This is a genomic window from Flammeovirga sp. AWQ4_249 (assembly GCF_056161045.1).
The window spans coordinates 1-41,007 of the sequence record NZ_JBSWYJ010000048.1; the positions used below are offsets into that span (position 1 = coordinate 1).

Genomic DNA, 41,007 nt, shown 5'->3' on the forward strand with positions numbered 1-41,007 from the left:
GTGAGAATATGTTTTTTTTATGCAACTCAAAGTTAATTGAGATACTTAAACTTTTCTCACACTTTTTTAAACGTTTAGGACGCTATTGATTATATATTAACTTTTTTGTTCAATATCTAACTATTTATGAAATTTACTTTTTCCCAACCCTCACCAATATTTAAATCTCTTTGTGGGAATGGTATTTCAATATTTTCTTCTTTAAAACGCTTAAATAATGCGTAATAGACTTTACTTTTTAATACATCTGGGCGAGAGTAATAATGGATAGTCCATACATTAAGCGTAAAGTTGATCGAGTTATCTCCCCATTCTGTAAATATAAGATCGGGCTTAGGTTTATCTAAAATCCCTTCAATTTTCAATGCCTCTTCAATCGCAATCTCACGGACCCTTTCAGGGTTTTCTTTGTATGAAACTCCTAATGGGATACGAAATCTTACTTTTTTCTCTTTATGGCTCCAGTTAATGACTGTATTCGAAATAAAATGAGAGTTGGGAACAATGACAGTGATATTATCATTGGTTCTAATGGTAGAAGATCTTGAGGAAATCTCTTCAATACGGCCTCTAACATCTCCTACTTCTACCATGTCTCCCACTTTTATAGGCTCTTCAAATAAAATAATAATACCTGAAAGAAAGTTATCAGTGATCGTTTGTAAACCAAAACCAATACCAACACCTAAAGAAGCTATCAAAACTTGTAAAGAACTTAGATCTATACCAGTACTTTGGATGACAATAGCACAGCCAATAATAATAACCGCATAGCGAACCAGCTTTCCAATATTATAACTTAATGCTTCATCGATTTCATATCTAGGTAAAATACGATTGACTAGAATATCTCTTGTTTTTTTAGCTGAGACAAAAACAAGTACGAATAAGAGAATGATTCCAATGATTGATAATGGAGTGAATTCTTTACCTCCTATCATAAAGGAGTAAGTAAAGATTTCAAAAACACTTTTGATAAATGGATGTTCCTCTAGCATTTGAAGAGTAGATAAATTATGTTAGAAAAGTTGTTGTCGTATCAAAAATAAAAAAAGGTCATCATTTCTGACAACCTTTTTTTTGAAATTCAATGTAAATTAATTTCCTGCTAAGATCTTATTGTATCTTTCTGAATCATTTAAAACTTTTACAGCTTCAATTACGTCGACATCTGCATTGAAAGTTGATTCAATTTCCCCTGCTTCTAAATAATATCTTTTACAAATTTCAGCTTGTAAAACATCTTTGATTTCAGTTTTAAACTTGATCACATCAGATTCTTTATTATGATATATCTTTTTCTTTAATGTTTCGATTTCAGCTTGAATATCATCATAGTACTTATCTTCTTTAGCACTTTCCTCTAATTCTTCCACTGAAACTTCCACCTTAGTTTGATATCCGTAATCCTTATCTTTTAACCAAGCCACAAAATTATCAAATTCAGCATCTGTCATTTTAAAATCTCGTGCTGTAGCAATTTTATCGTGTTCATAATGATATTTAGTAGCATAGTCAAAAATCAACCCTTTTAAAATTAAGCTAATTGTAATTTGAGCAAAATTAAATGGTTTTACATCAACATCTGGCGCTACTCCACCACCATCCAATACAACTCTACCGTTAGCAGTTGTAAACTTCTCTCTTAATGAATCAGCAACAACAATTGCTTCTCCATCTTCATTACGGTGGCTATAATCAATAGCTTGAATACATCTTCCACTTGGAATATAATACTTCGCCACCGTTACTTTTAATCTTGAATTATAATCTAAAGGACGTGTCGCCTGAACTAAACCTTTACCAAAAGATCTTGATCCTAAAAGAACTCCTCTATCATAATCTTGAATTGATCCTGATACAATCTCCGCTGCTGAAGCACTACCTCCATTGATCAATACAGCAATTGGAATATCAGTATCCAAAGGTGCATTCATTGCTTTATATGTCTTATTCCAATCTTCTATTCTTCCTTTAGTATAAACGACATCTGATCCTTTTGGGACAAATAGGTTCACAATGTTTACGGCTTCATTTAATAAACCTCCAGGATTACCTCTTAAATCTATAATTACTTTTGCAGCACCTCTATCTTTTAATTCCAGCAAAGCATCTCCAACTTCTTTACTAGCATTTCGAGTAAAGTCTGTTAGTTGGATCAATCCAATATCATCTGTCACCATACCATAATATGGAACATTATTAATTTGAATTTTTTCTCTTTTTACTGGAACATCAAAAAGATCTTCTTTTCCATATCTTTGAATTGTCAAAATGACTTCACTACCCGCCTGACCTTTAAGGTATTTGCTTATTTCATCTGTATTTTTCCCTGTAATTTCTTCACCATTTACTTTTTTGATAATATCTCCAATTTGTAGTCCTGCTTCATAAGCCGGGTATCCTTCATTGGGTAAAATCACAGTAATATTTCCATCTCTATTTCCTACAACAACACCTAAGCCGCCATATTCACCAGTAGTCATTGTACGGTAATCTTCAATCCTATCTTCTGGAATATAATTCGTGTAAGGATCAAGAGTTGCCAACATTGCTTCTATACCTGTAGTCATCATTTCTGAAGGGTTAACATCGTCTACATAATAGGTATTAACTTCCTGGTATAATTGGGCGAAAATTTTCATATTCTTCGCAATTTCAAAGTAATGGTTACTGACTTTATTACTTGAAAAAGAAAAGAAAAATAGTGTTAGAACACTTAGGCTAATAAAGGCAACAGTCTTTTTTCTTTTATTCATGTTAGATGCTTCGTTTTTTATATAGATAAGGAAGATAGCAATAGAGTAAATAAAAATCCACTCTATCTTTCAAAAGTAATCTTATTTACAATTTATATTATTAATTTGAACGACTAATATAAGTTAAGAAATTTAGACTTATTTTCATATTTGTTTAAAAATTATTGCGGTATTAATTATATTTACGTTTCTTAACATAACTATAGCACTATACTATTGGTACTTTCTAAGAAATCGGGCCAAAAAACTATCTTCGGACTTTTTATGAAAACATATTCAGAACAAATATATTTTTTACTTGCTTTTGGTTTTGCTCTACTCTTTTCTAGTCAAAGTTACGCCCAAGTTGAAGGGAGTGTATACTCTGTGACAGCTAGAGGTGGTGTAGGTACTACTTTCGTAACAGATTATCAAGCTATCGGAATTAACCCTGCCAACATAGGTATTCAAAAAAATTATAGAGATCCAAAATTTACTTTAGGTTTACTAGAAGCAAATACTGTCTTTTCATCAGAAGGAATGAATACAAGTCAGTTATTTAATGCTATGACAAATTATCGATCTACTCAATTTTCTGTTGCAGATCGTGAAAAAGCAATTACCCAATTTACAAATGCATCTACCACAATTGATGCAAATGTGATGTTACTTGGTTTAAGCTTTAAATTACCAAAGAAATGGGGTTCTGTAGCATTTAGTGCAAGAGATAGAGTAAGTTCATACACAGTAACTAACGAATTTACTGCTGATTTAATGTTTATGGGAGCTGCTAGTAGGTATTTCCCTAAACTTGTTCTAGCAAATGGTGATATTATTGACAACCCTAGACATACAGGTGGAACAATTGATGATGATCTACTAAACCAAGTACAAACAGGTCGATTTGAAAATGATGAAAATGCACAAACATTTTCTCAACTTTTAGAAGGGACTAAAATGAAATCTACATGGGTAAGAGAGTTCAATCTATCTTATGGAGCACAATTATTAGAGACATATGATTTATCAATATACGGTGGATTAGGTGTAAGATATTTACAAGGTTTAATGATTATGGATTTTGACGTAGCTAAGGGAGGTACATGGAATGATCCTTTATTTTCTTCTACTTTTGTGGAACCGGTAGACATCTTATCTTCTACGCTTACAAATACCCCTTCATCACAAAATTCTACCTCAATGACTCAAAATATCGTAAATCCTAAAACACAAAGTAATGGTTGGGGTTTAGATATTGGATTTACATTTGTCATCAAAAGAAATTTCCGTTTAGGTATAGCATTAAATAATTATGGCTCAATGGTATGGAAAGGTCAAAAATATTCTGTGGGTGACAATGATTTCACAGGTATTAGAGGACAAGGTTTGAATAACTATAACATCTTTGTTCAAAATGAAGGGTCATTCCAATTCGCCGGTAATAAATCTCCTTTAGAATGGGAATTAGTTGATGAGAAAAAAGTCGTTGAGCTACCTACAACATTAAGAATCGGTGCTAGTTATGAATTTTTTAGACTTGTCAATGTGGGTGTGGATGTAATTATTCCTCAAAACGATGCTCCTGGCAATTTACAATCTCCATTGTATGCAATTGGTGGTGATTTCAAGCCATTCAAACTTTTAACCTTTACAACTGGTTTTAACTATGGAGGGAATAGTGATGTATTTAACTGGCCTCTTGGTGTAACTTATTCTTCAAGAAAAGGCACCTATGAATTAGGCGTTTCTACTGCTGACTTTACCTCTTTCTTCAGTTTAAATGGTGAATCAACGACTGTTTCAGTTGCTGCAGCTGCTCTTAGATTCAAACTCTAACAAGAAATTTAGATCTTCAGTATTGACGTTTTGAATAGATCAAAAAGTTCTTGCCCAATATTTGCAGTAGAGTACTTAAATATTCAAAAGTGTCTATGAAATACAGATCTATATATAAATTTTTCTTTTTCTTTATTCTATACCTATTTAGCTTTTATAGTTCTGCACAAGTAGGTGTATATATAGAACAAGGTGAATTAACAAATAGCACAGAAGTACAACTTAATATAAATGTTCCTGAGGCTTACAAAATGAAGATCAGTGAACGTTTTGATTTCCAAGATAGTAAGTGGATAGGTTACCAAAGAACCTATTTCTGGCAACTTTCTGAAGGTGATGGAGTTAAAGAAGTTTTCTTGAAATTCCAACTGAGAGACGGCACAACGACCGATACTTTTGTCACCTTTGTAAACTTAGATACAAAACCTCCTTTTAACGGAAAAGTAAACTTTTCTCGTGGTAATTATACAAAATACAGAAGAGTTGAAGTCGACTTAAAATGTAAGGAGGCTACATGGATGAACTTAAGTAATTCTGGTGTATTTAAGGAGGAAGATTGGAGACCATTTAGGAAACATCTAAATTCTTGGCTTTTGACATCAGGTAATGGCATAAAAAAACTTTATGTGAAATTTAAAGATGATGCTGGCAACGAAACAAAAGTCTATACCGATCATATTAAATATGATTCTGAACCTCCAATTCCTCAATCAATAAGTATAGTTCCAGAATATGCTGTAGTAGACGAAAAAACAGGGGTTAAGTATGTTAACTCTCATAACAGATTAGTTGCTTTAGAAGTAATGGCAAAAGATGCTCATTATATGAAAATCAGTAATAGCTTAAACTTTTATGGTCAAAAATGGAGAAGATATACTGATTACCTTGAAGATTGGAAGATGGAAGATGATATCTTTGAGGGTTACAGAAGAGTTTATATTCGATTCAGAGATAAGGCCGGTAATGAATCTGGTCTGATCAACACCTCAATTTTTATTGACACCAAGCCCCCTATCAATCCAAGAATCAGTATTAACAATGGTGCTGAATACACAAAGGCTACTGATGTAAGTTTACAATTACATGCAACACAAGCAGTAGAAATGAGAATTTCAAATGATAAAGCTTTTGATACTGCAGGTGATTGGGAACCATTTTCTAAAGTGAAATTATGGAAATTAAAAGAAGGTGTAACTGGTGAAAGAGAAGTTTGGATCATTTATAGAGATGTTGCAAAAAATCAATCTGATCCAATTGTTGCTAGAATCAATTATGATAAAGATCCTCCAACTAATGGTAGTGTAGAGATTCAAGGTTCAGGTAAAACAACATTTAGTAGTATCAATGTAAAAGTAAAATCTGATGATGCTTTGATGATGAAAGTTGCACTTGAAGAAGATTTTGACAAAGCCCATTGGAGAGAGTTCTCAACAGTTCCTTTTAGAATATTTATTGGAAATAATGGAGGAAACCGAGTGGTAAAAGCTCAATTTAGAGATAGAGCACGAAATGTTTCTGAGATATATAAAGATTCTATTTTTCAAGAAATTAGATCTTTAAGTCCAAGAATAAGTATAGATGATAATGTAGAATACAATACTAGACAAGATGGTCAGGTCAAACTTTCACTATTTTGCTTGAATGCGACAAAAATGATGGTAAGTGAGAATCCTAATTTTGTTGGAGAAGAATGGATTGATTTTCAAAATAAAATGATGTTTACTTTGCAAGACCCCGATGGAATAAAAACTATTTATGCAAAGTTCAAGACAGAAACAGATACAGAAAGTATTGTTGTTAAAGATGCAATAAACTGGGATAAAACACCGCCTCAAAATCCATCTATAGAACTAAAAGTTTTACCAACTGAATCTCGTATTTATTATACAAAAGATTACGTTGTAAGAGTAAAAGCAGAATCAGCAGTTGCAATGCAAATTACAGAAGATTCTACATTCTATACTGCCTCATGGCAACCGTATACTGAAATGCCGTTTTATTATGGTATGAGTGTAAAAGGAGGTCCTGTAGGTTACAGAAATCTATATGTCCGATTTAAAGATTTTGCTGGTAATATATCAAAACCTTTAGAAAAGAGACTTTACTTTGATGCTACATCACCCCAAGATATTCATGTAAATATTAAAGTACCTGAATTGCCAGAACAAATAGCTGTACCTAGTCAATTTACTTTTATCCGAGATGTTGCATTGGATATGGAATTCAAAGTTGATTCAGCGTATTATATGCGTGTTTCAGATCATCCTTATTGGGAAGGAGCTAAATGGCTTCCTTATCAAGAAAACTATAATTATCCATTAAAAGGTCAAGAGGGTAAGAAGAGAATCTATATTCAGTTTAAAGATGACCATGATAATGTTACTAGAATTATCAAAAAAGATATAATCTGGGATAGAGAACCTCCTACTAGACCTAAATTAGTTATAGATAAAGGAAATGCATATACAAGAATTGAATCAAGGGAAGTTGAATTAAATCCTATTTGTGAAGGAGCCGATTTTATGGAAATCTCAAATAATGCTGACTTTTCTGATGCTTATTGGACGCATTACAGATCTAGAGTACGTTGGTTACTAACGGAAGGTGATGGAGAAAAAACAATTTATGCTCGTTTTTATGATTATGCAGGAAATGTTTCTTTTGAAACTAGAGGGAAAATCACATTAGATAGAACTATTCCAACTGCAACTTCTATTGTAATTAATAATGAAGGTATTTCTACCAATAATTTAGAAGTAGATCTACAGCTAAATGCAGAACACGCCACAGAAATGATCTTGTGTAATGATTATAGTTTTGCATCTCCTTCAACTTGGGAACCATTTAGACATACAAAAAAATGGAAGCTAAACAATCAAGATGGAGTAGCTAATGTTTACTTTAAAGTAAGAAATCAAGCAGGGACTGTTTCTGATCCTATTCATGCATCCATCATTTTAGATACTAGTCATCCTATTTTACATCAATTAGAATTTAATAATGATGCAACAGGTACAGAATCAACTACAGTACTTGTTAAGACTAAAGCTTCTGATGACACTGTTGAAATGCAACTTTCAAACTCTAAGGATTTCTCTAATTCGGAATGGATCAATTATCAACCTGAAGTAGAATGGACTTTAGGAGGTAGAGGTAGACAATATGTATGGGTTAGATTTAAAGATGAAAACGGTAATATCAGTAAGCCTTTGAGTAAAGATATAGTTGTTTTTGAAAATGTGAAATAATCTATAAAAACCAAAATAGATGAAAAAGGCTCATTTCTGTAATAGAAATGAGCCTTTTCTGTATTCATAAGTGGCTACAATTATACAGTAGCTTTTTTCTTATCGTATTCTTGCCAAGCTAAAGCTGAAGAACCTAAAATTGCTGTATTGTCACCTTCTAAGTTAGAAACAACTAAACGAGTTTTTCCTTTGAAGATATGTAAACAATTTTCTTCCATTGCTGATCTTGTTGGCTCAGTTATGTAAGTTCCAGCACTTGCTAAACCACCAAAAAGAACAATTGCTTCAGGACTGAAAATTGCAATTGTATCTGCTAGCGCTTTACCTAAGATTTCTCCTGTAACTTCAAATGCTTCTTTTGCTAATTCATCACCTGATTCAGCTGCATCAAAAATATCTTTAGCAGTTAATTCATCAAAATTCTTATTGGCTAAAGTACTTGTACCATTACTATCTGCAAGTAGTTCGAACATAGTACGTTTGATACCTGTTGCTGAAACATACGTTTCTAAACATCCTCTTCGTCCACAACCACAAACTCTACCGTCTTCAACAACTGTAATGTGACCTAACTCACCCGCAAAACCGTCATGACCATATAATAAGTCTCCATTTACAATAATACCTGAACCAAGACCTGTACCTAATGTAACAACGACGAAGTTTTTCATTCCTTGAGCGACACCAAACTTCATTTCACCTAAAGCAGCTGCATTTGCATCATTTGTAATCGCTACAGGAACTTTGAAGTGCTCTTCCATTAAGTCAGCAATAGCAACTTCTTTACCCCATCCTTTAAGGTTTACAGCTTCTTCAATCTTACCAGTATAGTAGTTAGCATTTGGAGCACCAATACCTACAGCTACCATTTCTACCTCACCTGCCTCTTCTTTTAATTTATCAACAGTAGAGAATACATTTGATAAGAAATTTGAAAATGGCTCATTAGCACCAGTTGGAATATGTGTACTAGCTAAACATCTTCCGTGCTTATCTACAAAACCAATTTTAGTGTTAGTTCCACCAACGTCGATACCTAAAGTTACGGTTGTCATGATATATTTTTTTTGAAAAAGTGTTTGTTTGATTTACTAATATCAAATTTGAAGCTAATTACTATAAAGAATTTCAATTATTAAATGATTTTCATTACAAATTATTCTGTTCGAGAAAAAAATAAGATTTTTTCACTTCATTTTAACTTCCAAAGATTCTTCTCTCCTCAAAAAATCTTTTTATTAATTTATTTGTAAGAATGCACTAATAGAAAGTGTAACTAAAACATTTAAAGACAACAGGTTAAGAAACTAGCCAAATTGGTATTAATTTTATTCAAGACATATTTAAAGTAATAAAAATCATTTACGGAAAGTGATTACTTATAGCAATTAACTAGCTAGTTTAATTAATTTTACACCTCAAAATGATTACTTATTCATTAACAAAATATTTTGAGTTATATAATCAAACTAATTATTCAATAATATTACCTTAATCAACTTAAATGTTTGAGAAAAGGGAATACTATAACTTCTAAATTGCTGATATAGTGGAATGAAATTATAGAATGAATTATATAATCTCACAATTTTTATTTTAAACCAATAGTTATGTCAATACAGGACAAAAAACAAATCGTCTTAACATTAGATGCAGGTGGAACTAACTTTGTCTTTTCTGCAATGCAAGGTGGCCAAATGATCGTTGATCCTTATCGATTACCCTCTAATGGTGATAATTTAGAAAAAAGTTTACAAAATATACTTGATGGTTTTACTCATGTAGTAAATGAACTGGGCGACCGTAAACCTGAAGCAATTAGTTTTGCTTTTCCTGGTCCTGCTGATTATCCTAATGGAATTATTGGAGATTTAAATAACCTACCTGGCTATAGAGGAGGAGTTGCTTTAGGCCCAATGTTACAACATCACTTTGGTATTCCTGCTTTTATCAACAATGATGGAGATTTATATGCTTATGGAGAAGCTATTGGAGGTTTACTTCCAGAAATGAATAGTCTACTTGAAGCAAACGGTAGTGATAAAAGATATAAGAATATTATTGGTATAACTCTAGGTACTGGACTTGGAGGAGGTATCGTAAGTAATGGAAACTTACATATTGGTGATAACAGTATGGGTGGTGAAATCTGGTTGATGCCTTCAAAAGTTTTAGATCATATCAATGCCGAAGAAGCTTCTTGTATTCGTGCAGTTCAAAAATTCTATAAAGATTATTCTGGTGTAGACAATGCTAAACTAACTCCTAAAGATATCTTTGAAATTGCTAAAGGAATTCAAGAAGGTGATAAAGAAAGTGCACAGAAGGCATTTGATACTTTAGGTGAAAACTTGGGAGATGTTCTTTGTACTTTAGGTACAACAATTGATGCATTGGTAGTAATTGGTGGTGGACTTTCTGGTGCTGCTGAATTATTTATGCCTGCTGTATTAAGAGAGATGCGTTCTAAATACAATTCTGGAACTGATCGTTTAGTTGCGAAAGTATACGACCTTACTGACGATGCTGAAAAAGCTGATTTCGTTGAAAATAATCAATTAGAGATCAAAGTACCATTTACAGATCACGTTGTAAGATATGATGCATCACCTAAAATCGGTGTAGGTATTTCTAATATTGGAACATCTGAAGCTATCTCTTTAGGTGCTTATGCTTATGCTGTACAGCAAATAGAAAAGAACTAAACAGCTGGTTTAAAATATCATAATTACACTATTAGCACAACCTTTTGTATTATTTATACAAAAAGAAACTTTTTGGTTATTGCTAATAGTGTATTTTTTTTCATTTTACTACCTTATTAAAGAAGACATAATAACTTTTAATAACCACAACATATCATACCCCTTTACAGTAAATATTTAAGTGTCTTCAGAACAATAACTAATTTTAAAATCAAACGCTATAAGTCATGGAATTACTTGCTTGTGTTTTCATCCTTTCAGTTGTATTTATGGGATCATACAGACTGTTTGCAGGATCTTCAAATTAAATTACCCAAAACACTTATTCTTACCCTTTTATAAGTTTTCAAATCTAGTTTGTACCTTTGTAGAAAATTTAAATAAACAATTAAATCAATGCGTACTAGATTTGCTCCTACCCCTAGTGGTTTCTTACATATTGGGAATGCATATTCTTTCATCTTGACTTGGATTTTAGCAAGGCAAGAAGACGGACATATACTTTTACGTATTGATGATATTGATAGCACTAGAACTAGAGATGAATTTATAGAAGATATTTTCCGCTCTATCGAATGGCTTGGGTTAGATTATGACAATGGCCCTTTTACCGTGGAAGATTTTCACAAAAATTGGTCACAAAAATTAAGGAATCACCGTTATACTGAAGCCTTTGATGTGCTTAAGAATCATGGTGATCTTTTTGCGTGTCAATGTTCTAGAAAACAAATCCAAGAAACTTCTAGCACTGGTTTATATACTGGTGAATGCAGAGACCTTCAAATACCTTTCGATACGCCTGACACATCTATTCGAATCAAAACTTATGACACTCCTGTTATCCTGGAAGATTTATTTATAGGAGACTTAGCCATCAATCTTAATGAAGTGATGAAAGACTTTGTCATTCGAAGAAAAGATAGAATTTATGCTTATCAATTAGCTTCTTTAATTGATGATATCGATGATCAGATCGATTTTATTGTCAGGGGTGAAGACCTTGTTGAATCAACTGCTGCTCAAACATTTTTAGCAAATAAACTTGAGTTGGATGATTTTGAAGAAATTGAATTCCTTCATCACCCGCTTTTAGTAGATGAACATGGACAAAAACTTTCTAAATCATCAGGGGCAGATTCAATTAAAGTCCTTCGTGAACAAGGTATGACCCCTCAAGATATTTACAGTGATTTTGCTGAATTTTATCTTGGTCAAGAAATTAGAATTAACTCTCTTGATGAGTTATTACAAATAAAATTTCTCGGTACAGAAGAAGATTTTGAAGAGGAATAAATCATCCCACATATTCATTCATAAATATTAGTTATTAGTTTTTAATAACCATCGTCATCATCTATAATTTTTAGATAGCTTACATTTGTTTATCAGTTATTACAATAGCCCTTTTACAAGCAAAATATCTGATCATTAACAATACACACTATCTAATTTTATATAAGTATGAAATCCATTTTCAGTTCACAAAAAGGAAATGTGGTGACCATATATTTACCTAATCAATGTTTGAATGAACTATCACATGAAAAAACCTTACAAATTATTAATGAGATAGAACAGGTAAGCAAAGATGAAACTATTGATATGGTAATATTCAGAACTATACAGGAAAATTTTTTCCTCAGTAAGTTACCGATAAGCGAATTAAATGAGGAAATATTAAAAAGTGACTACTTCATTCACCTAAAGGATATTATACAACAAATGCGTCCTATGACAGTTACTGTAGTAGAAGGTGTAACTAATTTAATTGGATCAGAATTTATCAAAGCTAGTGACTTATCCTATGCTACGGAAGAAGCCTTCTTTACAAGTGGCGTAGATTTCAGGAATGAAGATCTTGAAAAATTTTCCGCACAAAAAGCGGAAGACCTTGGTATTATTACCCGTTATGTACCTTCTGACAAAATAGATATGACGTTAGATTATTTATTACACACTTGTTGTTAAGTAATTCGAAAATCTAGTCACCATACTATTTTTTTATTTTGGTCTCAACATCTTTTCCCCAAAAAAAAGATTTCCATTTCTTAATAATGTCAATTTCGTAGCCTTCTCTCTATTAATTCTTTAGTAAGGCACGTTAACTTTTAATAGTTTTCGAAAAAAAATCAGAAAAAGATTGAAATCCTTCAAAAGGAATCCTTAAATCGTTTTTTCCTATTCAAACAACTCTTATTTTTGCAGTCGATTAAGTGGCTTCAAAAATCACTGATATTTTGTAAGTCCCTTCGATTAAGAGAATTAATATAAAATAGATATAAAATGCTTAGAACGCATAACTGCGGAGAACTCCGTGAAAGCCATATTGGGCAAAAGGTGACATTAAGCGGATGGGCACAAGCTGTTCGTGATAAAGGTGGTTTAATTTGGATTGACATTCGTGATCGTTATGGTATCACTCAGTTGTTAATCGAAGATGATGGTAATGCAGCTGCAGAACTATTAGAAACTGCTCGTAAAGTAGGTCGTGAGTTTGTATTACAAGCTACAGGTGAAGTAATCGAAAGAGCGGCTAAAAACCCTAATATCCCTACTGGTAATATTGAATTGCGTTTAAGCGACTTGACAATCTTGAATGAGGCACAAACTCCTCCATTCAAAATTGAAGACGAAACTGACGGTGGTGATGAGCTTCGTATGAAGTACCGTTACCTAGATATTCGTCGTAATCCTGTACGCGAAAAATTAGTTTTACGTCATAAGATTGCTCAAGAAGTTAGAAGATACTTATCAGACCAAGATTTTATTGAGGTAGAAACACCTGTATTAATTAAATCTACTCCTGAAGGTGCTCGTGATTTCTTGGTTCCATCAAGAATGAACCCAGGTGAGTTTTATGCTTTACCTCAATCTCCTCAAACATTTAAACAATTATTGATGGTAGGCGGAATGGATCGCTATTTCCAAATTGTAAAATGTTTCCGTGATGAAGATTTACGTGCTGACCGTCAGCCTGAGTTTACTCAAATTGACTGTGAAATGGCATTTGTAGATCGTGAGGATATCTTAAATAACTTCGAAGGAATGATGCGTCACCTTTTCAAAATGGTAAAAGGTATCGAACTTCCTGAGTTCCCAAGAATGGAGTATGCTGATGCGATGCGTTTCTATGGAAATGATAAGCCTGATACTCGCTTCGAAATGAAGTTTGTTGAATTAAACGATGTTGCTCAAAATAAAGGCTTCAAGGTATTTGATTCAGCTGAAATCGTATTAGGAATCTGTGCTAAAGGTGCAGCTAACTATACACGTAAGCAAGTTGATGAATTAACGAAATGGGTACAACGTCCTCAAATCGGAGCGAAAGGTCTTGTTTATGTAAAATGTAACGAAGACGGTTCATTCAAATCTTCTGTTGATAAATTCTACTCTCAAGAAGACTTGAAAGCATGGGCTGAAAAAGCAGGTGCTGAAGCAGGTGACTTACTATTAGTTTTATCTGGTGAGTTAGATGTAACACGTAAGCAAATGAGTGAGCTTCGTTTAGAAATGGGTGAGCGTTTAGGTTTAAGAAACCGCCAAGAATTCTCTCCACTTTGGGTAATCAACTTCCCAATGTTCGAAAAAGACGAAGAAACTGGTCATTACCATGCAATGCACCACCCATTCACATCAGTACTTCCTGCTGATGCTGAAATCTTGAAAACTGATCGTTACAATGCTCGTGCAAACGCTTATGATATGGTTATCAATGGTGTTGAAGTTGGTGGTGGTTCTATCCGTATCCACGACAAAGCAGATCAAGCTGATATGTTCGATGCATTAGGATTTACTCCTGAAGAAGCACAAGAGCAATTTGGTTTCTTAATGAACGCTTTCGAATATGGTGCACCTCCTCATGGTGGTATCGCATTAGGTTTCGATCGTCTTTGTTCGTTATTTGGTGGTGTGGATTCTATCCGTGACTTCATCGCATTCCCGAAAAACACTTCAGGTAGAGATGTTATGATCGAGTCTCCTTCAGCTGCTGATACTCAACAATTGAAAGACTTAAGTATCCAATTGGATATCAAAGAATAGATTTTTGAATTTTAAATTCAAAAGAAATGAGCCAATCTGCTATTTGTGGATTGGCTTTTTCTTTAAAAAACTTTTCCAAGCATACTCACTCCTACAATCAATATTATCACCGCAAGAATTTTCTTTACCATCTCAGGCTTCAGTTTCTGCTGAGAAAATCTAGTGCCCAAAGTTGCTCCGATCAGACCTGCTGAAGACATAATCAGGGTCAACTTCCAATCAATCTCTCCCATTGACCAATAAGCAATGAAACCCATAATAGAAGAAAAAGGAACTGCCAATGACACAACAGGCGTTATTTTCTTTGGGTTTAATTTAAGCATGATCAATAATGGAAAAACAATTCCTCCACTTCCAATCCCTAACAAGCCTGATAGCAGTCCGGCAAAACCTCCAATACTTATTAATGGTAAGAAAGAAATTCCTTCTTTATACTTTTCATTTTCCTTACTTTTTTGAAATAGAAACATACTTCCTGTAAAGAATAGGAATAGTATAAAGAGTATTAGAATTACTTTATTTGATATATAATTCGTAAGAAATGCTCCTAAAACAACAGTCAATAATGAAGTGATAATAATTGGCAGTGCAATTTTATAATCTATATTTTTCTGACGAATATTATAAATGCTCGCTCCCATCATACTCACAGTATTATAGAAAAGCCCTACAGGTTTTGCTGTTGTTATAGGCACACCAAAGTAAACCAAAATTGGTATCAATATTATTGCCGCTCCTACTCCTCCTAAAGCAAAAAGGAAAGAGGCAATGAAAGAAATGATAAACAAAGTAATCTCCATATCAATGATGATTTTTTGTATGAAACTTTTTGGTCAACATGATTCCCCAATACCATTGTTTTGAGGAGGTAATTCCATTTTCAATACCTATTTGAGCTTTATACTTCAATAGATTATAGTATACATCAACGGCATAAGTTTGAGACCAATCTTTTATTACTTCATGAGAAACATCTGAAGTATTCTGTATTTTTTCATGCTCTACCATTTGCCAATGGAATACAAAATCCAAGTGTTTACCTGTCGACCAATAATAGCCATTATCGATTGAAAAATTATTTAAGTCTGAAGTAATATCCTTATGATAAACAATGAATGGTAGAAATTGACCAAAAGAATGTCCGTAACCTAAGGAAAGTGATATATTATCTTCTCCAAAGTCTTGATAGGCGGCACGAACATTAATTAAATTATTTTGATTGATATTTTGCCAAATCGATATTTCATAGAGGTTATTCATTCCTCCATAATACTGCACAAGGGTCTGAGATAAGGCTACATTGGTAAAGAAATTAGTAAATAAAACTACTAAGGTAAAATAGAATTGCTTTTTCATTTTGATATAAGTATCCACCTTATTATAAAACATAAAGTATGTTTCATAATAAGTAAGTTTATTGAAAATTAAGTTTATATCTCTATTGCTTAAGCACTATTGATGATTTAAATGTGTAGTATAAAATCGAATGAAAAAGACACGATTTAAAAAAAAAGCTGATTTACTTTCCTAGTAAATCAGCTTTCTAAAATTACATTTTCTGCATTTCCCATTCGATCATTTGCGACTTCAGCCAATCTGTAGCCTTTGACCATTTTTTCTTTTTCTTTTCGTCTGACAAAATTGTGTTAATCACTTTTTGTTTTTCAATGGAATCTAAAGTTGAGTATGTCATAATATTAATAAGTTACAGCCGTTACGCTGGTTCTTCCAAAACTAAATAGTATAAGTAGTCGGTTTCGGAATGTTAATAAATAAGTAATAAAAAAATTTCATCTACATCAATTTATAAGTAGTAGGGATGTAGCGATCAATATGTTGTTGTATTTGATAATTCAAAGTTGCGCAATGTTTTGAATAAAGTCTAGCACGAATCGTTTTTTGGTCAAAATGTGTACAGAATTGGCTAATTTATGTATAGAATAAGCTATTAAAAAAAATTCACCCCCTTCTAAGTGCACAAAAAAAGGTCAGTTAACACTATGCAAACTGACCTATTTTTATACTAATTGATAATTTTTTATTCATTGTATAGCACTTGTAATAAAGTTACACCTACTGCATTCAGTGCTTCTTTATTAATAGTACTCATATCATCTTGATGCGTATGCCAATGCTTAAAGAATGTCCTTTCACCTGTTGGATCAAGGTCAATAATGTCTATCATTGGTATCTTCGCTACCTCATTTACATAAACATGATCATCCATTAGCCCTCCTCCATTCTTATTTAGGAAGAATCCTCCAAATCCTTTTCTTTCGGCAGTTTTCCAAACTTTACGTACAATTCTTGGAGCATAATACATCGATTGGCCTTCTTTCAAATAAGTAGGATTTTGGCCTCCTACCATATCTAATAAAATTCCATAATATGCTTGGTAACCTTCAACATGAGGATTTTCAGCCCAATATTTTGAACCTAAACAATACCCTGAATCACCTGATTGATCTTCCTCGAAAGCTGGTCTTCCATAATCTTCTACATCAAAGAAAATAATGTCAATACCTACAGATGGTTTTAAGTCTGATGAACCTAATTGTCTTGCTAATTCTAACAAAACACCTACACCACTACCACCATCATTTGCACCTAAAATTGGGGATTTTTGATCCACAGAATCTTGGTCAGCCACATGTCTTGTATCCCAGTGTGCTGCTAATAATATTCTTGTTTTTTGTTCTGGAAAGAAACTACCAATGATATTTTTTCCATTTAATGTAGTTCCATTATAAGCCGTCACAAAAACAGGTTGCTCAATTACTTTTGCTCCATGACGGATTAACTCACTTGCGATATATTCACCACACATATCGTGAGCCATTGTGTTTGGTACTCTTGGACCAAAGTCTACTTGTTTTTGTATATATTGATATGCAGAATCTGCATTGAAAGTCGGTATAGGTTTATCTTTTACAACTGAAGCAGATGAACTAGACCCCTCTTTACTTCCACAAGAAAAAAAGGATAAGCAACATAAGGCAGTGATTAATATTTTTTGCTTAAACATGCTAATAGATTTCTTTATCTCTAAAAAATTCAATTTTTACTGATTCCCAAAGGTACTATTTTTACTTAAAGACCACATGAATGTTTGTAATAAAACCATCTCTAACTTCAACTATTTTATCTGAATAGCGTAATGGTCTCGATATTTTGGTAATAGGTAAATGTGACCCCAAATTATTTTCTCTAATAGGATTTGCTCGAACAATATACTCTACAAAATATGCTCCTTCCCTTAAGGAAGAAATTGAACTATTTTCAATTAAAAGTTGCTGTTCAGAATTAACGGTTCGACATTTTATTTCAATAAAAATATTAGAAGTATCTACCACTGTCTCATCACTAAAACTATAACTAAAAGTCATTTTCCCATTGGATAAACTTTCATCTGCAATAAAATTTATCTGAATTTGATTTACATCTGGAGTTGTATTTTTTTGAATAGAAGAATTCACAACATCGTCACCCTCGGGAGAGGAACATGACATGAAACAGTATAGGAATAATAATAAAATAGGTTTTTTCATTAAAATCGTAGTCAAGCAGATAATAGAAATAGTATATAAAAAAACTGCCTTAAACAGAAGTAATTTTAAGGCAGTTTATGTTGTTATTTTTCTTTGAATACAATACCCATTGGTACTCCTTCAAATCCGAAATGCTCTCTAATTTTATTCTCAATAAAAGACTTATAAGGGCCCTTTACATGTTTTGGATAATTAGAGAAGAAAGCAAATACCGGAGTATGAATTGGTAATTGCGTAATGTATTTGATCTGAATGTGATGTCCCCTGTGAGATGGAGGAGGTCTACGTTCGATCTCTTTACCCAATACCTCATTCAATACAGAAGTCATTACTTTCATCTTACGATTTTCATAAACCTCGATCGCTTTATCAATCACTTTAGCAATACGTTGTTTCTCATGAACCGAAGTGAAAATAATCGGTAAATAAGCTGCACCACCTAAACGTTGACGAATTTCCTCTGCAAATTCTTTTGCTGTATTTGTTTCTTTTTCGATTAAATCCCACTTATTAACCATGATTACCACACCTTTCTTATTTTTCAAAGCAAGATTGATGATACTTAGATCTTGAGATTCAATACCTCTTGTTGCGTCTAAAATTGCGATACAGACATCTGATCTCTCAATCGCTTTAATTGTACGCATCACTGAGTAGAATTCAATGTTCTCATTTACTTTAGTCTTTCTTCTAAGACCGGCAGTATCTGTTAAAATGAATTCTTTATTATATGCTTTATATACTGCATCAACAGCATCTCTAGTTGTACCTGCAACATCAGTTACAATACTTCTTTCTTTTTGAAGTAATAAATTAACTAATGATGATTTACCAACGTTTGGTCTACCGATAACAGAGATTCTTGGAATTTCTTCTTCCTCTTCTTCCTCTTTTTCCTCAGGGAAATGAGAAACCACTTCATCTAAAAGATCACCTGTTCCAAAACCTGAAGCAGATGCAATAGCCATTGGCTCACCCATTCCTAATTCATAGAATTCGAAAGCATGTAATACTTTTTCAGAAGTATCTGCTTTATTAGCCACCAAGTAAATTGGTTTATCACTCTTACGTAGCAAGTCTGCAAAATCACGATCTAAATCCGTTAAACCTGTTTCTACATCTACTACAAAAAGTAATACTGAAGCTTCATCGATAGCGATTTGAACCTGCTCGCGAATAGCACCTTCAAATGTATCCTCTGAACCTACAACATATCCACCTGTATCAATTACAGTGAAATTTTTTCCCGTCCATTCGGCCTTTCCGTAATGTCTATCACGTGTTACACCACTCTCATTGTCCATGATGGCGTCACGTCTTTCTACAAGACGGTTAAATAATGTAGATTTACCAACATTTGGTCTACCTACAATTGCGACAATATTTGTATTCTTCTTCATTGAGAATTTACCTTTTCAATACTGATTATTACCCTAACACTTTTGGTAAGGTAATCGTATATGTTTTTCCATTTCTGACAGTCAATTTATTGGCTCTCAACCATGGATTATAGCGTTTTAAAATCTTATAATTTATTCCTTGTTCTTTAGCAAAAGAAGCTAAGTTAGAAATAGAAGTTTTCACTTTAATTTTTTTGAAAGCTTCTGCAGAATACAACTGATGTGTAGACAACTCAAAACTATACTTATCAGGTTGTTCCATTATTTCTTTCAATGCTAAAATACGGAATACATATCTTGAAGTTTCCTCATTCAAAAGAAGGTCATAATAATCTGACACCTTTTGATCTTTTAATGCTTTAGCGATACCACTAGGTCCTCTGTTATAAGCCGCAGCAGCTAACGTCCAAGTACCTAATTTTTCTTTTGCCTTTCTTAGATAATCACAAGCAGCGTGTGTCGCTTTTTCAACATTATATCTTTCGTCTACTTCACGATTTACAGTCAATCCATAATCTCTTGCTGTACTTGGCATAAACTGCCAAAATCCAGCTGCTCCTGATGAAGAGCGAGCATTGAGCATTAGATCACTTTCTATAATACAAAGATATTTAAAGTCATCCGGAATACCTTCCTCTTTTAGAATTTGTTCAATTTGAGGAATCCATCTTTCAGCTCTTTTTAATACCAATATTGTATGCGAATGCCAATAAGAATTTACATACAATTCTCTATCAAATCTTTCGTATACATCAGGATCATTTAATGGCACTTCCTCACCACAGAAATCAAATTGCGTAGGCATCGGCAACTCATAGCTATTAGCATTCGATTCTTTAACAACAACTTTTTCTGTAATTACTTCTGATTTTGGACTAATAAATCTTGGTGCATAGGTCAACATTGCAACGGATACTGCCCCCAAAAGGAACCATAAAAATGATTTCATATATACTTAAAGAACAAGATAATGGATACTGACTTACAAAGGTCGTGTTATTCTTTTTAAGTTCTGAATATAAATGCATTAGTTAACAAATATTCTTTAGAGAATACCTCAATTTCTCCTAATGACATCCAACAAACGACCTTTTTTTCTCTTTAAGAAATACATATTATTAATGTATTGCTTTTCAAAGAGATGCAAAGGTAAAAAAATAAGGTTGTTATACATTATTTCTGTACGACAACCTTAAGATTATTTATAAGATACTATCGATTTAGAAGTTAGGCGAAAGTAAATACTTGCCATAAAAATCTTCTATTATCTTCACTGCCTCTTTTGGAGTATCCACTAAATGAATTAAATCCAAATCTCCAGGACTCACATTCTTTTCTTTTTCTAGTAATGTAGATTTTATCCAATCCATTAATCCCTGCCAATAATCAACACCAACTAATACAATTGGAAAACGTCCTATTTTTTTAGTTTGAATCAGTGTATAAGCTTCAAACAATTCATCCAATGTTCCTAAACCTCCAGGCATTACAATAAAACCTTGAGAATATTTAACAAACATCACTTTTCGTACAAAGAAATAATCAAAATTAATCAATTTATCTCTATCGATATATGGGTTCCCATCTTGCTCAAAAGGCAATTCTATATTTAATCCTACAGATTTACCTTTGGCTTCAAATGCTCCTTTATTTCCGGCTTCCATTATCCCAGGTCCTCCACCTGTAATGACACCATAACCATGTTCTACTAATAATTTAGCCACTTCTTCAGCCATTTTGTAGTATTTATGATCAGGAGATGTTCTTGCAGATCCAAAGATAGAAACGCAAGGGCCTATTTTAGCTAGTTTATCAAAACCGTCTACAAACTCAGCCATTACTTTAAAAATAACCCATGAGTTGGCACTTTTTATTTCAGACCAGTCTTTTTTCTGAAAGGCTTCTCTAATTCTTTCTTCCTCGTTTTTATTTTCTTCTGACATGGTTTTAATTCTATTTATAGGTTTTAATTTTCATTAAACTTAATCATGTTGTCTACATCACTTTTTAGAGGTGCAGCAACTTCAAATGCTTTTTCTTGATCCATTTCAACACCATCAAGATAAGCGGTATATTTTTGACTATCTGAAGCCAATTGTTCTTTTTTTATTCTTTCAAACTTCAATTTAGCTTCTTCTAAATCACCATAATTTAGGTGTAAAAACGAAGCTCCATCATACTTTGCCCTAGGTAGGAAAGCCATTTCAAAAGATGAGACACTTTCCATAATAGGTCTATAATTTTTTAATTTCGAAATACCATCATTGTCTATCCAAAGAGGTAAGTCTTCAAATAATGCCATTCCATTACCCCATATATACATCGCTGATTTAGGCAATTTCCTTTCATCTATAGTTAGCGTACGCTGTTCCAATTTCGCATCAATCATCCTCTTTAATGATTTTGGATGATTAGAAAAAGCTACAGCATTGCCTAAAACTGTATAATAAGGTCTTTTTATACGGTCAAATGCATCTCCATAGATTCTTGGCAAGAAATCTTCTATACCTATATAACCTATTGCAAATCCTCTATATTTTAATTCAGAAAAACGTTCTAAAGTAAATCCTTCTACTTTTATATTTATTTCTCTGAGTTTTTCAGAAGCTAAAGCAGGATTATCTGTTTTTAATAACATTACTTCTCCTTCTCTTCCCGACAATTCACTCGGCATCATCTTCACCCAAGCTGCTTCGTCACCAATCCAGCTATCAAAATCATCTGCGATTGATACTGACAAACGATCTTCAATTACTTTCCATGGAGCAATATTCGCTCTCATCAATGCAGCTCTTCTTTCTTTTACTTTTGAAGACATTCCCCAATGAGATGCTACTGAACTATTCTCCGGTATTACATGCAACAATTCTTTAGAAGAAGATGTTCCAGACCACATCCACCATACAGGTTCAAGTTTAAAATCTTCTTCTGATATTTCTATTTTCGCCTTAATATTTCCATTTTCTTCAGTCCAAACCCAATGTTGATTCCCTAAAAGTTTACCAATTCCTTTTACAGACATTTGGGGTTCAACAAAGTTTTTTTCTGATAAAGTATAAATAGCATCAGGATTTAACCAAAGTTCACCAAATGAATTATCATCAAAACCTTCAATATTCCAACCATTACTTTCCCCATCTAATAACAATGATTGATAAGACCTTTTTGCTAAACTCTCATGTGTAGAAAAAACAAGTAAATTCTGATAGATAAAATAAGCTCCAAAGTGAGTATTTCTTCTCTCTAAAACAGTCATGCTTTGACCATTTTCTAATTCTTTGACTTCCATGGAAAACTTCTTTCCTAAGATAAAACGTAACTGATCCGATAGTTTTGATTTCCATCCTAAATCCACTACCAACAACTTGGCTCTTCCTTTATTTTCTGTTTGATAAATAGCTCCCATTGAAGGATAGCTACCTAATAAATAGTGGAGTGTAGAACTATTGATTAAAGTATTATCCCAAAATTCTTTTTTATTTTCTGATAAACTTTCTTCGATTGCTTTATTCCAAGGTGAATCATGAATTGTTTTCCAACTGCTTAAAACATTGGATGTTCCTATTACTACCCCTGCTCCTGCAGGCATAGCTTTCCATAATTTTATTTCGGGTAATGACTGAGTCCACCAACCAAAAATACCTGACAATAGAATAAGGATACCTAAAAAAATAAGTCCTTTATGGCTTTTCTTCACCTTTTTCTCTTCTATGTGAGCTACTTCTTCATGTGACTCGTCTACTGTATTGTCTGAATCTTTCAAGTTTTATGTTAGATTTAAGTGTAGGGGTATATGCTATTTAAATATTGCGTATTGCTAATTTAATTTTTCTAATAATAAATTCACAACGATATCTTCGTCTGTAAAGGGAAATAAATGCCCTTTATCTTCAAGAACTAATGTATCTAAGGGTGATTGCCAATGTTGAACAACAAAATCAAGATTCCCAAAAGGTACTAATCCATCTTTTTTACCATGAACAATTGTTGTAGGAACCGTTACTTTTTTCCAATCACCTTCTATTAACTTCAAACTATTGGCATGATGAGCTTTTTCATCTGTCGCTACTTTTAAAGCAGAGGGTAAAATGGAATAAATCACTTTGCTTTGTGCCCATCTAGAATACCATTTCATAGGTTCTAATTCAGGAGACATTGCAGGAGCCAAAAGAACTACATCTTTAATTTCTGAAGGATCAATATAAGCTGTATAAGCTGCAACTGGTCCTCCATAAGAATGACCAATTAAAATATAGTTTTGTTGAACTCCACATAGCTCATCCCAATTTTTTAAAACAGAAAGAACAGCTTCAGCATGTAATTGGATGGAGTCAACTTCTACCCCTTTTTCACTACCATAACCAAGTCGTTCTATGGATAATATATTTGCTCTTTCACGTAATGATTTTGTTTTCAGATATCTTCCAAAATCATTTGCTCTTCCCGGTGCTCCATGAATAAAAACTAAGGTAGTAGTTGGATTTTCATCGCCTTTAACTGAAAGATAATTGATTGTTTTATCATTAAATTCAGTATGTCTAACTTTCATATCAATACCTTCCTTAGCATAAGATTTCTCAAGTTTTTCCCATTCATTTTTAGCTTCCATATCAGATGAACAGCCATACAAGATCAAGAGTAAAATCAACCAAACTCTCCTATACTCTATCATTTTTGTAGGTTTTTATTTTCATATGTGTTTAATTCGAAAAAAAATTAGAATCTAAGCTACACAAATTGGTTTCTAAAATTGAAAAAAGTGGTAATATTATTATCAGATGAAATCAAAAGTGTTTACTTTCATACGACCCTAATCTAAAAATACTATAAATATGGATAAGAAGAAAAAATATGGCTTCTCAACAATAGCTATTCATGCTGGACAAGAACCTGATCCAACTACTGGAGCCGTTATTCCACCAATATATGCCACTTCAACTTATGCACAAACTGCACCAGGAGAGCATAAAGGTTTTGAATACACACGTAGCCATAACCCTACAAGATATGCTTATGAAGATGCAGTAGCAGCTTTAGAAGGTGGAGTAAAAGGTTATGCTTTTGCAAGTGGATTAGCTGCTTCAGCAACAATATTAGATATGTTAGAAAGCGGATCTCATGTCATTGCCATGAATGATTTATATGGGGGTACTTTCCGTTTATTTGATAAAGTCCGTAAATATTCTGCAAAATTAGAATTCTCATTTATTGACCTCAATAATATTGAAGAATTAGAAAAGTCAATCAAATCAAATACAGCAATGATTTGGGCGGAAACACCAACCAATCCTATGTTACGATTAGTGGACTTAAAGAAAGTTGCTGACATAGCCAAAAGACATAATATCATTACGGTATGTGACAATACTTTTGCAACTCCATATTTACAAAAACCTTTAGAATTAGGTTTTGATATTGTTGCTCATTCTGCTACTAAATATATTAATGGCCACTCAGATGTTGTAGGTGGTGTAGTTGTAGTTGGGGAAAATAAGGAATTAGAGGAGAAATTAACTTTCTTGCAAAATGCTGTAGGATCAGTCCAAGGACCTTTCGATTCTTTCCTTGTAAATAGAGGATTAAAAACTTTAGGTGTAAGAATGGATCGTCACTGCAGTAATGCCATTAAAATTGCCGAGTGGTTAGAAACACACCCATCTGTAGAAAAAGTATATTATCCTCATTTACCTTCTCACCCTGATTTTGCTTTAGCGAAAAAACAAATGAAAAAAGGTGGAGGTATGATTTCAGTAACTTTAAAAGCTGATTTAGAACAAACCAAAGTATTCTTATCTAATTGTAAACTATTTACTTTAGCGGAAAGTCTTGGTGGTGTTGAAAGTTTAATTGAACATCCTGCTATTATGACTCATGCTTCTATTCCACCTGAAACGAGAAAAGAGTTAGGAATCGATGATGGTTTCATCCGAATTTCGGTAGGTATAGAAGATTTTGAAGACCTCAAAGAAGATCTTCAAAATGCATTTATTGCTGCAGGATTACAAAGTTAAGAGTGAAAAATGAAGAATGAAGAACGAGGTCACTAAATCCGTTCTTCATTTTTAATTCTTAATTATTAACTATATAAAAATGGGAAATCAACAAAACTTAGAAATAGAACGTAAGTTCCTATTAAATTCTTTCGATATTTCATTGGCATCAAAATCATTTCGTATTGTACAGGGCTATATCACCTCTGAAGAAAATAAAACGGTAAGGGTTAGAATTAAAGGAGAGAAAGGATTTATTACTATTAAAGGTAAATCTGATAAAGAGGGATTAACTCGTTTCGAATGGGAAAAAGAAATCTCTGTTTCTGAAGTTGAGCAATTACTTCATTTATGTGATGGAGGAACTATTGATAAAGTTAGATATGAAGTACCTGTTGGTAAACATACTTTTGAAGTAGATGTTTTTGATGGTCAAAATAAAGGATTGATTGTGGCTGAAGTTGAATTATCTTCAATAGATGAAAAGTATACTCGACCAGAATGGCTTGGAGAAGAAGTCACTGGAGATAAACGATATTATAATGCAATGTTGATGAAAAATCCTTACCAGTCATGGTAACAAAAAAGGCTTCCCATTTTAGGAAGCCTTTTTTGTTAGAAGAGACATTTCGTACAAAACTCATCGAAATATTGATTGAATTCATCATCCTTAATTGTAGGATCTGTAATATCGTATACTGTAGAAATACCTCTTTTATATCTTACAAGGTTAGATATTGGAGAATAGAAAAATTCCATCCCTCCTATTCCTGCTAGTTCCTTTAATTTTTGATGTTCTACAGTTTGATCTTTTTTATTCACAATACCAAAGACTTCAAATTTATACCCTTGTTTCTCTTTCATTTCCTTAATCATTGGCAATGTTTTTAGGAAACGAATAGTAGCACGCATATCTAATACACTTGCCACAACAGGTACAACTACAACATCAGAAATTAATACACTAAAGTAGATTTCCTTTCCTTCAATACGTCCTGGAACATCCAAAAATATTGCATCATATTTCTTTTCTGCTAAAGCCAACGTTTTATCAAAGTTTTCTTCAGCTCTAGGTTGCTTCCAATTGAAAGCAATCACATCATATGATGATTCTTTATCTGCTCCCTCCGTAGAGTATATATCTTTTACTGATTTTTGAGGATCACAATCGATCACCAAAACCTTTTTGTCTGTTCTATTATGTACAGCTGAGGCTGTTAACATCAGCAAGGTACTTTTACCAACGCCACCTTTTTGAGTTGCGAAAGAAATAACTTTAGCCATACAAAACTTAAAAAATTGACTATCTAAATTGAATAATTACATGAAAATACGATAAAATACCGAATATTTCCCAATATAAACATACGTGGAATAATCTTAACTACCCAAGCAAAAAAGGTATTTTGTATGTTTGCATTCTGAATTACATAAATTTAAAATAATGGGCCGTCATAAGTTGAAAAAATTCGCTCAAAATAAAGAGCGTGCTTATATCATTGAAGAAGGAAAACCTTTATATGAATCAATCAAAGGAAACTGGAGAAAGGAAGTTTTCAAAAACGACAATCCAATTGTCTTAGAACTTGCTTGTGGTAGAGGAGAATACACAACAGGCTTAGCACAGGTTTATCCTGACAAGAACTTTATTGGTGTAGACATCAAAGGAGACAGAATTTGGAAAGGTGGTAATGTAGTAGATGAAAAAGGATTGACTAATGCTGCTTTCTTAAGAATTCATATTCAAAACTTAGCCAACTATTTTGAAAGTGGTGAAGTAGATGAAATTTGGATTGTACACCCAGATCCTCGTCCGAAAGATAGAGATGCTAAAAGAAGGATGACACACCCTAGATTCTTAAATATCTACAAAGATCTAATTAAGGAAGGTGGTCTAATTCGCTTCAAAACTGACAGTAAAGAATTATTTGAATATTCTGTAGAAACTTTGGTGCAAGAAAAGGTAAATCTTGAAGCCGTAACTTTTGATTTATATGAATCAGATCTTATGGATGATCACCATGGTATCGTAACACGCTACGAAAAGCAGTTTACAGAACTTGGTCACAAAGTCCACTATTTAAAATTCAGATTCTAAAAATACATATTTACTTCTCCAATGGACGTTTTAATCGATTTACATTATTTCCCAAATTTGGAATATTTCACTGTTTTAGCTCATACCAACACAGTTTACATTGAAAAATTCGAAACATTTCAAAAGCAAAGTTTCAGAAACAGATGCTTTATAAAAACAGCTCAAAAAGTAGATCGATTGAGTGTACCTGTAATTGGAGCCAACAAAGGGAAACCTATGCGTAAAATCAAGGTAAATCCTACTGATAACTGGGCTATTAAACATTGGAGAAGTATTCTTTCTGCTTATGGTCGCTCTCCATATTATGAATATTATGAAGAAGCGGTCAAAGAAGCCTTATTAAGTGACGAAGAATCTCTTTTTGAGCTTAATTTGAAGCTTTTAAAGACTATTGTAAAGCTTATAGGCTTAAAAACTAAGATCGAAATCACGACTACATATAATAAATCAACTGATGCTGAGATAGTTGACTTAAGGAATAAAATAACAACTACTGATTCATCAACTCTAGTTAACGAAATTTCGTATATTCAAGTATTCGGTGACACTTTTGATAGAAATCTGAGTATTCTCGATTTACTTTTTTGTGAAGGACCCAACGCATTAAATATATTAAAATCACAGAATAGTCAATTAATCAATCATTAAGAGTTGTTTAATAAATTTTATATGCTTTATTTTAAGTAAGAGATTCCATTATTAAAAATATCCATTATCAAAATTTAAAAATTTACTACCCTTTTTATTTCGTTAATGAATATTAATTCTGTATCTTATTTAAAGAAATCAAAATTATTTAATCTATAAATTCCCTAACCATGGAGGCAAAATTTTCGAATAGAGTCAAAGAAGTGATCTCTCTTAGTAGAGAAGAAGCTTTGCGCCTTGGCCATGATTATATCGGTACAGAACATCTGCTACTGGGTATGATTCGTGAAGGTGAGGGATATGCGATTACATTGTTAAAGAAGCTGAGTGTAAACCTCAATGACTTGAAGGATGCTATCGAGCAATCAACAAAGAGTACAGCCAACTTTAATGTAAAAAACCTCGCAAACATCCCACTAACGAGACAATCCGAAAAAACGCTTAAAATAACATACTTAGAAGCTAAAATTTTTAAATCTAGCCTAATTGGTACTGAACATCTACTATTATCAATTTTGAGAGATGAAGACAATTTAGCTACTCAGATTTTACAGCGTTATGATGTAAACTATGATGTAGTCAAAGAAATGATCGAATTCCAAGGAGAAAACCCAACCGCTTCATCAAGCACTGACGACGATGAACCTCAATCAAAAGGAGGAGGATCATGGAGCTCTCGCCCAGAGTCATCAAAGAGTACAGAGAAATCAAAAACTCCTGTTTTAGATAACTTTGGTCGTGACCTGACAAGCTATGCCGAAGAAGGTAAACTAGACCCTATCGTAGGCAGAGACAAAGAGATCGAAAGAGTAGCCCAAGTGCTTTCGAGAAGAAAGAAAAACAACCCTATCCTGATCGGTGAGCCAGGTGTGGGTAAAACTGCTATTGCTGAAGGACTTGCATTGCGCATAGTTCAGAAAAAAGTATCAAGAGTTTTATTCGGCAAACGTGTCGTTACATTAGATCTTGCTTCACTAGTGGCTGGTACTAAGTACCGTGGCCAGTTTGAGGAGCGTATGAAAGCTGTAATGAACGAGCTAGAAAAAGCACCTGAAGTCATCTTATTTATAGATGAAATTCACACGATTGTAGGAGCAGGTGGCGCTTCTGGATCACTTGATGCTTCCAATATGTTTAAACCTGCGTTAGCTCGCGGTGATATACAATGTATTGGTGCCACTACTTTAGATGAGTATAGACAATATATTGAAAAAGATGGTGCATTAGCACGTCGTTTCCAAATGGTAATGGTAGACCCTACTACACCTGAAGAAACAATTGAAATCTTGAACAATATCAAAGGAAAATATGAGCAACACCATCATGTAGATTATTCTGAAGATGCTTTAGCTGCTTGTGTGAAATTTTCTGACAGATACATTAGTGACCGATTCCTTCCAGATAAAGCCATTGACGTTTTAGATGAAGTTGGAGCTCGTGTTCACATTAATAATATCCACGTTCCTGATAATATCTTAAAGCTTGAGCAAGAGATTGAAGATATTAAAGAAGAGAAAAACAAGGTAGTTAAAAGACAGAAATATGAAGAAGCTGCAAAGCTTCGTGATTCTGAGAAGAAACTCATTGAAAGCCTTGATGAAGCAAAAGAAGCGTGGGAAAAAGAAACAAATGAAACGATCTACCCTGTTACTGAAGATGATGTAGCTGCTGTAGTCGCGATGATGACGGGTATCCCTGTAAACCGTGTTGCTGAAAGTGAAGGTAAAAAGCTATTGAATATGGCGGATGACCTAAAAGGTAAAGTAATCGGTCAGGATCAAGCAATCGAAAAACTATCGAAAGCAATCCGTAGAACTCGTGTTGGATTAAAAGATCCTAAGAAACCAATCGGTTCATTTATTTTCTTAGGACCAACAGGTGTCGGTAAAACAGAGTTAACTAAAGTGTTAGCTTCTCATTTATTTGACAAAGAAGACTCATTGGTGCGTATTGACATGTCTGAGTATATGGAGAAATTCTCTGTATCTAGATTGGTTGGAGCACCTCCGGGCTACGTTGGTTATGAAGAAGGTGGTCAGTTAACTGAAAAAATCAGACGTAAACCTTATAGTGTGATCTTACTTGATGAAATTGAAAAAGCACATCCAGATGTATTCAATTTATTACTTCAAGTACTAGATGACGGTATTCTTACTGATGGTTTAGGTCGTAGAGTCGATTTCAGAAACACTGTGATCATCATGACATCAAACATCGGTGTTAGAGATTTAAAAGATTTTGGAACAGGTATTGGATTCAGTACTCAAACTAAAGCAGAAAATCAAGACGCTGAGATGCAAGGCACAATTCAAAAAGCATTGAAAAAAGCATTTGCACCTGAATTCTTAAACCGTTTAGATGATGTTATTATCTTCAATTCTTTAGAAAGACAGCATATCCATCAAATCATTGATATTTCATTATCAAAATTATTCGAAAGAGTAATTGCAATGGGATATAAAATCGATGTAACGGAAAAAGCTAAAGACTTCTTATCAGAAAAAGGATATGACCCTCAATATGGTGCTCGTCCTCTAAATAGAGCGATACAGAAGTATTTGGAAGATCCAATGGCTGAGGAAATCTTAGGCGGCGATATTTCTGAAGGAGATACAATTTTAGCAGATTATTCTGGAAAAGGTGATAAGCTAAAAGTATCTATCAAGAAAACAGGAAAAAAGACTAAATCTGAAGAAGATTAATCTTTTCACAATAAACATTTTAAAGGGTCATTTCTAGTCTAGAAATGACCCTTTTTTATTAATCAAATAAAATATAATTGATCTCAACTACCAAAAGATGGTACTATTCAATGAAAATCAACTACTAGTGGAACCTTTTTAGTAAATTAGATTATCTAAATAACGAATTACCCGTATAAAGGATTATTAAGTAATTTTTTATTTTCTAAATCCAAAAACATTAATTACAATTATTGCCATGAAATTAACAACAGAACGTTTATCTTCTTTACTTATTACTAGTGCTCTATTTGGTACAAATATCGAATTGAGTCAAAAAAATAAGACTGTTATTTCTATTAAATCACCTGTACCACAACAGAATCTATCTACATATGAGGAAGTTAAAGATAGAATAATTGGTGTTTCTATTACGGAAATGATGTCAGGTAAAGTTTTCCTCGAAACAAATACTCCATCTATTCTTGACCTATCTTTTATTTCTTCGGGTCAATATATCTTATCTATTAAAATGAAAAGTGGTGAGATTGCTCGAAAAATGTCTGTTCAACAACTTGGTCAGTATGACGTTGTAAGAGCTTAAAATACAAGAAAAAGATTAACTTTGTGATGAACTTTTTAAATTAAAGGTCATGGCGAAGAACTTTATTAAAATACTAATATTTAGCTATACATACTTTTGTGCATCTTTCACTTTTGGACAAAACTTAATTCCTAACCCAAGTTTTGAACAGTTTTATGAGGTAACAAGAGGAAGTGCCTATTTAGATAATCTAAAAGATTGGCACAATGCAAACCAAAGTAAACCTAGCGCTCTATATGGTACACCTGACCATATGTATATCAATGAAATGCAACCATTGAATGGTATTAAAGATAATTTTAAACCTCGAACAGGTAAATCTGTTTTAGGTTTGATTACCTATATGCAGAGAGTTGAAAATTACAGGGAGTACGCAACAGTTAAATTAATTAAAACCTTAAAAAAAGGAGAAAAATATCAACTTACTGCCTATGTAAGTAGTGGAAATAACGTCGCTTACGGTGGTATTGCCACTGATGGTCTTGGTTTTTCTTTTGCGAATAACAAACCAATCCAATATGTATATGAACCTCTAATTGGAATTACTCCTCAATATCAGTTTAATGATTTTTTTTATAAAACAGGTTGGACGAAAATCTCTTTTACTTTTATTGCTGATGATGCTTACAAATACTTGACAATAGGTAATTTCAAAGATGACTTACAAACTAAAATCAAATACATTAATTATGACACAGACCCTCAATGTTATTTATATATTGATGATGTTTCATTAATTCACATTCCTAGTGATACTCCTCCTGTAAAAGAAGAAGAGATTGAGGAAGAAATTATAGCTCAAGAGGATATAGAAGAGAAAATTATTGAAGAAAAGAAACCTGAACCAACTCCTCAAAAAATAGTATATGAAGAGAGACCTGTAGATGCTCAATCCACAGTATATATTACTTCATATGATATATCCGTACAAATCTGGGATGATAAAACAATTGATGGAGATATTGTTTCTATCTTTTGGAATGGAAAAACTGTTATTGAAAACTATGAATTAACTGCCAAGAAAAGAAAATTCAAATTACGCTTCCAACCCGGTAAAGAAAATCGTCTGATTTTATATGCTCACAACCTAGGAAAAGTGCCTCCAAATACGATGGCAGTAATAATTAAAGCCGGAAAAAAGAAGAGAGAACTCAATATTCGCTCTGACCTTGGAAGAAGTGGAGCTATTCAATTCAAACGATAGAAATTTGATACCTTTTTTCCTTTAATTCCCCCTATGTTTTTTGTATCTTGCATTTCCTTAAAATGAAGATTTTTTCTTCATTTTTGTTGATGTGATAACAATTCTAATAAATATACATGGCGGACGAAAATATCATCTCTATCAATATAGAGGACGAAATGAAAAGTGCCTACATTGACTATTCAATGTCGGTGATCGTTTCACGTGCTCTACCAGATGTAAGAGACGGTCTTAAGCCTGTTCACAGGCGTGTATTGTACGGTATGGCAGAGCTTGGTCTTAGCTATAACCGTTCGTACAAGAAATCAGCAAGAATTGTTGGTGAAGTACTTGGTAAGTACCACCCTCATGGCGATTCTTCTGTATATGAAACAATGGTACGTATGGCTCAACCGTGGTCACTACGTTACATGTTAGTCGATGGACAAGGTAACTTCGGATCAATTGACGGTGACTCTCCTGCAGCAATGCGTTATACGGAGGCTCGTATGAAAGAGATCTCTGGAGAAATGCTTGCCGATATCAAGAAAGATACTGTCGACTTTGAACCCAACTTTGACGACTCTTTAAAAGAACCTTCAGTTCTTCCAGCAAGAATTCCAAACTTACTTCTTAATGGTGCTTCTGGTATTGCAGTAGGTATGGCAACAAATATGGCTCCACACAACCTTCACGAAGTTTGTGATGCTATCATGGCCTATGTTGACAATCCTGATTTGACAATGGACGAGCTTACAGATATTGTAAAAGGTCCTGACTTCCCAACTGGTGCTATTATTTACGGTTATGACGGTGTAAAAAAAGCATTGGAAACGGGTCGTGGTAGAGTAGTTATGAGAGCTGTAACAGAATTTGAAACACTTCCTTCGGGACGTGAGCAAATTGTAGTTTCTGAAATTCCTTACATGGTCAATAAAGCCAATATGATCGAAAAGACGGCTGACTTGGTTAATGAAAAGAAAATTGAAGGAATCTCGGCCATTCGTGATGAATCTGATAAGAGAGGTATTCGTATAGTTTATGAATTAAAGAAAGATGCAGTGCCTGACGTGGTATTAAACCACTTGTTCAAGCAAACAGCTTTACAAAGCTCTTTCAGTGTAAATAATATTGCATTAGTTAAGGGTAGACCAAAACTTCTTAATCTTCAGGAACTAATCAAATACTACGTTGAACACAGACATGATGTGATTATTCGTAGAACTAAATTTGAATTAGCTGAAGCAGAAAGAAGACTTCATATCTTAGAGGGTTACTTAAAAGCACTAGACAATCTTGATGAAGTTATTGCTTTAATTAGAGGTTCAAAAGATGCTGAAGTTGCAAAAGCAGAATTAATTTCTCGTTTTGAATTCAGTGAACTTCAAGCGAAAGCAATCCTTGAAATGAGGTTACAGCGTTTAACAGGTCTTGAAAGAGATAAAATTATCGCTGAACATGGTGAAGTAACTGCTTTAGTTGAAGATTTAAGAGATATTTTAGCTCGTAGAGAACGTCAGATGGATATCATCAAAACGGATTTACAAGAGCTTAAAGATAAATATGGAGATGAAAGAAGGTCTAAAATCGAATATAACGCAGACGATTTAGATATTGAAGATTTAATTGCTGATGAAGAAATGGTTATTACTATTTCTCATGAGGGTTATATCAAGAGAACTCCATTAAAAGAATACAAATCACAAGGTCGTGGTGGTGTTGGTTCAAGAGGTGCTTCTACAAAGTCTGATGACTTTACTGAGCATATGTTTGTTGCTTCAAACCATAATTACCTATTGTTATTCACTAACTTAGGTAGAGTATACTGGCAGAAAGTATTCCGTCTTCCTGAAGGTAGTAAGACTGCCAAAGGTAGACCTTTACAAAACTTATTAAACATTCAGGAAGGTGAAAAAGTACAAGCCGTAATTTGTACTAAAAACTTGAGTGACCAAGACTACATCAATAATCATTACTTATTAATGGTTACTGAAAAAGGTATTGTAAAGAAAACTGTACTTGAAGCTTACTCTAGACCAAGAACAAATGGTATCAACGCTATTAACATTAATGAAGGTGATAAACTATTCAATGTAATGTTAACGGATGGTCAAAATGATATCGTTATTGCTACACGTATGGGTATGGCTACTCGATTTAACGAAGATAATGTTCGTTCTATGGGTCGTGGTGCTACTGGTGTTAAAGGTATTGTTCTAAAAGGTGATGATGATGCTGTAGTTGGTTTAGCGTGTATCGCTCAAGATGAGTTGGAATCTAAATCATTAATGGTAATTTCAGAAAATGGTTATGGTAAACGTACATTATTAGAAGAATATCCATTACGTACTAACAGAGGTGGTAAGGGTGTGAAAGCAATGCAAGTTACTGATAAAACGGGCAAGCTTAGTGCTTTATTCTCTGTTGAAGATTCAGACGATTTAATCGTTATCACTAAAGAAGGTATTACTATCCGTACAGCTGTAAATAACTTCCGTACAATGGGTAGATCTACACAGGGTGTAAAAGCAATTCGTCTAAATGACAATGATGAAATTTCATCTGTTGAAATCGTTCCTACAATTGAGGAAGAAGAAGTAGAAAATCCTGAGGATACTACTAACGAAAATCCAACGAATGAAAATGAAAATAATGACAATTCAACTGAAGAAACTTCAGAGGAATAAGCATTATTCATAGATCAATAAATTAAGGCACTTGTTTCATTACAAGTGCCTTTTTTATTCAAATTATGTTATATTCGTTATATGAGAAATTTACAATTTATCTACTTCACTTTATTCATTATTTCAATCAACATATTGAATTTCAATGCATTTGGACAATCTCAACAATTAAAAGAAAAAAAATTAGAAATTGCTCGTTTAGCTATAAATACCAACCAACCCCATAAAGCATTAGAACCTCTCAATAATCTATTAAATTATAATTTATCTAGAGAAAGTGAATTAGAAGTAATGACACTTTTAGGAAAAACATATGCCCTTTTATCTTTAGATGAATTCTGCTCAGATACAACAAATAGAGATGTATGTATTAACTACGTAGCGAGTACAACATATTGGTATGATAAAATCATTTCAAATACAGATGAAGATGAAATCTTCAATATGTATACTCAAGCTGAACTAGAAAGATTTTATGATAACCTTTTGACTAAAGGTGTTAATGCTTTTTTAAAAGAAAATTACCAAATAGCTGAATTTTATTTTGACCAAACATATGTAATCAATAAAGAAGATCTCATTAGTACTAAATATGCAATGGTAAGTAGTGAAGCTTCCAACCACTATGAAAAAGCCTTAACCTATTCAAATCAACTTTTAAAATTAGGGTATGATAGTACTGATGTTTATGAAAGCAGAGCTTTTTTCTACGAACAATTAGGTCAACCAGATCTAGCATTAGCAGAAGTTCAAAAAGGTATTTCAAAACACCCTAATGAATTTGCATTAATATACAGAGGTGTAGGTATTTGTATAAGGGAAAAATGGTATGATAAAGCTTTGACTATTTTAAATGCCTATGTTAAGAAAGATTCATTTAATACAAATACTTTGATAGCATTAGGGATGATTTATGAAGAATTAAATGATAATAAACGAGCCGTATTAAATTATACAAAAGCAATTCATACTAATCCTTTTAGTTTTGATGCTTATTTTAATCTTGGACAATTACAATTTCGTCAAGCTATTGAAAAACAAAAAATTCTATTCAATTGGAATAAATTAAAGAAGACAACAACTTACAAAAATGTTCATAAAAGCGATATCCGTAAAATTGTAAAATTTCATTTAGAACAATGTGTACTTAACCTTAATAAAGCGTTTGAGTTAGATCGTGAAAATGAAGAAGTATTAACAACTTTGCGCAATGCTTATGGTTTATTAAACAAAACAAAAGAACTAAAACGTATCGATGATACGTTAGATAGTATGTAAGTCAAAAATTTATGTCTTACATCATCAAAAATATGCTTCGAATATGCTATGTTTGCATCTTAAGAAATAAATAATTGTATTCTAAGCTATATAACATATAATATTTCTATGAAATTTACGAAAATCATAACTGTTCTTGCATTATCTGCTGCTATGTCTTCTGCAGCGATAGCACAAGAAAAAGGTTCTGCTACAAAAGCGGCAGCTTATTTAACAAAAGGTGAAATCGAACAAGCAAAGACTGAGATTGAGAATGCCGTAGGCTATGAAAAATACAAACTGGAATCAAAAGGTAAGCCAGTTGTCGTAAAAGAAAAAACTCTTGAAGTACAAGGTGATGTGTACAGTACAATCGCCAGAGATGCAAATACTCCTGCTGATCAAATTCCATCTGACATTGAGAAAGCAATGACTGCTTATGGTGAGATCAAAACAAGAAAAGAAGAAAGCGGAAAAGAATCTGCTACATACAAAACAGTTTGGGATAACCAAGGTGTTGATATGGCTTCAGGTCAAATTAAGCCTTCTAAAGTAGACGACTTATGGGGTCATTTCTTTAATATTGGTGCAGAAGCATTCAATGAGCAAGATTACACTAAAGCTATGGACAATTTTAAATTAGCTTTATTAGTAAAAAATGACACTACAACAGGTAAATATGGATTCTATGCATCAGCTTTAGCTGAAGAAGAAGCTGTAGAAGAAGAAGCTGCTGAGGTTCGTAAAACTACGATCATGTTCATCAACAAGTTATTTGAGATGGATTACCATGATCCTCAACAATATTATTCATTATTACGTTACGCTGCTGAAGACGCTGCTCCAGCTGAAGAACGTATCGATGAATTATCTTATGAAATTAGAGATGCTGAAAGAACAATCACTAAAGCTACCAAAACTGTAGAACAATCTAACGAGCGTTATGAGTATTATACTAAAGGTGCTGGACGTAAATATGGTACTGCTCGTCAAAAAGCTGCTCAAGCAAAGGCTGAAGTTGATGAAGCTCAAGCTGAATTAGATAAAGCACAAGCAACTTTAGAATCTGCAAAAAAAGAAACTGAAGAATTAGAGGCTCAATCTATCGCAGTTTATGAAAAATGTTTAGAGATTGCTATCAAAGGTGCTGAAAACAATCCTGGTAACCCTACTTTAGCTTCTCAAATGGTAACTTATTATGTGAAGTTAAATAAGCTTGACGAAGCAATCACTTCAGTGAAAGCAGCTATCGCTGAGAATCCATCAGATGAAGGTATGAACTTCAACTTAGCTGTTTTATATGATCAAGCATCTGAAAAAGCACGTGAAAGCGGTGATACTGCTAAAGCTGATGAATACTTCAATTTAGCTGCTGATCAATACAAAGCTGTAATAGAAATCAATCCTGAAAGTAAAAATGGTTTATTCAACTTAGGTGCTTTGTATTACAACCGTGCTGCAGCTTATAACAAAGATCTTCAAGATTTACCAATGAATGGTATGAACTATGAAGACCCAGCTAAAGCTGAAGAATTAAAAGGTAAAGTAGTTGAGTATTCTAAAATGGCAGCTCCATATGCAGAAAAAGTTGCAGAGCTTGCACCTGATGAAAGTAAGTATTTAGTACTTCTTTCAAGAATTTACTATAACACAAAAGAGACAGATAAATTAGAAGCTGTAAACAAAAAATTAGAATCAATGGAATAATTCCTTTCTAAAGCTTAACAGTTTTTTAATTTTACATAGAAAAGCCCGAACTTCGCACTGAGGTTCGGGCTTTTTACTCTCTAAATCAAAAAGTTATAATTATATTGATTTAGGATTCAGTATATTTTTATACCCATGATAAAATCTAAGAAAAAAGACATACGAAAGTTATCTCAAGATAAAATTAAAGATTTTCTTGTTGAAAACGGTGAGAAAGGTTTCAGAGCTAAACAAATTCAAGATTGGCTTTGGAAAAGCTCAGTTACTTCATTCGATGAAATGAGTAATATTTCTAAAAAGACAAGAGAATTACTAAATGAAAATTTTGAGATTCTACCAATATCTGTATTTAAAGCTCAACAAAGTAGTGATGGTACTATTAAATCTGCTTTTCAATTACATGATAAACATTTAGTTGAAGGAGTTTTAATACCTGCAGAACCTCGTATGACTGCCTGTATTTCTTCACAAGTAGGATGTTCATTAACTTGTTCTTTTTGTGCTACAGGTTATATGGATCGCAAAAGAAATCTGGATGCTGCTGAAATATATGATCAAGTTGTAGCTATTGATAAACAAGCTCAAGATGCATATAGTACAGGTCTTACAAATATTGTATATATGGGAATGGGTGAACCATTACTAAATTATAAGAATGTTCTTGAATCCGTAGAAAAAATAACTTCTCCTAATGGATTAGGTATGTCAGCAAAAAGAATTACTGTATCTACTGCTGGTATTGCCAAAATGATCAAAAAGTTAGGTGATGATGAAGTTAAATTTAACCTTGCATTATCTCTTCATGCAGCAAATGATGAGAAAAGAAATAAAATTATGCCTATCAATGAACAAAATACTTTAGAAGTATTACGTGAGGCATTGAAGTATTATTTCAGTAAAACCAAGAATCCTGTTACATATGAATACATTGTTTTTAATAATTTCAATGATTCTTTACAGGATGCTGAAGAGTTATATCAATTTACGAAACACTTACCTTCTAAGGTAAATATAATTGAGTATAACCCAATTTCAGAAGCTGATTTCTTAAATGCTAAGGTCGATAAAATTCAACGATTTGCAGATTATCTTTATAAAAAAGGAGTTAATGTTCATATTAGAAGAAGTAGAGGTAAAGATATCGATGCTGCTTGTGGTCAGTTAGCAAACAAGAAAAAAGAAAATTTATAGACTACTTCTTAGCAAGATTAGTTTAATATGTAAAAAGAGGCTGTCTCATAATTAAAAAATTGAGACAGTCTTTTTTTTGTATCTCGTGATTATGGCCAAGAAAACTTTCAAACCTTATTCACAGCATCAAACAACTTTATTTCCGATGGATTTAGAAAGTATGATTCCTGAAGGACATCCTGTACGTGTTTTAAGCACTGTGATTGATTCTATTGATCTTAGTATTTTATTTAATGATTATTCATCTATGGGAGCAAGTAGTTTTGATCCTAGAATGATGTTGAAGGTATTGATCTATGCTTACCTAAATAATATTTATTCAACACGTAAGATTGAAAATAGCCTTTCAGAAAGTATACATATGATGTGGCTTTTTGGTATGCAGAAGCCCGACCATAATACCATCAGTCTTTTTCGAAGTGGTAAATTGAAGCCACATATAAAAACTATATTTTTCAAAATAGTTCGATTTTTAATGAATCAAGATCAACTGGATCTCAGCGTTGCTTATACTGACGGAACTAAGATTGAAAGTAAAGCTAACAAGTATACTTTTGTTTGGGCTAAGACTATATAAAAACTCTAAAAACCGTATTGAAAAGAACCTTGAAGAGTAAACCACAGATGAACTAAAAGACCGAAAACCAACTTCTTTCAAACCAGTTTCTACTGATCAAGTGACGAAAATTACTTCTGAAATATCCGATGCACTCGAGGACAAAAAGATGAGTAAGATTTTACTACATATCCTTTATTTGACATACAAGCAGAAAATGCCTTCTTAAATTGAGCATCTAAATTTTGTAATTGTTGTTCTGTATCACATTGTAGCTAGCTAATTGAGCCTTCTTTTTATCATTTTTCAATTTAGCACTTCTTACAGTACCTACAATTGCTCCAATACCAACACTTTTTTTTGTATCGCCTGCTACAGTTCCTACTGTTGCACCAGTACTTGCATTAAAAATTGTAATATCAGCAGTTATCGTTTCTTTTTTGGTATAATCTTAGGAGGATGATCTGGATCATAACCTGTTTGATCTATTGCCTATTGATAACATTCCGATTGATCTTTACTTATTTCAGACGTACTCTGTCCATCTTTTGGTACAATATATAAGCCCAATTTTTCAGAAATACTTACTCTTGTTTTGAACCACATGATGTTAATAATAATGTAGTAAAGATTGTGAACAAAACACTCCTACCAAAATAACCTTTTTTCATTTTTAGATTAGTATATTTTTTTGAAATTTATATACTAACTCTAAACGATTCTTATGTTTATTATATAAATACACTTATTATACAAACAATAAAAAAACAACTATTAAGATGAATATAATAGATTTACAAAAAGTACAGACACAAAAAAAGGTTAGTCAACATCTTGTGTTAACTAACCTTCTATATTTAATGAATGTGGCGCCGACTTACTCTCCCGG

At 33.0% G+C, this 41,007-nt stretch carries 32 protein-coding genes; 18 read left to right on the plus strand and 14 right to left on the minus strand.

Annotated elements, in window-relative coordinates; translation table 11 throughout:
- Positions 1-116: 116 nt before the first annotated feature.
- Together ACXAHM_RS22380 and ACXAHM_RS22385 are read right to left on the minus strand one after the other, a co-directional pair.
- On the minus strand, positions 117-998 hold the full coding sequence (locus ACXAHM_RS22380; protein WP_474965193.1) for a mechanosensitive ion channel family protein: 882 nt from the start codon (positions 996-998) through the stop codon (positions 117-119).
- 99 nt (positions 999-1,097) lie between these two features.
- The gene (locus ACXAHM_RS22385; protein WP_474965195.1) at positions 1,098-2,759 is read right to left on the minus strand and encodes a S41 family peptidase; all 1,662 of its coding nucleotides are present in this window, start codon (positions 2,757-2,759) and stop codon (positions 1,098-1,100) included.
- A gap of 264 nt (positions 2,760-3,023) precedes the next feature.
- Between ACXAHM_RS22385 and ACXAHM_RS22390 the strand changes: the two genes are divergently transcribed.
- Both ACXAHM_RS22390 and ACXAHM_RS22395 read left to right on the plus strand, forming a co-directional pair.
- The gene (locus ACXAHM_RS22390) at positions 3,024-4,574 is read left to right on the plus strand and encodes a DUF5723 family protein (protein WP_474965197.1); all 1,551 of its coding nucleotides are present in this window, start codon (positions 3,024-3,026) and stop codon (positions 4,572-4,574) included.
- A 95-nt stretch (positions 4,575-4,669) separates the two neighbouring features.
- Positions 4,670-7,822 (plus strand): hypothetical protein, encoded by a 3,153-nt coding sequence (locus tag ACXAHM_RS22395; RefSeq protein WP_474965199.1) that lies wholly within the window; start codon positions 4,670-4,672, stop codon positions 7,820-7,822.
- An 80-nt stretch (positions 7,823-7,902) separates the two neighbouring features.
- On the opposite strand, the gene ACXAHM_RS22400 is transcribed toward ACXAHM_RS22395, so the two are convergent.
- Entirely contained in the window at positions 7,903-8,877 is a 975-nt protein-coding gene (locus ACXAHM_RS22400; RefSeq protein WP_474965201.1) for an ROK family protein, read from the minus strand.
- A gap of 555 nt (positions 8,878-9,432) precedes the next feature.
- On the opposite strand from ACXAHM_RS22400, the gene ACXAHM_RS22405 reads away from it, so the two are divergent.
- From ACXAHM_RS22405 to aspS, 4 genes are all read left to right on the plus strand, one after another.
- A complete protein-coding gene (locus ACXAHM_RS22405; protein ID WP_474965203.1) occupies positions 9,433-10,527 on the plus strand; it encodes an ROK family protein in 1,095 nt (364 codons plus the stop codon).
- Between the two features lie 396 nt (positions 10,528-10,923).
- Positions 10,924-11,820, plus strand: coding sequence for a glutamate--tRNA ligase family protein (locus tag ACXAHM_RS22410; protein WP_474965205.1), 897 nt, complete (start codon positions 10,924-10,926; stop codon positions 11,818-11,820).
- A 168-nt stretch (positions 11,821-11,988) separates the two neighbouring features.
- Positions 11,989-12,495 (plus strand): Clp protease/crotonase-like domain-containing protein, encoded by a 507-nt coding sequence (locus tag ACXAHM_RS22415; protein WP_474965207.1) that lies wholly within the window; start codon positions 11,989-11,991, stop codon positions 12,493-12,495.
- A gap of 315 nt (positions 12,496-12,810) precedes the next feature.
- Positions 12,811-14,568: an aspartate--tRNA ligase gene (gene aspS / locus ACXAHM_RS22420; RefSeq protein WP_474965209.1), complete on the plus strand. Its 1,758-nt coding sequence runs from the start codon at positions 12,811-12,813 to the stop codon at positions 14,566-14,568.
- 62 nt (positions 14,569-14,630) lie between these two features.
- Here aspS and ACXAHM_RS22425 read toward each other — a convergent pair whose 3' ends face one another.
- From ACXAHM_RS22425 to ACXAHM_RS22470, 10 genes are all read right to left on the minus strand, one after another.
- Complete coding sequence (locus tag ACXAHM_RS22425; RefSeq protein ID WP_474965211.1) at positions 14,631-15,368, minus strand: sulfite exporter TauE/SafE family protein; 738 nt, start codon at positions 15,366-15,368, stop codon at positions 14,631-14,633.
- 1 nt (position 15,369) lies between these two features.
- Complete coding sequence (locus ACXAHM_RS22430; protein ID WP_474965213.1) at positions 15,370-15,924, minus strand: hypothetical protein; 555 nt, start codon at positions 15,922-15,924, stop codon at positions 15,370-15,372.
- A 193-nt stretch (positions 15,925-16,117) separates the two neighbouring features.
- A complete protein-coding gene (locus tag ACXAHM_RS22435) occupies positions 16,118-16,261 on the minus strand; it encodes a hypothetical protein (protein ID WP_474965215.1) in 144 nt (47 codons plus the stop codon).
- Positions 16,262-16,606: 345 nt separating this feature from the next.
- A complete protein-coding gene (locus ACXAHM_RS22440; RefSeq protein WP_474965217.1) occupies positions 16,607-17,593 on the minus strand; it encodes a M28 family peptidase in 987 nt (328 codons plus the stop codon).
- A gap of 61 nt (positions 17,594-17,654) precedes the next feature.
- Entirely contained in the window at positions 17,655-18,116 is a 462-nt protein-coding gene (locus ACXAHM_RS22445) for a hypothetical protein (protein ID WP_474965219.1), read from the minus strand.
- A gap of 83 nt (positions 18,117-18,199) precedes the next feature.
- Positions 18,200-19,516, minus strand: a complete 1,317-nt coding sequence (gene der / locus ACXAHM_RS22450; protein WP_474965221.1) for a ribosome biogenesis GTPase Der — start codon at positions 19,514-19,516, stop codon at positions 18,200-18,202.
- 28 nt (positions 19,517-19,544) lie between these two features.
- On the minus strand, positions 19,545-20,465 hold the full coding sequence (locus ACXAHM_RS22455; protein ID WP_474965223.1) for a lytic transglycosylase domain-containing protein: 921 nt from the start codon (positions 20,463-20,465) through the stop codon (positions 19,545-19,547).
- A 271-nt stretch (positions 20,466-20,736) separates the two neighbouring features.
- Positions 20,737-21,459: an LOG family protein gene (locus ACXAHM_RS22460; protein ID WP_474965226.1), complete on the minus strand. Its 723-nt coding sequence runs from the start codon at positions 21,457-21,459 to the stop codon at positions 20,737-20,739.
- Positions 21,460-21,482: 23 nt separating this feature from the next.
- Positions 21,483-23,279 carry a hypothetical protein gene (locus ACXAHM_RS22465; protein ID WP_474965229.1) on the minus strand — a complete coding sequence of 599 codons (1,797 nt, stop codon included), beginning with the start codon at positions 23,277-23,279 and terminating at the stop codon, positions 21,483-21,485.
- Positions 23,280-23,333: 54 nt separating this feature from the next.
- A complete protein-coding gene (locus ACXAHM_RS22470; protein WP_474965231.1) occupies positions 23,334-24,188 on the minus strand; it encodes an alpha/beta fold hydrolase in 855 nt (284 codons plus the stop codon).
- A 160-nt stretch (positions 24,189-24,348) separates the two neighbouring features.
- Here ACXAHM_RS22470 and ACXAHM_RS22475 point away from each other — a divergent pair, with 160 nt between their 5' ends.
- Both ACXAHM_RS22475 and ACXAHM_RS22480 read left to right on the plus strand, forming a co-directional pair.
- Positions 24,349-25,527 (plus strand): trans-sulfuration enzyme family protein, encoded by a 1,179-nt coding sequence (locus ACXAHM_RS22475; RefSeq protein WP_474965234.1) that lies wholly within the window; start codon positions 24,349-24,351, stop codon positions 25,525-25,527.
- A 79-nt stretch (positions 25,528-25,606) separates the two neighbouring features.
- Positions 25,607-26,086: a CYTH domain-containing protein gene (locus ACXAHM_RS22480; protein ID WP_474965236.1), complete on the plus strand. Its 480-nt coding sequence runs from the start codon at positions 25,607-25,609 to the stop codon at positions 26,084-26,086.
- 35 nt (positions 26,087-26,121) lie between these two features.
- On the opposite strand, the gene ACXAHM_RS22485 is transcribed toward ACXAHM_RS22480, so the two are convergent.
- Positions 26,122-26,790, minus strand: coding sequence for a ParA family protein (locus ACXAHM_RS22485; RefSeq protein ID WP_474965238.1), 669 nt, complete (start codon positions 26,788-26,790; stop codon positions 26,122-26,124).
- Positions 26,791-26,950: 160 nt separating this feature from the next.
- On the opposite strand from ACXAHM_RS22485, the gene trmB reads away from it, so the two are divergent.
- The 10 genes from trmB (at position 26,951) to ACXAHM_RS22535 (ending at position 40,139) form a co-directional block, all read left to right on the plus strand.
- Complete coding sequence (trmB, locus tag ACXAHM_RS22490; protein ID WP_474965241.1) at positions 26,951-27,604, plus strand: tRNA (guanosine(46)-N7)-methyltransferase TrmB; 654 nt, start codon at positions 26,951-26,953, stop codon at positions 27,602-27,604.
- Between the two features lie 21 nt (positions 27,605-27,625).
- Positions 27,626-28,252 (plus strand): WbqC family protein, encoded by a 627-nt coding sequence (locus ACXAHM_RS22495; protein WP_474965243.1) that lies wholly within the window; start codon positions 27,626-27,628, stop codon positions 28,250-28,252.
- Positions 28,253-28,422: 170 nt separating this feature from the next.
- Positions 28,423-30,954 carry an ATP-dependent Clp protease ATP-binding subunit gene (locus ACXAHM_RS22500; protein WP_474965245.1) on the plus strand — a complete coding sequence of 844 codons (2,532 nt, stop codon included), beginning with the start codon at positions 28,423-28,425 and terminating at the stop codon, positions 30,952-30,954.
- A gap of 238 nt (positions 30,955-31,192) precedes the next feature.
- Complete coding sequence (locus ACXAHM_RS22505) at positions 31,193-31,537, plus strand: hypothetical protein (RefSeq protein ID WP_474965248.1); 345 nt, start codon at positions 31,193-31,195, stop codon at positions 31,535-31,537.
- 49 nt (positions 31,538-31,586) lie between these two features.
- Positions 31,587-32,741, plus strand: coding sequence for a hypothetical protein (locus tag ACXAHM_RS22510; protein WP_474965250.1), 1,155 nt, complete (start codon positions 31,587-31,589; stop codon positions 32,739-32,741).
- A 116-nt stretch (positions 32,742-32,857) separates the two neighbouring features.
- Positions 32,858-35,407 (plus strand): DNA gyrase subunit A, encoded by a 2,550-nt coding sequence (gene gyrA / locus ACXAHM_RS22515; RefSeq protein WP_474965253.1) that lies wholly within the window; start codon positions 32,858-32,860, stop codon positions 35,405-35,407.
- Positions 35,408-35,488: 81 nt separating this feature from the next.
- Positions 35,489-36,685: a tetratricopeptide repeat protein gene (locus ACXAHM_RS22520; RefSeq protein ID WP_474965255.1), complete on the plus strand. Its 1,197-nt coding sequence runs from the start codon at positions 35,489-35,491 to the stop codon at positions 36,683-36,685.
- Between the two features lie 108 nt (positions 36,686-36,793).
- A complete protein-coding gene (locus ACXAHM_RS22525) occupies positions 36,794-38,371 on the plus strand; it encodes a hypothetical protein (RefSeq protein WP_474965257.1) in 1,578 nt (525 codons plus the stop codon).
- 135 nt (positions 38,372-38,506) lie between these two features.
- Entirely contained in the window at positions 38,507-39,562 is a 1,056-nt protein-coding gene (gene rlmN, locus ACXAHM_RS22530) for a dual-specificity RNA methyltransferase RlmN (protein WP_474965259.1), read from the plus strand.
- Positions 39,563-39,653: 91 nt separating this feature from the next.
- On the plus strand, positions 39,654-40,139 hold the full coding sequence (locus ACXAHM_RS22535; protein WP_474965262.1) for a transposase: 486 nt from the start codon (positions 39,654-39,656) through the stop codon (positions 40,137-40,139).
- Positions 40,140-41,007 lie beyond the last annotated feature (868 nt).

Excerpts from the sequence above, each read along its gene's own strand:
- ACXAHM_RS22480 (WP_474965236.1), top strand. The coding sequence starts at position 25,607 with ATGGGAAATCAACAAAACTTAGAAATAGAACGTAAGTTCCTATTAAAT.
- ACXAHM_RS22535 (WP_474965262.1), top strand. The coding sequence starts at position 39,654 with ATGGCCAAGAAAACTTTCAAACCTTATTCACAGCATCAAACAACTTTA.
- ACXAHM_RS22460 (WP_474965226.1), bottom strand. The coding sequence starts at position 21,459 with ATGTCAGAAGAAAATAAAAACGAGGAAGAAAGAATTAGAGAAGCCTTT.
- trmB (WP_474965241.1), top strand. The coding sequence starts at position 26,951 with ATGGGCCGTCATAAGTTGAAAAAATTCGCTCAAAATAAAGAGCGTGCT.
- ACXAHM_RS22410 (WP_474965205.1), top strand. The coding sequence starts at position 10,924 with ATGCGTACTAGATTTGCTCCTACCCCTAGTGGTTTCTTACATATTGGG.
- ACXAHM_RS22520 (WP_474965255.1), top strand. The coding sequence starts at position 35,489 with ATGAGAAATTTACAATTTATCTACTTCACTTTATTCATTATTTCAATC.
- ACXAHM_RS22470 (WP_474965231.1), bottom strand. The coding sequence starts at position 24,188 with ATGATAGAGTATAGGAGAGTTTGGTTGATTTTACTCTTGATCTTGTAT.
- ACXAHM_RS22430 (WP_474965213.1), bottom strand. The coding sequence starts at position 15,924 with ATGAAAAAGCAATTCTATTTTACCTTAGTAGTTTTATTTACTAATTTC.
- ACXAHM_RS22510 (WP_474965250.1), top strand. The coding sequence starts at position 31,587 with ATGGCGAAGAACTTTATTAAAATACTAATATTTAGCTATACATACTTT.
- ACXAHM_RS22400 (WP_474965201.1), bottom strand. The coding sequence starts at position 8,877 with ATGACAACCGTAACTTTAGGTATCGACGTTGGTGGAACTAACACTAAA.
- ACXAHM_RS22445 (WP_474965219.1), bottom strand. The coding sequence starts at position 18,116 with ATGAAAAAACCTATTTTATTATTATTCCTATACTGTTTCATGTCATGT.
- ACXAHM_RS22455 (WP_474965223.1), bottom strand. The coding sequence starts at position 20,465 with ATGAAATCATTTTTATGGTTCCTTTTGGGGGCAGTATCCGTTGCAATG.
- ACXAHM_RS22405 (WP_474965203.1), top strand. The coding sequence starts at position 9,433 with ATGTCAATACAGGACAAAAAACAAATCGTCTTAACATTAGATGCAGGT.
- ACXAHM_RS22425 (WP_474965211.1), bottom strand. The coding sequence starts at position 15,368 with ATGGAGATTACTTTGTTTATCATTTCTTTCATTGCCTCTTTCCTTTTT.
- ACXAHM_RS22380 (WP_474965193.1), bottom strand. The coding sequence starts at position 998 with ATGCTAGAGGAACATCCATTTATCAAAAGTGTTTTTGAAATCTTTACT.
- ACXAHM_RS22485 (WP_474965238.1), bottom strand. The coding sequence starts at position 26,790 with ATGGCTAAAGTTATTTCTTTCGCAACTCAAAAAGGTGGCGTTGGTAAA.
- rlmN (WP_474965259.1), top strand. The coding sequence starts at position 38,507 with ATGATAAAATCTAAGAAAAAAGACATACGAAAGTTATCTCAAGATAAA.
- aspS (WP_474965209.1), top strand. The coding sequence starts at position 12,811 with ATGCTTAGAACGCATAACTGCGGAGAACTCCGTGAAAGCCATATTGGG.
- ACXAHM_RS22435 (WP_474965215.1), bottom strand. The coding sequence starts at position 16,261 with ATGACATACTCAACTTTAGATTCCATTGAAAAACAAAAAGTGATTAAC.
- ACXAHM_RS22505 (WP_474965248.1), top strand. The coding sequence starts at position 31,193 with ATGAAATTAACAACAGAACGTTTATCTTCTTTACTTATTACTAGTGCT.
- ACXAHM_RS22495 (WP_474965243.1), top strand. The coding sequence starts at position 27,626 with ATGGACGTTTTAATCGATTTACATTATTTCCCAAATTTGGAATATTTC.
- ACXAHM_RS22500 (WP_474965245.1), top strand. The coding sequence starts at position 28,423 with ATGGAGGCAAAATTTTCGAATAGAGTCAAAGAAGTGATCTCTCTTAGT.
- der (WP_474965221.1), bottom strand. The coding sequence starts at position 19,516 with ATGAAGAAGAATACAAATATTGTCGCAATTGTAGGTAGACCAAATGTT.
- ACXAHM_RS22395 (WP_474965199.1), top strand. The coding sequence starts at position 4,670 with ATGAAATACAGATCTATATATAAATTTTTCTTTTTCTTTATTCTATAC.
- ACXAHM_RS22475 (WP_474965234.1), top strand. The coding sequence starts at position 24,349 with ATGGATAAGAAGAAAAAATATGGCTTCTCAACAATAGCTATTCATGCT.
- ACXAHM_RS22385 (WP_474965195.1), bottom strand. The coding sequence starts at position 2,759 with ATGAATAAAAGAAAAAAGACTGTTGCCTTTATTAGCCTAAGTGTTCTA.
- ACXAHM_RS22440 (WP_474965217.1), bottom strand. The coding sequence starts at position 17,593 with ATGTTTAAGCAAAAAATATTAATCACTGCCTTATGTTGCTTATCCTTT.
- ACXAHM_RS22415 (WP_474965207.1), top strand. The coding sequence starts at position 11,989 with ATGAAATCCATTTTCAGTTCACAAAAAGGAAATGTGGTGACCATATAT.
- gyrA (WP_474965253.1), top strand. The coding sequence starts at position 32,858 with ATGGCGGACGAAAATATCATCTCTATCAATATAGAGGACGAAATGAAA.
- ACXAHM_RS22390 (WP_474965197.1), top strand. The coding sequence starts at position 3,024 with ATGAAAACATATTCAGAACAAATATATTTTTTACTTGCTTTTGGTTTT.
- ACXAHM_RS22525 (WP_474965257.1), top strand. The coding sequence starts at position 36,794 with ATGAAATTTACGAAAATCATAACTGTTCTTGCATTATCTGCTGCTATG.